Genomic DNA, 55,317 nt, shown 5'->3' on the forward strand with positions numbered 1-55,317 from the left:
CACTGCGAAAACTGGTTCGCGGGCATGCCGGTGTCCGGGTAGCGGTGCGTTCAGGCGGTCGCGGGAGCGGGAACGAGCGACGCGCGGTGCACGGCGATCGCATCGCGCACGATCGGCGCCGCGCGTTGCGCGCCTTCGCCCGACGGATCGTCGAGCGCGGCGAGCAACGCGCGGCGCATCCGCGGCTCCCAGAAGCGCCGGATATGGTCGGCGATACCGGTCAGCGCTTCGTCGCGATCGGGCATCGATTCGAAGAATGCGCCGATCTGGTTGGCCATGTCGATCAGGTGGTCGTTGTCCATCGAAGCCTCACTTGCCTGTCGTCACGGTGTCGGGCGTGCTCGCGCGGCGCTCGAGCAGGTCGATCTGCTCCGCGTTGAAGCGCGCGTATGCACGCTGCCATTCGGACGGCTGCGCAACCGGCAGCACCTGCACGGCCGTCACCTTGTATTCAGGGCAGTTCGTCGCCCAGTCGGAGCTTTCCGTCGTGATCACGTTCGCGCCCGATTCGGGGAAGTGGAACGTCGTGTACACGACGCCCGGCTGCATGCGTTCAGTCACGAGCGCGCGCAGCACCGTCTGCCCGGCACGCGATTCGATGCCGACCCAGTCGCCGGTCCGGATGCCGCGATCCTGCGCGTCGTGAGGGTGGATCTCGAGGCGATCCTCTTCATGCCACCGGACGTTTTCGGTCCGGCGCGTCTGCGCGCCGACGTTGTATTGCGACAGGATGCGGCCCGTCGTCAGGATCAGCGGATAGCGCTGCGTGACCTTTTCCGGCGTCGGAATGAACTTGGTGATCACGAACCGGCCCTTGCCGCGCACGAACTCGTCTATGTGCATCGTCGGCGTGCCTTCCGGCGCGTGCTCGTTGCACGGCCACTGGATGCTGCCGAGCGCGTCGAGCTTCTCGTACGACACGCCCGAGAAGGTCGGCGTGAGCCGCGCGATCTCGTCCATGATTTCCGACGGATGCGTGTAGTGCATGTCGTAACCGAGCGCCTGCGACAGCAGCAGCGTCACTTCCCAGTCCGCGTAGCCCGCGAGCGGCGGCATCACCTTGCGCACGCGCGAGATGCGGCGCTCCGCGTTCGTGAACGTGCCGTCCTTCTCGAGGAACGTCGAGCCCGGCAGCAGCACGTGCGCATATTTCGCGGTCTCGTTCAGGAAGATGTCCTGTACGACGATGCACTCCATCGCCGACAGCGCGGCCGACACGTGCTGCGTGTTCGGGTCCGACTGGACGATGTCCTCGCCCTGGCAGTAGAGCCCCTTGAAACTGCCGTCGAGCGCCGCGTCGAACATGTTCGGGATGCGCAGCCCCGGTTCCGGCTGCAGCTTGGCCGACCACGCCTGTTCGAACTGCGCGCGCACGATCTCGTCACTGATGTGCCGGTAGCCGGGCAGTTCGTGCGGGAACGAGCCCATGTCGCACGAACCCTGCACGTTGTTCTGGCCGCGCAGCGGATTGACGCCGACGCCTTCGCGGCCGATGTTGCCGGTCGCCATCGCGAGGTTCGCGATGCCCATCACCGTCGTCGAGCCCTGCGCGTGTTCGGTCACGCCCAGCCCGTAATAGATCGCGGCATTGCCGCCCGTTGCGTAGAGGCGCGCGGCGGCGCGTACCAGTTCGGCCGGCACGCCGGTCACGTCGGCGGTTGCCTCGGGCGAATTGTCGGCGCGCGACACGAAGTCGCGCCATTGCTCGAACGCGCGCGTCTCGCAGCGCTCGGCGACGAATGCGTCGGCAACAAGCCCTTCGGTGACGATCACGTGCGCGAGCGCGTTGACGATCGCGACGTTGGTGCCGGGGCGCAGTTGCAGGTGATGCGTGGCCTTCACGTGCGGGCCGTCGACGACATCGATGCAGCGCGGGTCGATCACGATCAGCTTCGCGCCTTCGCGAACGCGCCGCTTCAGCCGCGAGCCGAACACCGGGTGCCCGTCGGTCGGGTTCGCACCCATCACGACGATCACGTCGGCCTGGTCGACCGATGCGAACGTCTGCGTGCCGGCCGATTCGCCGAGCGTCGTCTTGAGGCCATAGCCGGTCGGCGAGTGGCACACGCGCGCGCAGGTGTCGACGTTGTTGTTGCCGAACGCGGCACGCACGAGCTTCTGCACGAGGTAGGTTTCCTCGTTCGTGCAGCGCGACGACGTGATGCCGCCGATCGAATCGCGGCCGTATTTCTGCTGCAGCTTGCGGAATTGCGTCGCCGCATAGGTGAGCGCTTCGTCCCAGCTCACTTCGCGCCACGGGTCGGTGATCTTCTCGCGGATCATCGGCTTCGTGATGCGGTCCTTGTGCGTCGCGTAGCCCCACGCGAAGCGTCCCTTCACGCACGCGTGCCCCTCGTTCGCGAGGCCGTTCTTGTTCGGCGTCATGCGCACGACCTGCGTGCCCTTCATCTCGGCCTTGAACGAGCAGCCGACGCCGCAGTACGCGCAGGTCGTGACGACCGAGTGTTCGGCTTGCCCGAGCTGCACGACGGATTTCTCCTGCAGCGTGGCCGTCGGGCATGCGGCGACGCAGGCGCCGCACGACACGCATTCCGACGCCATGAACGATTCGCTTTCGCCGGCGGCGACGCGCGATTCGAAGCCGCGCGCGGCGATCGTCAGCGCGAACGTGCCCTGGGTTTCCTCGCACGCGCGCACGCAGCGGTTGCAGACGATGCACTTCGACGGGTCGTACGTGAAGTACGGGTTCGATTCGTCCTTGCGGTCGTTGAGGTGATTCGCGCCATCGAAGCCGTAGCGCACTTCGCGCAGCCCGACGACACCCGCCATGTCCTGCAGCTCGCAGTCGCCGTTGGCGGGGCAGGTGAGGCAGTCGAGCGGATGGTCGGAGATGTACAGCTCCATCACGTTGCGGCGCAGCGATTGCAGCCGGTCCGACTGCGTGCGCACCTTCATGCCCGCTTCGGCCGGCGTCGTGCACGACGCCGGATAACCGCGCCGGCCTTCGATCTCGACGAGGCACAGCCGGCACGAGCCGAACGGCTCGAGCGAATCGGTCGCGCACAGCTTCGGGACGTTGACGCCGGCTTCGATCGCCGCGCGCATCACCGACGTGCCGGCCGGTACCGTCACCGGCTGGCCGTCGATTTCGAGCGTGACGTCGGTATCGGCATGGCGTTGCGGCGTGCCGTAGTCGGTATCGTCGAACGGGTCGCGGGCGCGCGCCTGTGCGGCGCTCTTGCACGCGCATTGGCCCGAGCCGCAGCCGCCTTGGCGGACGTTGTTCGTGTCGAGGGACATGCAGGGCTCCTTCTGGGTCAGGCCGCAGCCTTGACCGGGCTCGACGCGGCATCCTTGCCGCCAGCGAGCCCGAAATCTTCGGGGAAATGGTCGAGCGCGGACAGCACCGGGTAGGGCGTCATCCCGCCCATCGCGCACAGCGAACCGGCCAGCATCGTGTCGCACAGATCGCGCAGCAGTGTGACCTGCCGCTCCGACGTGTCGCCGTGGCGGATGCGCGCGATCGTCTCGACGCCGCGCGTCGAACCGATCCGGCACGGCGTGCACTTGCCGCACGATTCGATCGCACAGAACTTCATCGCATATTCGGCAAGCTCGGCGAGGTTCGACGTGTCGTCGTGCAGCACGATGCCGCCGTGGCCGACCACCGCGCCGATCGCCGTGTACGCCTCGTAATCGAGCGGCACATCCCACTGATGGTCGGGCAGGTAGGTGCCGAGCGGGCCGCCGACCTGCGCGGCGCGTGCCGGCCGACCGCTTGCCGTGCCGCCGCCGAAGTCGAACAGCAGCTCGCGCAGCGTGACGCCGAACGCGAGTTCGACGAGGCCGCCGTGACGGATGTTGCCGGCCAGCTGGAACGGCAGCGTGCCGCGCGAGCGGCCCATGCCGAAATCGCGATAGAACGCGGCGCCGCGCGCGAAGATCACGGGTGCCGTCGCGAGCGTGATCACGTTGTTGATCACGGTCGGCTGACCGAACAGGCCGGCGAGCGCCGGCAGCGGCGGTTTCGCGCGCACGACGCCGCGCTTGCCCTCGAGCGATTCGAGCAGCGCCGTTTCCTCGCCGCACACGTACGAGCCCGCGCCTTTCGCGACGTGCAGCTCGAATGCATGCGCGGAGCCGAGCACGCGTTCGCCGAGCCAGCCGGCCTCGCGCGCGCGGACGATCGCGGCTTCGAGCGTCGCGATCGCGTGCGGGTATTCGCTGCGCACGTAGATGTAGCCGACCGTCGCGCCCGTTGCGATGCCCGCGATGATCATCCCTTCGATCAGGCAGTACGGATCGCATTCCATCATCAGGCGGTCGGAGAACGTGCCCGAATCGCCTTCGTCCGCATTGCAGACGATGTACTTCTGCGTGGCGCTCGCGTGCCGGACCGTGCGCCACTTGATGCCCGCCGGGAACGCCGCGCCGCCGCGGCCGCGCAGCCCCGATTCGATCAGCGTTTCGCACGCGGCATCGCCTTCGAGCGCGAGTGCGTTCTTCAGGCCGGCGAGGCCTTCATGCTGCAGGTAGTCGTCGATCGACAGCGGATCGGTCAGGCCGATGCGCGCGAACGTGAGGCGCTGCTGGCGCGCGAGATAGGGGTGCGCGTCGACGACGCCGACGCCGCTCGGATGCGCACCGCCTTCGAGCCAGTTTGCATTGAACAGGGCCGGCACGTCGGCGGCCGACAGGTTCGCGTAGCCGATGCGTCCGGCGGCCGTACCGACCTCGACGAGCGGCTCGAGCCACAGCAGCCCGCGCGAGCCGTTGCGGACCAGTTCGATCGCGAGGCCGCGCCGTTCGGCTTCCGCGACGATCGCGGCGGCGAGTGCGTCGGCGCCGAGGGCCAGCGCGGACGAATCGCGCGGGACGTAGATGCGGGTCGTCATGCGGCCTCCGGCGTGTGGGCGAGAGCATCGGCCAGCAGCGCGTCGAATTTCTCCGGCGTGACCTTCGCATGCAGCACGCCGTTGACCGTCAGCGACGGCGACTGCGCGCACAGTCCGAGACAGTAGACCGATTCGAGCGCGACGGCGTCCGGCGCGTGCGCATCCGCGGCATCGCCGTGCGCTGCGTCGAACCGGCAGCCCGTGCGGGTTTCAGCATGCGCGGCGAGCGTTTCGCAGCCCATGCTGCGGCACGCTTCGGCGCGGCACATCTGGATCGTCACGCGCGCGGGCGGCGCGGTACGGAAGTGGTGATAGTAGGTCAGTACGCCGTGCACTTCCGCGCGCGACAGATTCAGCGCCCTGGCGAGCGGCGCGACACAGCCCGGCGGCACGTGGCCCGCGTCGTCCTGGATCGCGTGAAGGATCGCGACCAGCGACCGGCCGGTGCGCGCATGGCGCTCGACGAGCGCGTCGGGCGCATGGGAATTCGGGGACATCGGTTGTGCTCCTCCAAAGTCTCATATGCTCTCGCTATTCATATAGTGAGCATCGCGACTTCGTTCAGATTGATTTTCATCAACGATAAGCGGAAGATTTCGCAGTCGCAATAGGAAATCGGAGTACATAATTGATTCGAATCGAATGCGACGCGTATCTGACCGTACGCGACACGGAAGGTCGCACGGCCAGCCTGTCGGACGTCGCGCCCTTGCTGGAACTCGTGGCCGATACGGGCAGCATTGCGCAGGCTGCCCAGGCAAAAGGGCTGTCGTACCGGCACGCGTGGGGCATGCTGCGCGCGCTGGAAGCGTGCATCGGCGGGGAGTTGATCGAAACCGCGCGGGGCAAGGGGTCGACGCTGTCGGAACTTGGGCGGGCGGTCGTCGACGCGCAGCGCCTTGCGCGCAGCCGCCTCGACGGAAACCTGCGTGCGCTCGCGGCCGAGGTGGCCAGCGACCTGAACCGGCGGCTCGCGCAACGCGACGGTGCCGTGCGTATCCATGCGTCGCACGGTTACGCGGTCGCGACGCTCGTGTCCGCGCTCGTCGATACGCAGGCGGCCGTCGACATCAAGTATCGCGAGAGCGTCGAGGCCGTGCAGGCGCTCGCACGCGGCGAATGCGACCTGGCCGGTTTCCATCTGCCGCGCGGCGCGTTTCGCGCTCGGTGCGCGCAGATCTATCGGCCGTGGCTCGACGACACGCGCCATGTGCTGATTCACCTGACGCGCCGCCAGCAGGGGCTGTTCGTGTCTCGCGGCAACCCGAAGCAGGTCCGCGGGCTCGCGGACCTCGCGCGCAATGACATCCGCTTCGTCAATCGGCAGCCGGGGTCGGGTACGCGCATGCTGCTGGATCTCGCGCTGCGTGCGATCGGCATCGATCCCGAGCGCATCGACGGCTATGCGTCGGCCGAGCTCACGCATTCGGCGATTGCGGCGTTCGTCGCGAGCGGGATGGCCGATCTCGGCTTCGGTGTCGAGCCGGCCGCCCGTCATTTCGGGCTCGATTTCATCCCGGTCGTCGACGAGGACTATTACTTCGCGTGCGAACGCGCGCGGCTCGACGCGCGGCCGCTCGCCGGCGTGCTGGCGCTGCTGCGCGACGCGCGCTTCGTCGAGCGCGTCGCACATCTCGACGGCTACGATCCGGCCGCATGCGGGACGCTGACGAGCATCGCGACGGGGCTGGCCGGCAGCGACGGCACGAGCGCGCCGGACGGCCATTCCCGGTAACGGGGACGCGGTCGAACCGCGCTGCAGCAGCGGGAGATTTGCGCTACGCTTGACGCTTGATCAACGTTCCAACAAGCACGCCGTTCAGGCGTCATCCCGCCATGAAATTTTCCGTTTCCCTCGCCGCGGCAGCGTTGACCGCGGGGCTTCTGGTCGCGGCTTCGCCGTTTGCGCTTGCGCAGAATTCCCCGGGCGTGCCCGGCGGCATCCTGAGCGAACAGTTTCGCCTGAACGAGCATCCGCAGATGCCGTTCGCGGCGTCGGCGCCGTCGCAGAAATACCAGGGCAGCAAGAAGTCGGCCTTGCGTCGCAAGGGCGACCTGGGTGACCCGAACGGCTGCAACCTGAAGTGCCCGATGGATAGCCAGTAACGCGCGGACAGGCGTGTTTGCGCCGTCGTCGTGCGGTGTCGATTCGGCAGGCGGATGATGTGCACGCGCATATCGGCTTGACCGTATGACCGGCGCGACTGCACGAATCCCGTGCAACACCATTCGAGCCCCGCGAAGCGTTGTCGCTTCGCGGGGCTTGTGCTTTCAGGCGAGTCGTCATGCGACCCGATGCCGGATGAAGCAGCGTTCGCGAATCGCCGGCCCGGCGGATGATCTAGGGTTAACCCGTAAATCAGGAAGAATGTCTTCCCGAAACCTGCCTTATTCTTAAGCATCCACCTACATAAACTTCGGTTTGTCGGCGCTGAACAAGGTGTTCACCGCGAAAACAGACAAATCTGGAGGTAGGTCATCATGAAGTCACTCGTTCAAGCTGTTGTCGTTGCTGCCGCTCTCGTTGCCCCGGTCGTGTCGTTTGCCCAGTCGGGTTCGACGATCACCCGCGCGCAGGTCCGTGCCGAGCTGGTCCAGCTCCAGCAAGCCGGTTACAACTCCGCCCGCGGCGAAGATCCGCACTATCCGGAAGCGGTCCAGGCCGCCACGGCGCGTGTTGCCGAGCAGCAGCGCAGCGCACTGGCGCAAGCGCAAGGCGCCGACGCCAGCGGGTACGGTGCGCAGGCACAGGGCGCATCGGCATCGGGTTCGCATGCCATGGGCGTGCGCCCGGCCAGCGCTGAAGAAATGAAGTCGCTGTATCGCGGCAGCTAAGTCGTGTATTGCCCGGTGTGCTTGAGCGCAGGGTGCGACGACACGTCGTGCCCGAAGCAGCGGCAACCGGGCTGGCCGCCGCCCGGCACGACCGATGATTGCGCGGGCGCGGCAGAACATCCGTCACCTCCTGCCGCCGGAGCACCGGCGGCATTCCGCCCGGCCCGTCCGTGGCTGGGCGCTTTTTCGGAAGGAGAGGGGCGTGTGCGTTTCGCCTGCAACAAAAACCCTGCAGACTTGCGTCATGCGAGGTTCGTGCGGCGAGCGCGGAATTTGGGGCGGCGACAATCCTATTCGGGTGGCTCTGCTTTGTCGGGCAATGATCTGATGCCGCGCGCGGTTAAAAGAACCCCTCGAATGAAAAAATGGGCTAAGGAAATTGCGCCGTCCGAGCGTCCTGCATTTCTGTTCGATGAGCTTGAACGCGACGCCCATGCAGGTATTAGTGCTGAAGCGTACCAGGCGCTCCAAGCGTCTCTGGAAGCAAAATCGGACCAACTTGTGGTGAGCGGTCCGAAACGACTTACCTGAATATCATTGGTGCGTTGGGCAGCGCTGCTGCTAGGAAAGTCACCGGTGGGGGCGCCTTATTCGTCGTTTGAAAGTCAGGCGGCGGTGATATCCGCGCTCCCCCGGCCCCTCGTGCGATCAACCTGCACAACCTCGCCTCCGTACGCCGGGAGACGGCGTGCGTCTATCGCGACATGCGGTTGAACCGGATCGACAGTCAGGACGGAGCGCGCTTCGTGTTCGCGCTGTCGCAGATTGTGAAAATGTTCGAAATGTGCGATCTCGAACTGAGCATTGGCCGTTTGGAACGGCAGACCGGCGGTTCGTGACTTGGCGCGCAAAACTGCTGCGGCAATTGGACATAGGGGGTGATTCAATCTTGCAACCAATCGCCGGAACACCTGCTTAAGGGCGAATGTTCGTATGTGAATTGCACAAGCGTCCCAAAAGTCGAACCGGTATGAAGTATGCGGGGCCGCCATATCTTTCTGGCGCGAGCAACTGATGAGCCATGCGAGATCGTCGTCAGGAATACCGGTTTGGCGTGTTTTCATTCGCCTTTTGTCTCGATGATCGAAGGCGAAATGAAAGATGGTTGCAGGTTCAAGTAAGGATGTTCGACGTGGCTTCTTGCGGCGAATCCGGATTCGGTCGGCGCGATGTTTCGGATTTGCATCACGCGCGCGTCTGGGGTCGTCGAACCACCGTTCATCCGCATGCGCGCAATCGAATCGGCTGAGCCGCACCGTGAGTCCTGTCTGCGGCGAGATCCGTCTCGGGCCGTGCCCGTTCCTGGTGGAGATACCGCGCTCTCCTGTTTCGCTCCGTGCCATTGTTGCTTCAACGTAGAAACCGTCCACGGCTTCGGTCGACCGAGTCGCGGCACGCCGCGACGGCGTTCGAGCTGATTGGTGGACTTTGTCTGTATCAAGAATGAAACAACTCGCGCGATGAAACGGTCCGCGACGCGCAGTTTCTCTTGAACTCCGATCCGAATCGCAAGCATTGACGGCGGTGGCACGTTACGTGCCTCTCTTGCGCGAGAGTCGAGTCGAGGCACGTTCGACACACGACCAATATGCGAACAACAGATTGCGTCTGATGCACCGGCGAAGCCCGGCCATCCAAGCGAGACGCATCGGGGTAAAAATGAAGACAACAACTTTCGACATCTCGATCGTGTCGTTGCCGGGGGTAGGTGACGGCAACAAAACGCACTTGCAGACCGCCGGCACGTTCCGGCCGTCCCAGCACGCACCAGCGACGGACCGGGTGCGACGAGCGCGCCAGCCGGGATCGACTATCCGAACTGCATCACACCCTCCCGGCATGAGCGTGCGTGCATCGCCGAATATGGGCCGCGAGCCGGTTTGCGCGGCCTGACTACCGGCCAACCTCTCGCCTCGACGATCTCATGTTGCAGGCCGTGGCCTTGTGCCACCGTCGGTCACGAAAGCGCAACCCCGTGACGCATTCTGCCGTGAATAGATCGCCGATTTCGACGCCTTGCCAACGATCGCCATCGAACCATGACTCGGACTACTTTACATTGTCCATCGGGAAGCATGGTGCTGCTTTCGCTAGCCGTACTGTTCCTGCTCGCTCATCCTTACACAGGCATCAGGCACGACGCGATCCTGTACACCGCGCAGGCGCTGTACAACGCTCATCCCGCGCATTTTTCGCACGACCTCTTCTTTGAATTCGGCTCCCAGGACAACTGGACCATTTACGGCAAGATATTCGCGAAACTCATCTCCGCATTCGGGCTTCGCGCGAGCAATCTCGCTGGCCTGATCGTCGCCCAGGCGCTCTGGTGGGGCGGCATGTGGCACCTGTCGAAGAAACTACTGCCTGCGCCGTGGCACTGGGTCTGTCTCTTCTTGGTGGCATGCATGCCATCCGAATACGGCTCTTCGTCGATCTTCTCCTACGACGAGGCCTTCCTGACCGCTCGGCTGCCCGCGGAAGCACTCGGCCTATGGGCAATCGCGTCGACACTCGACCGCCGTCATCGCATCGCCGTCGCACTCACCATCGTCGCGACGGCGATACATCCGCTGACCGGCGGCGTATCGCTCGCCATCGTCATATTCGGCTGGATGCCACGCGTGAAATGGTGGTCTCTGTTGTCGTTCGCGCTGGTCGCGTTTTCCGTCATTGAGCTGTCGCCGTTCAACGCGCTCCATCTACACCCGTTCGATCCGGAATGGCGGGCGGTCGCGCGATTCAACGTCCCCTTTCTGTTCCCAACGCTCTGGAACCTCAACGCATGGAGCAAGGCATGCTGGGCGATTGCGTTGCCGGCAGTGCTGTGCGGGACGGGGCCGCAGAAAAACCGGACGCTGTGGTCCCACCTCACGCTCGTCGGCATCGCCGGGATCGCACTGAGCACGGTGGCTGATCTGGTCGGCCGTGATGCCGCATGGATCCAGCTGCAAACGTGGCGCACACTATGGTTGTTGACGCTGATGCAGTGGCCCGCGGCATTTCTGCTGGTGCGATACGAATTCCGTACGCGGCCAACGCTGATATGGGGGCTCGCGATCTCCTGGCTGCTGCTCGATATCGGCGGCGGGATCTTCGCGCTGCTGATCGCCATCTCGCTACACGCCGCGGCCCGCATCCAGACGTCCGGCGCCCCGGCGCCCATGTTCGGAGAAATCACTCCGCGCCTGCGTTATTCGCTGATTGTGGCGACGCTCGCCGCGGTCGCTATCTGGGTCATATACCAGCTTGCATATCAATTCGCACACCAAATTTATCCAACTGGCAGCGTAGCGTACGACATCGGCTTGATGGAAACGCTGATCCATACGCGACTCGCGATCATGCTCGCCACGCTCCTCGTCGCGCTCAATCTGTTGCGTCACCGAATCACGATCATCGGTCTGCCGGTCGTGCTGGCCGCATTGACCGCATACGGTGTCGTCAACATCGATCAGCGCTCGGAACCGGCCAAGATCATGGAAGCCGGCACCGACCGCGCGGATTTCACGCCATTCGAAGGCACGGTCGCGCGTGGTGACATCGTCTATTGGGACGGCCCGCCAGACGAAGTCGTTTATCCGTGGCTGATGATGAAGACGTCGAGCTATTACTCGTCGACCCAGGCGGCGGGCCTCATCTTCCATCGTCAGACCACGTTCGAGGCGGTACGCCGGTTCGAACGGATCAAGCAAGACCCGTCCGCCGCTCGACCACACGGCGACAACGACACGGACAGTAAATCGACCGTGTTCGTGTCCAAGTATGCGTACGTTCCGCTGACCCGGGCCGGCATCCGGCACACCTGCGCCGACCCGGTGCTGGATTTCATCGTATCGCACCAGTACTACCCGGAGTTGGCGACCCGCTACACCTGGTCGCCTAAACCCAAGGACACCGTATGGCTATACGACTGCGGCCGGATCAGGACGACGGCCGCGGAGCAGGCCGCATCGCCCGTGCGCGCGCAACAAGCCAACATGACGGGCACGGCGCCGGCACGACCGCCAGCTGCCGCTAGAGGCGGAGCTTCCCCGCCTCGTGACGCGCGAGCGCACAGCGTTTGAGCGGGCAGTCCGAATCGTCGATTCGACATGGCAGTTCGCCGTCTAGCTGGAGCGGCCGACACGACAGCCATTAGACCAGCGACTTGAGACCCGGGGTGACAACATGAATCAATCGGTTGACGTACTCATCATCGGCGCTGGGCCGGGTGGCCTCACCGCCGGCTACCTGCTGACCAAGCAGACGGACCTGTCGGTCGCGCTCGTCGAGAAGGACCCCCACTACGTCGGCGGCATCAGTCGCACCGAACGGTTCGATGGCCACTGCTTCGATATCGGCGGACACCGCTTCTTCTCCAAGTCCGAGGACGTCGTTGCCCTGTGGCATGAGCTACTTCCCGACGACTTCATCGAGCGTCCGCGCAGCTCGCGCATCTTTTACCGGAACAAGTTCTACCGCTATCCGCTCGACGGCATCGAGGCCTTGCGGAATCTCGGCATCGTCGAAAGCACTCGCTGCGTGCTTTCGTACCTCGCGGCCCGCGTCAAGCCTTGCCCCGACCCGAAGTCCTTTCATCAATGGGTCGCGAACCAGTTCGGCGAACGCCTGTTCTCGATCTTCTTCAAGACGTACACGGAAAAGGTTTGGGGCATGTCGTGCGACGAGATTTCTGCCGACTGGGCCGCGCAGCGCATCAAGGGCCTGAGCCTGTCGACCGCCATCGCCGGCGCGGTGAAGCGCTCGCTCGGCATCCGATCGGGCAAGACCAACGTCAAGACCCTGATCGAATCCTTCCATTACCCGCGCCGCGGCCCCGGCATGTTGTGGGAAGCCGCCGCCCGCAAATTCCGGGATCAGGGCGGACGGCTGATGATGGGGCAATCGGCCTGCGCGATGAACTACGACAGCGGTACACAGCGCTGGCTTATTGAAACTGCCGGAGCGGACGGCGAAACAAACTGCATCAGCGCATGTCACGTCGTATGCACCGCGCCGATGCGCGAAACGCTCAATGCGATCTCGCCCCGACCGCGATCCGCACCCGCGGCGTCGAAGCTTCAGTATCGGGATTTCATCACGGTCGCGCTGATACTCGACCGGCCCGCCACCTTTACGGACAACTGGATCTACATTCACGACCCGTCTGTCAAGGTCGGGCGCATCCAGAACTTCGCGTCGTGGTCGCCCGAGATGGTGCCCGACGCGGCGACGGGCGGCTGCCTCGGGCTCGAATACTTTTGCTTCGACGGCGATTCGATGTGGGAAAGCAGCGATGCCGACATTACTGCGCTCGCGATCGGCGAACTCGAGAAAATTGGTCTTGCGACGCGCGAGCAGATTCGCGGATCGCGCGTCGTTCGTCAGCCGAAGGCGTACCCCGTGTACGACGACAACTATCGCGACATCGTTGAACAGGTCCGCGCGGATCTGGACGAGCACTATCCCAACCTGCACCTCGTCGGTCGAAACGGGATGCACAAGTACAACAATCAGGATCACGCGATGATGACCGCGATGCTGACCGTCGAGAACATCACGGCCGGGTACAAGCGGCGCGACGTCTGGGCCGTCAATGAGGACGCGGAATATCACGAAAGCGGCAGCGAACCGCAAGCCGGCGCGTCGGGCTTGCGCACGGTTCCGACCCGCACCACTCAGTGGGGGCAGACATGATGTTCTCCGGCTATTTCATCGTGAGCGTGCTGTCGCTCTGCGTCGATTGGTTGTTCTTCCTCACCTTGAGCTCGGCATTCCAGTTCAATGTCGGCGTGTCCGCCTGGGTTGCGTATCTGATCGGCGGCGTCGTGAACTACGCGCTTTCCCGCCGCTTCGTGTTCCGTTCGGATACGACCGGTCGTCGGCAGGTAGGTGAGGCGCTGCTATTCGCGGCTAGCTGCGGCCTCGGTTCGGCGCTCACCGGCGGCATCGTATATCTGGCGGCGCCCGTATTCGGCAAGATGGTTGCGAAAGCGAGCGCGGTGGCGGTGAGCTTCCTGATGCTGTATTGGGTCCGGCGAACTCTGGTGTTCCATTGGCCCGTGCTGCACTCCGCCGCGACCGCAACCAAGGGGCGGAGTCATGAGGACGCGCGGGCGGGGCGGGTTGTGGGGGTTCCGTAAGGAACCCCCGAAAGAACCCCCGCCGATATATGGCTGTAGCTGGGGGTTCTTTGCGGTAGCGTGCAACAAAAAAACCCGCAGAGCCAAGCCCAGCGGGGTTTTCTTGTCAAACGTTGGAGACGTTTGGCGGGTATTTGGTGGAGGCGGCGGGAATCGAACCCGCGTCCAGAAGCGCTCCACGACTAGTTCTACATGTTTAGTTCAGTCATTTGATTTAACCGCAGCGACGCGGACGAACACGCTGCACTACGGCGATTCGCTAGGTTTTCGACCCTGGCGTCGCGACGCCGACAGGGCTTAACTGACGTAAATGACCTCTGGCGGTATTGCTACCGGTCTTGCGACACTAGCCCGTCAGTGAACTAGGCAGAGGACGGCGGCCGTTAGGCTGCCAGTGCGAACGTATCGTCGTTTGCAGTTACGATTTTCCCATTGATTAACGAGGTGACGGGTCCTCGACATGCCCTAGCCGCTTCACAACCCCTGTCGAAACCAGGTCGCCCCCGCGGATCAGATCGATCATTATAGCCCAACATCGCGCAGCAGTTCGCGCAGTTCCTGCGTCGTGTCGACGAGATGCTGGGCCTGCCAGTCGGCCGGCGCGGCGCCGTCGCCGCAGTAACCGTACGCGGCCGCGACCGTCGCCATGCCGGCAGCGCTGCCGGCCTGAATGTCGCGCAGATCGTCGCCGACGTAGACGATGCGCGCCGGCGCGAGCGTCAACTGGTCGGCCGCGTGCAGCAGCGGAGCAGGGTGCGGCTTCGAGTGCGGCGTTGTGTCGCCCCCGACGACGCAGGCCGCGCGCGGTGCAAGACCGAGCAGGTCGACGAGCGGCGCCGTGAGCCGCATCGCCTTGTTCGTGACGATGCCCCAGCGCACGCCGCGCGCATCGAGTTCGTCGAGCACGTCGCCGATGCCGGAGAACAGCGTCGTATGCACGCAGATATCCGTTGCGTAGTTGGCCAGGAACTCATCGCGCATCGCTTCGTAGCCGGGCGTGTGCGGGTCGATGCCGAACGCGCCGCCGAGCAGGCCGCGCGCGCCGGCCGAAGCCAGCGGCCGCAGCGCGTCGAGCGGCGTTTCGGGCAGGCCGCGCGCGCGCTGCATCTTGTTGACGGCGGCGGCGAGATCGGGCGCCGTGTCGGCAAGCGTGCCGTCCAGGTCGAACAGCACGGCAGCGCAGTGCAGCAGGCGCGGTTCGTCGAGTGCGGCCCGCGCGGTCGAAAGGGGAGTCGTCATGCCGGTCGGAGGGTCACGCGCCGCGGCGGCACGCAACGAGGTAGTTGATGTCGGTGTCGTTCGACAGCGCGAAGCGCTTGCCGATCGGGTGATACGTGATGCCCTTGATCTCCACGATGTGCAGATCCGTCGCACGCACGAAGCCCGCCAGTTCCGACGGGCGGATGAAGCGCGCGTAGTCGTGCGTGCCCTTCGGCAGCATTTGCGCGATGTACTCAGCGCCGATCACCGCGAACAGGTAGGACTTCAGATTCCGGTTCAGCGTCGAGAAAAACACCCAGCCGCCCGGTTTCACGAGCGTCGCGCACGCGGCGACGATATCGCCGGGCGACGGCACGTGCTCGAGCATCTCCATGCACGTGACGACGTCGTAGGAGCCTGGCTCGCGCGCGGCGATCGCTTCGGCGGCGATCGCCTCGTAGTCGACCGCGATGCCGCTTTCGAGGCTGTGCAGGTCGGCGACGCCAAGCGCTTCGGTCGACAGGTCGATGCCTTTCACCTGGGCGCCGAGCCCGGCCATCGATTCGGACAGGATGCCGCCGCCGCAGCCGATGTCGAGTGCGCGTTTGCCGGCCAGGTGCGCATGCGCGTCGATCCAGCCGAGCCGGACCGGGTTCAGGTCGTGCAGCGGCTTGAATTCGGCATTCGGATCCCACCACCGATGGGCGAGGTCGCTGAATTTCTGGAGTTCGTGCGGATCGGCGTTGGTCATGGCGGCAAACGGGCTACGGAAGGAGGGCGGTGCTGCGGTTCGTCAGCCCCGAGTATATAAGCGGGCGGACGACGAGGCCAGCGAGCGCCCGGACGGGCATCAATGAAAAAGCCCCGCCGGAGCGGGGCTTTGAAGCAGTCGAAAACCGCGGCTTACTGCGCCGGAACGGTCGTCTTCTGGACTTCTTGCGTACCAACCACTTCGACTTCCACGCGGCGGTCCGGTGCGAGGCAGGCGATCAGCTGCTTGCGGTTCTTCTGGTTGCAGCCAGTCGTAACCGGGTTGCGCTTGCCCTTGCCTTCCGTGTAGATCTTGTTGGCCGGCACACCCTTGCTGACCAGGTACGACTTCACGGCCTGCGCACGGCGCAGCGACAGACGGTCGTTGTACTTGTCCGAACCGATGCGGTCCGTGTAGCCCGTTGCGACGACCACTTCCGTGTTCATGCCCTGGATCTTCGAAGCCAGTTCGTCCAGCTTCTGCTTGCCCAGCGGCTTGAGCGTTGCCTTGTCGAAGTCGAACAGGGCGTCAGCTTGATACGTGATCTTCTGGCTCGTGATGGCCGGAGCGACCGGAGCGACCGGCGGCTGCGGTGCCGTGGCGACCAGTGCGCCGTCGCACTTTGCGTTGGCGGTGGCCGGCGTCCAGAACGCGTCACGCCAGCAGAGCTCGTTCGTGCCGTTCATCCACACCCATTCGCCCGTGCCGTTCACCCAGTTGTCATTGACGGCTTGACGCGACGCCGGCACCGACTGTGCCGAAGCGGATGCAGCCATAACTGCGGTAGCTGCAATGAACGCGAGCTTTGAAAGTTTATTCATATTTCTCCTCTCGAAATTGAGATTACCGCAGGTTTACTGCGAGCCTGTTGACGGTGACAAGTCATACATTGCTCGAAGTATAACATTGGTGCGGCACAAAAAACGCGGCACCGCTCTGTGTAGACTTCGAGCAGCGTCTAACTTTCAGTGCGTTGGCATTTTGCCATATCGTTCCCTTCCTACGAAAAAAAATCCTCCCCACCCTAAGATCCCCTCAACTTTGTGGTGCATGCGCAACACCGGCCTGCCGCAACTTTTAGAGATTGTCAAGGGGGTGCCGGCGAAATTGCGCGGATGCGTGCATCTGTTTACTCGTGCGCGTGAAACAAACCGGGCGCGATCGCCGGTAAACCGGGCGCGATCAACGGTGACGTCGAGTCGCGTGCGATTCTGGTCGGTTCGCCGCCGCCGCGATTTTCGCTATTTATATATAGCGGGGGAGGCGAATTTGCGGCTGATGGGCGCATGTTAGAATCTCGCGTTGCGTTGCGCATGCAGCGCCCACGCGAAAGGCGTTCGCCGTCTTCGCTCCGAAACGATACGGATACATGGATCAATTCGCCAAAGAGACCCTGCCCACCTCCCTAGAGGAGGAAATGCGCCGTTCGTATCTCGATTACGCGATGAGCGTGATCGTCGGACGTGCCCTCCCGGATGTCCGCGATGGCCTGAAGCCCGTGCACCGGCGCGTGTTGTTCGCGATGCACGAACTGAACAACGACTGGAACCGCGCGTACAAGAAGTCGGCGCGTATCGTCGGTGACGTGATCGGTAAGTACCACCCTCACGGCGACACCGCGGTCTACGACACGATCGTGCGGATGGCGCAGGACTTCTCGCTGCGCTACATGCTGATCGACGGGCAGGGCAACTTCGGCTCGATCGACGGCGACAATGCCGCGGCGATGCGTTACACCGAAATTCGCATGGCGAAGATCGGTCACGAGCTGCTCGCCGACATCGACAAGGAAACGGTCGATTTCGAGCCGAACTACGACGGCAACGAAATGCAGCCGTCGGTCCTGCCGTCGCGCATCCCGAACCTGCTGATCAATGGCTCGTCGGGCATCGCGGTCGGCATGGCGACCAACATCCCGCCGCACAACCTGAACGAAGTCGTCGACGCGTGCCAGCACCTGCTGAACAACCCGGCAGCGACGATCGACGAGCTGATCGAGATCATCCCGGCGCCGGACTTCCCGACCGCCGGCATCATCTACGGCGTCGCCGGCGTGCGCGACGGCTATCGCACCGGGCGCGGCCGCGTCGTGATGCGCGCGGCCACGCACTTCGAGGAGATCGACCGCGGCCAGCGGATGGCGATCATCGTCGACGAGCTGCCGTACCAGGTGAACAAGCGCTCGCTGCTCGAGCGGATCGCCGAGCTCGTCAACGAGAAGAAGCTCGAAGGCATCTCCGACATCCGCGACGAGTCCGACAAGAGCGGCATGCGTGTCGTGATCGAGCTCAAGCGCGGTGAAGTGCCCGAAGTGGTGCTGAACAACCTGTACAAGGCGACGCAGCTCCAGGACACGTTCGGCATGAACATGGTCGCGCTCGTCGACGGCCAGCCGAAGCTGCTGAACCTGAAGGAAATCCTGCAGTGCTTCCTGTCGCATCGACGTGAAGTGCTGACGCGCCGGACGATCTACGAACTGCGCAAGGCCCGCGAACGCGGCCACGTGCTCGAAGGTCTCGCGGTCGCGCTCGCGAACATCGACGAGTTCATCGCGATCATCAAGGCCGCGCCGACGCCGCCGATCGCGAAGCAGGAACTGATGGCGAAGCCGTGGGATTCGTCGCTCGTGCGCGAGATGCTGACGCGCGCCGAAAGCGAGAACGCGGCGGCCGGCGGCCGCTCCGCGTACCGCCCGGAAGGCCTGAACCCGGCATTCGGCATGCAGGGCGACGGGCTGTACCGTCTGTCCGACACGCAGGCCCAGGAAATCCTGCAGATGCGCCTGCAGCGCCTGACCGGCCTCGAGCAGGACAAGATCATCGGCGAGTACCGCGAAGTGATGGCGCAGATCGCCGACCTGCTGGACATCCTTGCACGCCCCGAGCGGATCACGACGATGATCGGCGAGGAACTCACGTCGGTGAAGGCCGAATTCGGCGACGCGCGCCGCTCGAAGATCGAGCTGAACGCGACGGAGCTGAACACGGAAGACCTGATCACGCCGCAGGACATGGTCGTCACGATGTCGCACGCGGGCTACGTGAAGTCGCAGCCGCTGTCCGAGTACCGCGCGCAGAAGCGCGGCGGTCGCGGCAAGCAGGCGACGCAGATGAAGGAAGACGACTGGATCGAGACGCTGTTCATCGCGAACACGCACGATTACATCCTGTGCTTCTCGAACCGCGGCCGCGTGTACTGGGTCAAGGTCTATGAAGTGCCGCAGGGCTCGCGCAACTCGCGCGGCCGCCCGATCGTCAACATGTTCCCGCTGCAGGATGGCGAGAAGATCAACGTCGTGCTGCCGGTGAAGGAATTCTCGGCCGACAAGTTCATCTTCATGGCGACGTCGCTCGGCACCGTGAAGAAGACGCCGCTCGAAGCGTTCAGCCGTCCGATGAAGAAGGGCATCATCGCGGTCGGCCTCGACGACGGCGATTTCCTGATCGGTGCGTCGATCACCGACGGCGCGCACGACGTGATGCTGTTCTCCGACGCCGGCAAGGCCGTGCGCTTCGACGAGAACGACGTGCGTCCGATGGGGCGCGAGGCGCGCGGCGTGCGCGGCATGCAGCTCGAGGACGGGCAGCAGGTCATCGCGATGCTGGTTGCGGGCAGCGAGGAGCAGACCGTGCTCACCGCGACCGAGAACGGCTACGGCAAGCGCACGCCGATCACCGAATACACGCGTCACGGCCGCGGTACGAAGGGTATGATCGCGATCCAGACGTCCGAGCGCAACGGCAAGGTCGTGGCCGCGACGCTCGTCGACGCCGAGGATCAGATCATGCTGATCACGACGGCCGGCGTGTTGATTCGCACCCGTGTTTCCGAGATTCGCGAGATGGGGCGCGCCACGCAAGGTGTTACACTCATCAGTCTCGATGAGGGTACCAAGCTCTCTGGCCTGCAGCAGATTGCGGAGGCCGAGGAGGGCGATGGCGAGGCCGACGAGGCGTCGGACGGCGAAGCCTGAAGAACGGATGAGACTCTGGCCGCCGCGGGCGTGAAGCGCCGCGGCCGGCGAGCAACCATTCATATTTCCAAAAGGGAGTGATGATGCAAAAGCAATTCAAGCAACTGGTCCTGCTGGCTGCACTGGTGCCGACGTTCGCGATGGCGCAAGCGCTGTCGAATTCCGCACCGGCGCCCGCCGCGGCAGCTGCGCCGATCGACGCCGACAAGAAGGCCGCGATCAAGGATCTGCTCGACGCGATCGACGCGCCGAAGCTCGTGTCGGCAATCGGCAACAGCGCCGAAATGCAGGCCAAGCAGCTCGTGCCGGCGATCCTGTCGGACGCGCTGTCGGAAAACAAGACGTTGAACGACAAGCAGAAGCAGGCTGCCGTTCCGACGCTGCAGAAGAACGCGGTGCCGAAGCTGGTCGACGGCGCGGGCAAGGTGTTCGGCACGCAGCAGTTCCAGAACGACGCAATGTCGGCTCAGTACGACGCATATGCGAAGTACTACAGCACGTCGGAGATCAAGGATCTGACGACGTTCTACAAGAGCCCGACGGGCCGCAAGTTCATCCAGGTTCAGGATCAGGTCGGTCGCGACGTGGTCAACGGCCTGATGCAGAAGTACATGCCGCAAGCGATCCAGGCAACGCGCACGCAGGCTGACAAGGAAGTCGCAGCAGTCAAGCCGGGCAAGTAAGCCGTCCGGGCACGCCCCCCGGCCGTTCGGCCGGGTTTGGCGGGAGCCTTCCGACAGTGCGATAATGGCCGTTTGCGCGCGAGCGCAAGCGGCCATTCCTTTTCTGGCGCGGCTCATTTGCAACTGACATGCGGCGGCAAGCCGCCGGTCGCGTCCCTCCCGAGGTTTTCACGATGCGCGTCTTTAATTTCTCCGCCGGTCCTGCGGCGATGCCCGAGGAAGTGCTGCGGCAGGCCGCCGACGAAATGCTCGACTGGCACGGCAGCGGCATGAGCGTGATGGAGATGAGCCATCGCGGCAAGGAATTCATGTCGATTCACGAGGCCGCGCTGACCGACCTGCGCGACTTGCTCGGCGTGCCGGCAAGCCACCGGATCCTGTTCCTGCAGGGCGGCGGCATCGCGGAAAACGCGATCGTGCCGATGAACCTGCTCGGGTCGCGCAAGACCGCCGATTTCGTCGTGACGGGCTCGTGGTCGCAGAAATCGTTCGGCGAGGCGAAGAAGTTCTGCACGCCGCATCTCGCCGCAACCGGCAAGACGGAAGACGGCTTCACGCGCGCGCCGGCGCGCGCCGAATGGCAACTGTCGGACGATCCGGCCTACGTGCATCTGTGCACCAACGAGACGATCGACGGCGTCGAGACGTTCGAGATTCCCGATCTCGGCGACGTGCCGCTGGTCGCGGATGTCTCGTCGCACATCCTGTCACGCCCGATGGACGTCGCGAAATACGGCGTGCTGTTCGGCGGCGCGCAGAAGAATATCGGGATGGCCGGCGTGACGGTCGTGATCGTGCGCGAGGATCTGCTCGATCGCGCGCTGTCGATCTGCCCATCCGCATTCGAATGGAAGACCGTCGCCGAGAACAACTCGCTGTACAACACGCCGCCCACCTATGCGATCTACATCGCGGGCCTCGTGTTCCAGTGGCTGAAGCGGCAGGGGGGGCTCGAAGCGATCGAGGCCCGCAATATCGAAAAATCGAAGCTGCTCTACGACACGATCGATGCGAGCGGCTTCTATCTGAACAAGGTCGAGCCGGCAGCGCGTTCGCGGATGAACGTGCCGTTTTTCCTGGCCGACGAAACGCGCAACGAAGACTTCCTTGCCGGCGCAAAGGCGCGCGGGCTGCTGCAGCTGAAGGGCCACAAGTCCGTCGGCGGCATGCGGGCGTCGATCTACAACGCGGTGCCGCTCGAGGGCGTGAAGGCGCTCGTCGAGTACATGAAGGACTTCGAGCAGCGCGGCGCCTGACGGCGACGCTGTTCAAACAGCACGGCAAAACGCATGGACGACGAACTGAATTCCCGCCTGAAACCGCTGCGCGATCGCATCGACGCGATCGACGCGCAGCTGATCGCGCTCCTGAACCAGCGCGCCGCGGTGGCGCTGGAGGTGGGCGAGGTCAAGAAGCATTTCAACGCGCCGGTGTTCCGGCCGGAGCGCGAGCTGCAGGTGATCGCGCGGCTGCAGGACATGAGCGCGGGGCCGCTCGAGAGCGAGCACATCGGCGCAATCTGGCGCGAGATCATGGCGGCGAGCCGCGCGCTCGAGCAGACGATCCACGTCGCGTTCCTCGGGCCGGTCGGCACGTATAGCGAACAGGCGATGTTCGAGTATTTCGGCCAGTCGATCGAAGGGCTGCCGTGCCCGTCGATCGACGAGGTGTTCCGTTCGGTCGAGGCCGGTGCGTCCGCGTTCGGCATCGCGCCGGTCGAGAATTCGACCGAAGGGGCCGTGTCGCGCACGCTCGACCTGCTGCTGCAGACGCAACTACTGATCAGCGGCGAGCTCGCGCTGCCCATCCACCACAACCTGCTCACGCAGAGCGGCACGCTCGACGGCGTGAAGCGCGTCTGCGCGCATGCGCAGGCGCTCGCGCAATGCCAGCAGTGGCTCGCCGCGAATGCGCCGCAGCTCGAGCGGCAGGCCGTGGCGAGCAACGCGGAGGCCGCGCGTCTCGCGGCGGCCGATCCGACCGTCGCGGCGATCGCGGGTGACCGCGCGGCCGCGCATTACGGCTTGCAGATCGCGTTTTCGCAGATCCAGGACGATCCGCACAACCGCACGCGCTTCGTGATCATCGGCAAGCAGCCGGCCGGGCAAAGCGGTCATGATCAGACGTCGCTGATCGTGTCGGTGAAGAACGAGCCGGGCGCCGTGTTCAAGCTGCTCGAACCGCTCGCGCGGCACGGTGTGTCGATGACGCGCTTCGAGTCGCGTCCGGCACGCGTCGGCACGTGGGAGTACTACTTCTACATCGACATCGAAGGGCACCGCGATGATGCGGCAGTCGCGGCCGCACTCACGGAACTCGGCCAGAAGGCCGCGTTCCTGAAGATACTCGGCTCGTATCCGAGCGCACGCTGACGCGCGGCGCCCGGCGCCCGGCGCCCGGCGCCTGCTCGCGCAGGCGTGGCGGCCGGCGGGCAGGGCAGGCCGGTCGGCGCTGTCGAAGGCGGGTTCGGGCGGCATCCGGTGCAGGTCGCGCCGGGTGCGGGCCCGTTGCCCGGAATCTGGAATTCCGTGTGCGGGGCGTCGTTCCGCGCGCGTAACTTGGCTCTTGTCGTGTCAGGCTTTGCATTCAACAAACTGGTCATCTTCGGTGTCGGCCTGATCGGCGGATCGCTGGCCCGCGCGCTGCGCGAGCGCGCGCCGGGCGGCGCGGGCGAGATCGTCGGCGTGGGCCGTTCGCGCGCATCGGTCGAGCGTGCGCTGTCGCTCGGCGTGATCGACCGCGCGGCGGCGCTCGACGACGACGCGCAGTTGCGCGATGCGCTGGCGGGCGCCGATCTCGTGCTGCTGGCCGCACCCGTCGCGCAGACGGGCCCGCTGCTCGCGCGCATCGCGCCGTGGCTCGCCGATGCGACGATCGTCACCGATGCGGGCAGCACCAAATCCGATGTCGCCGCCGCCGCGCGCGAAGCGCTCGGCGCGCGGATCGCACAGTTCGTGCCGGGGCATCCGATCGCCGGCCGCGAGTCGAGCGGCGTCGAGGCCGCGTTGCCGGACCTGTACGTCGGCCGCAACGTCGTGCTGTGCCCGCTGCCGGAGAACGCGCCCGAATCGATCGCGCGGATCGACGCGATGTGGCGCGCGACCGGCGCCGACGTGCGCACGATGAGCACCGGGCAGCACGACCGCGTGTTTGCGTCGATCAGCCATCTGCCGCACGTGCTGTCGTTTGCGCTCGTCGAACAGATCCTCGGCGAGACGGACGCGGAACTCAAATTCTCGTACGCGGCGGGCGGCTTCCGCGATTTCACGCGCATCGCGGCATCGAGCCCGGAGATGTGGCGCGACGTGTGCGTCGCGAACCGCGCGGCGCTGCTCGACGAACTCGACGGCTACACGCGCGTGCTCGCGCGGCTGCGCGAGGCGATCGACGCCGGCGACGGCGCGGCGCTCGAAGCCGTGTTCACGCGCTCGCGTGCCGCACGCAAGGCATGGCAGGAGCGTGGCGGCACGCCCGCTGCCGAACCGGTCAAGAAATAACAGGACGATTCCCATGGACTATCTCGATCTCGGCCCGTACTCCAGCGCATCGGGCACCGTGCGCCTGCCCGGCTCGAAGAGCATCTCGAACCGCGTGCTGCTGCTCGCTGCGCTTGCCGAAGGCGAAACGACGATCACCAATCTGCTCGACTCCGACGACACGCGCGTGATGCTCGATGCACTCGGCAAGCTCGGCGTGAAGCTCGCGCGCGACGGCGACACCTGCGTCGTCACGGGCACGCGCGGCGCGTTCACCGCGAAGACTGCCGACCTGTTCCTCGGCAACGCGGGCACGGCCGTGCGGCCGCTGACCGCGGCGCTCGCGGTGAACGGCGGCGACTACCGCGTGCACGGCGTGCCGCGCATGCACGAGCGGCCGATCGGCGATCTCGTCGACGGCCTGCGGCAGATCGGCGCGCGGATCGATTACGAACTGAACGAAGGCTACCCGCCGCTGCGGATCAGGCCCGCGACGATTTCGGTCGATGCGCCGATCCGCGTGCGCGGCGACGTGTCGAGCCAGTTCCTCACGGCGCTGCTGATGACGCTGCCGCTCGTGAAGGCGAAGGACGGCAAGATCGTCGTCGAGGTCGACGGCGAGCTGATCTCGAAGCCTTACATCGACATCACGATCCGGCTGATGGAGCGTTTCGGCGTGGTCGTCGAGCGCGACGGCTGGCAGCGCTTCGTCGTGCCGGCCGGCGTCCGCTACCGCTCGCCGGGGCGGATCATGGTCGAGGGCGATGCGTCGTCCGCATCGTACTTCCTCGCGGCCGGCGCGCTTGGCGGCGGCCCGCTGCGCGTCGAGGGCGTGGGGCGTGCGAGCATCCAGGGCGACGTCGGCTTCGCGAACGCGCTGATGCAGATGGGCGCGAACGTGACGATGGGCGACGACTGGATCGACGTGCGAGGCATCGGCCACGACCACGGCAAGCTCGAGCCGATCGACATGGACTTCAACCTGATCCCCGATGCGGCGATGACCATCGCGGTTGCGGCGCTGTTCGCGAGCGGCACGAGCACGCTGCGCAACATCGCGAGCTGGCGCGTGAAGGAGACCGACCGCATCGCCGCGATGGCGACCGAACTGCGCAAGGTCGGCGCGATCGTCGAGGAAGGTCCCGACTATCTCGTCGTCACGCCGCCGGAAAAGCTCACGCCGAACGCGGCGATCGACACGTACGACGATCACCGGATGGCGATGTGCTTCTCGCTCGTCAGCCTGGGCGGCGTGCCCGTGCGGATCAACGATCCGAAGTGCGTCGGCAAGACGTTCCCCGACTATTTCGACCGCTTCGCCGCGCTCGCCAAAGCCTGACCCGACTGTTCCGATGAAATCGACCCGACCCTTTCACCCGACTCCCGTCATCACGATCGACGGCCCGACCGCTTCCGGCAAGGGCACCGTCGCGGCGCTCGTCGCCGCGCACCTTGGCTTCCATCTGCTCGACAGCGGTGCGCTGTACCGTCTTGCGGCGCTCGCAAGCGTGCGCTACGGCATCGCGGCGGAGGACATTGACGCACTGGTGAAACTGATCGACGATCTCCACATCACGTTCCGCGAAGGCTGCGCGCAGCTCGACGGCATCGACGTGTCGAACGACATCCGCGCCGAAGCGGTCGGCAACCGCGCGTCGGCCATTGCCGTGCACGGGCCCGTGCGCACCGCGCTGGTCGCGCGCCAGCGCGCGTTCCGCAAGACGCCGGGCCTCGTTGCCGACGGCCGCGACATGGGTACGGTGATCTTCCCGGACGCCGTGCTGAAGGTGTTCCTGACGGCCAGCGCCGAGGCGCGCGCGGCCAGACGGCATAAGCAATTGATGCAAAAAGGTTTTTCTGCTAATATAGATGACTTGCTCCGGGATCTTCGTGAACGTGACGCGCGCGACAGCAATCGCGCGGCCGCACCGCTGAAGCCCGCGGCAGATGCCGAGCTGCTGGATACGTCGGCACTTTCGGTCGATGAAGCAGTCGACCAGGTGCTGCAGTGGTACCGGGCGCTCGGTCAGCCCGCCTGAGAAGGCAGGCAGCGGTAGGTGCCCCGCGTCGCAAGCGCGGAGCGTGTTTCGAACCCTTAACCCCGTGTGGTTTTCGATCTGGCCCTTTCAGCCTGCCATTCCGGCCGGCGTGGCACAGCGAGCCATGCACAATCAGATTTTTATGTCCGACCTGCAAACCTCCACCCCGAATACCGAATCCTTTGCGGCTCTGTTCGAAGAGTCGCTGACCCGCCAAGACATGCGCGCCGGCGAAGTGATTTCCGCCGAAGTCGTGCGCGTCGACCACAACTTCGTGGTCGTCAATGCAGGCCTGAAGTCCGAGGCTTACATTCCGATCGAGGAATTCCTGAACGATCAGGGCGAGGTTGAGGTGCAGTCGGGCGATTTCGTGTCCGTCGCGATCGACGCACTCGAAAACGGCTACGGCGACACGATCCTGTCGCGCGACAAGGCGAAGCGCCTTGCATCGTGGCTGTCGCTGGAAAAGGCCCTCGACAACAACGAACTCGTCACCGGCACGATCACCGGCAAGGTGAAGGGCGGCATGACCGTGATGGTCAACGGCATCCGCGCGTTCCTGCCGGGTTCGCTGGTCGACACGCGTCCGGTCAAGGACACGACCCCGTACGAAGGCAAGACGCTCGAGTTCCGCGTGATCAAGCTTGATCGCAAGCGTAACAACGTCGTGCTGTCGCGTCGTGCAGTGATCGAAGCGACGCAAGGCGAAGAGCGCGCGAAGCTGCTCGAGACGCTGAAGGAAGGCGCGATCGTCAACGGCGTGGTCAAGAACATCACCGACTACGGTGCGTTCGTCGACCTCGGCGGCATCGACGGCCTGCTGCACATCACCGACATCGCATGGCGTCGTGTGCGTCACCCGAGCGAAGTCCTGTCGGTTGGCCAGGAAGTCACCGCGAAGATCCTCAAGTTCGACCAAGAGAAGAACCGCGTCTCGCTGGGCATCAAGCAACTGGGCGACGATCCGTGGGAAGGCATCTCGCGCCGTTACCCGTCGGGCACGCGCCTGTTCGGCAAGGTCACGAACATCACCGACTACGGCGCATTCGTCGAAGTGGAATCGGGCATCGAAGGCCTCGTCCACGTGTCGGAAATGGACTGGACCAACAAGAACGTTGCTCCGTCGAAGGTTGTCCAGCTCGGCGACGAAGTCGAAGTCATGGTCCTCGAGATCGACGAAGACCGCCGTCGTATCAGCCTCGGCATGAAGCAGTGCAAGCCGAATCCGTGGGATGACTTCAGCCGCAACTTCAAGAAGGGCGACAAGATCACGGGCGCAATCAAGTCGATCACCGACTTCGGCGTGTTCATCGGTCTGCCGGGCGGCATCGACGGCCTGGTCCACCTGTCGGACCTGTCGTGGAGCGAAGCCGGCGAAGAAGCCGTTCGCAAGTACAAGAAGGGCGACGAAGTCGAAGCAATCGTGCTCGGTATCGACGTCGAGAAGGAGCGTATTTCGCTCGGCATCAAGCAACTCGAAGGCGACCCGTTCAGCAACTACGTTGCAATGAACGACAAGGGCTCGATCGTCGACGGCGTTGTGAAGACGGTCGATGCGAAGGGTGCGGTCATCACGCTGACGGGCGACATCGAAGGCTACCTGCGCGCATCGGAAATCTCGCAGGATCGCGTCGAAGACGCACGCAACGTGCTGAAGGAAGGCGACAAGGTCAACGCGATGGTGATCAACATCGATCGCAAGTCGCGCGGCATCAACCTGTCGATCAAGGCGAAGGATTCGGCCGAACAACAGGAAGCGATCCGCGGCCTGCAATCGGACTCCAGCGCTGCTGCGACCGGTACGACCAACCTCGGCGCGCTGCTGAAGGCGAAGCTCGACGGCCAGAACCAGTAAGCCTCACGAGGTCTGCTGAAGTATGACCAAATCCGAGTTGGTCGCGCAGCTGGCATCGCGATTTCCGCAACTTGTCCTCAAGGATGCGGATTTCGCGGTGAAAACGATGCTCGATGCAATGTCTGAAGCCCTGGCGAAAGGGCATCGCATCGAAATTCGGGGTTTCGGCAGCTTCGGCCTCAACCGTCGCCCGGCGCGTGTCGGACGCAACCCGAAGTCGGGGGAGAAAGTGCAGGTGCCCGAGAAGTTCGTGCCGCACTTCAAGCCTGGCAAGGAATTGCGTGAACGCGTCGACGGCCGCGCCGGTGAGCCGCTGAAGGCTGACGATCCGGACGACGAGCGTTGAGCGTCGTTCGGTTTGCCCGGAACCTGACCGGCGAAGGCTGAAGAAAAAAGCGCCCCTAGCGGGCGCTTTTTTCATTTCCGGCGATCGTGGCGCAATGGGGCGCGCAGGATCTGCGCAGCCGCGGAAACGCTTCCTTTACAATACGGGTCGATTCGGTGCGACGAAGGGGAGTCGCGCGCCGCGGCAAACCTCAACAAAGAGAGGGCTTCATGAAGTTTATCGTCTGGCTGATCCGGGTATTGGTGTTCGTGCTGCTGCTGGTGCTCGCGCTGGCCAATACGCAAACCGCGACGCTGAATTTTGTTGCCGGCTATGCATGGCAAGCGCCGCTGATCCTGATCGGCCTCGCGTTCTTCGTCGTGGGGCTGCTGGCCGGCCTGCTGTCCGCGCTGCCTTCGATCTTCCGTCTGCGTCTCGAGAACGGGCGCCTGAAGCGCGATCTGCGCGCGGCGCGCGAAACGCCTGCCGTCATCGACCAGCCGCCGATGCCGCCCGTCATTTAACACGGACGCCGCGCGATAATCGCGCGGTTTTCGTCTCTGCTTCGATATTTCGCATGGATCTGGATTTTTGGTGGTTGCTCGCGATTCCGGTTGCGTTCGCGCTCGGTTGGGCGGCGTCACGCTATGACCTGAAGAATCTCCTGTCGGAGAGTGCCAACCTGCCGCGATCGTATTTTCGCGGCCTGAATTTTCTGTTGAACGAACAACCCGACAAGGCGATCGACGCGTTCATCGAGGTCGCCAAGCTCGACCCCGAGACGGTTGAGCTGCACTTCGCGCTCGGCAACCTGTTCCGCCGTCGCGGCGAAACCGACCGTGCAATCCGCGTGCACCAGAACCTGCTGAGCCGTACGGACCTGCCGGTCAACGAGCGCGACCACGCGCTGTACGAGCTCGGCCAGGATTTCCTCAAGGCCGGCCTGCTCGATCGCGCCGAGGAGGCGTTCCACAAGCTCGCCGACGGCGACTACGCGCTTGGCGCACAGCGGGCGCTGCTGACGATCTACGAGATCGAGAAGGACTGGAACAAGTCGATCGATACCGCGAAGCGCATCGAGTCGATGAGCGACAAACCGCTCGGCACCGAAATCGCGCAGTTTCACTGCGAACTCGCGCAGGACGCGCTGCAGCGCAAGAACGCGGCCGCGGCAGCAGAGCAACTGCGGCTCGCGCTGACCGTGAACCCGCAGAACGTTCGCGCGACGATCCTGTCCGGCGATGCCGCGGAGGCGGAGGGCAATCACGCGGCTGCGATCGAGCACTGGAAGCGAGTCGAAGCGCAGAACCCGGCGTATCTGCCGCTCGTCGCCGACAAGCTGATGAAGGCCTATGTCGCGCTCGGCAAGAACGTCGACGGCGCGGAGCTGCTGATGGGGTATGTCGACCGCTATCCGTCGAACGACCTGCTCGACATCGCCTATCAGCATATCGCGGGGTTGCGCGGCCAGGACGCGGCGCACACGCTCGCGCGCGCGCAGATGGAGAAGTCGCCGAACCTGTCGGGGATGCTGCACCTGCTCGATGCGCAGATCGCGGCGGCCGACGAACCGCGTCGTAAGGAACTTGAAATGATGCGTGCGCTGATCAAGCAGCGCACGAAAAATCTGCCACGGTATACGTGCCAGAATTGCGGTTTCCGGGCGCGGCTCTTCTACTGGCAGTGCCCCGGATGCAGCGGCTGGGAAACCTATGCGCCGCGCCGCGTCGAACCTGCGATGTCGAGCTGATCCCGGCACGCGGAGCCAACGCGCAGCGGTTGTCGCCGGGTTCGTCCCGGCGGCCAAGTTAGTCAATTACCGGGAAGTACCGGAACATCTATGAAAATCACCATCATCGGCACCGGCTATGTCGGCCTCGTCACGGGCGCATGCCTCGCGGAGATCGGTCACGACGTCTTCTGTCTCGACGTCGATTCGCGCAAGATCGACATCCTGAATAACGGCGGGATGCCGATTCATGAACCGGGGCTGCTGGACATCATCGCGCGCAACCGTGCGGCGGGGCGCCTGCGCTTTTCGACCGACCTCGAGGCGAGCGTCGCGCACGGCGAGATCCAGTTCATTGCGGTCGGTACGCCGCCCGACGAGGACGGCTCGGCCGACCTCCAATACGTGCTCGAAGCCGCGCGCAACATCGGCCGCCACATGACGGGCTTCAAGGTGATCGTCGACAAGTCGACGGTGCCGGTCGGCACCGCGCAGCGCGTGCGCGGCGTGGTCGACGAGGCACTTGCCGCGCGCGGGCTCGGGGGCAGCGTCGCGCATCGCTTCTCGGTCGTGTCGAACCCGGAATTCCTGAAGGAAGGCGCCGCGGTCGAGGACTTCATGCGCCCTGACCGGATCATCATCGGTGTCGACGGCGACGAGACGGGCACGATCGCGCGCGAGAAGATGAAAAAGCTTTACGCACCGTTCAACCGCAACCACGAGCGGACGATCTACATGGACGTTCGTTCGGCCGAATTCGCGAAATATGCAGCGAATGCAATGCTTGCGACGCGTATCTCGTTCATGAACGAAATGTCGAATCTTGCCGACAAGGTCGGCGCCGACATCGAGGCCGTGCGCCGCGGGATCGGCTCCGATCCGCGTATCGGCTATCACTTCCTGTACGCGGGCGTCGGCTACGGCGGCTCGTGCTTCCCGAAGGACGTCCAGGCGCTGATTCGCACTGCGGGCGAGAACGGCCAGCCGCTGCGCATCCTGGAAGCCGTCGAGGCGGCCAACCATGCGCAGAAGGACGTGCTGATCGGCAAGATCGAGCAGCGCTTCGGCGCCGACCTGACCGGCCGCGAGTTCGCGGTCTGGGGCCTGGCGTTCAAGCCGAACACCGACGACATGCGCGAGGCGCCGAGCCGCCGCCTGATCGCCGCGCTGCTCGAGCGCGGCGCGATCGTGCGCGCGTACGATCCGGTCGCGGTCGACGAGGCGCGGCGCGTGTTCGCGCTGGATTTCGGCGACGATGCGGACGCGCTCGCGCGGCTGCAGCTCGTCGATACGCAGGACGTCGCCGTGACGGGTGCGGACGCGCTCGTGATCGTGACCGAATGGAAGGAATTCCGGAGCCCCGATTTCACGCGCCTGAAAGCCGAACTGAAGGCGCCGGTGATTTTCGACGGGCGCAACCTGTACGAGCCGGACGCGATGGCCGAACTGGGCATCGACTACTATGCGATCGGCCGGCCGTATGTCGATCCCCAGTCGTTTTCCCGTGGCTGATCACACGATGAATACTCTCCGCGAAGTCGTTCCGGTGCCGCGCGCGCAGCTTGCGCGCTCGCGTGTGCTTGTCGTCGGCGACGTGATGCTCGACCGTTACTGGTTCGGCAACGTCGATCGAATTTCGCCGGAAGCGCCCGTGCCGGTCGTGCACGTGCAGCGTCAGGAAGAGCGGCTCGGCGGTGCGGCCAACGTCGCGCGCAATGCCGTGACGCTCGGCGGCCAGGCCGGATTGCTGTGCGTCGTCGGTTGCGACGAACCCGGCGAGCGGATCGTCGAGCTGCTCGGCAGCAGCGGCGTGACGCCGTATCTCGAGCGCGACCCGACGCTGCCGACCACGATCAAGCTGCGCGTGCTCGCACGCCAGCAGCAACTGCTGCGCGTCGACTTCGAGGCGATGCCGACGCACGAGGTGCTGCTCGCAGGGCTCGCGCGCTTCGACGCGCTGCTGCCGCAGCACGACGTCGTGCTGATGTCGGATTACGCGAAGGGCGGCCTGACACACGTCACGACGATGATCGAGAAAGCGCGTGCGGCCGGCAAGGCCGTCCTCGTCGACCCGAAGGGCGACGACTGGGCGCGCTACCGCGGCGCGTCGCTGATCACGCCGAATCGCGCGGAGTTGCGCGAAGTGGTCGGGCAGTGGAAATCGGAAGACGACCTGCGCGCGCGTGTCGCGAATCTGCGTGCGGAACTCGGCATCGACGCGCTGCTGCTCACGCGTTCGGAAGAGGGCATGACGCTCTTTTCCGCCACCGGTGAACTGCACGCACCGGCGCTCGCGCGCGAGGTGTTCGACGTGTCGGGCGCGGGCGATACCGTGATCGCGACGGTCGCGACGATGCTCGGCGCAGGCGTGCCGCTCGTCGACGCGGTCGTGCTCGCGAATCGCGCGGCAGGCATCGTGGTCGGCAAGCTCGGCACGGCCACGGTGGACTACGACGAACTGTTTCACTGAGCGCATTCGGCGGCGCGACGAGCACGCCGCACGAGTAGCTCGCACTTTTCAGGCAGGACGATCATGACCCTCATCGTCACCGGCGCAGCCGGTTTTATCGGCGCGAACATCGTCAAGGCGCTCAACGAGCGCGGCGAGACGCGCATCATCGCGGTCGACAACCTGACGCGCGCGGACAAGTTCCGCAATCTCGTCGATTGCGAGATCGACGATTATCTCGACAAGACGGAATTCGTCGAACGCTTTGCGCGCGGCGATTTCGGCAAGGTGCGCGCGGTGTTCCACGAAGGCGCCTGTTCGGACACGATGGAAACCGACGGCCGCTACATGATGGACAACAACTTCCGCTACAGTCGCGCAGTGCTCGACACGTGCCTCGCACAGGGCGCGCAGTTCCTGTACGCGTCGTCGGCCGCGATCTACGGCGGCTCGACGCGTTTCGTCGAGGAGCGCGACGTCGAGGCGCCGCTGAACGTGTACGGCTATTCGAAGTTCCTGTTCGACCAGGTGATCCGTCGCGTGCTGCCGACCGCGAAGAGCCAGATCGCCGGCTTCCGCTATTTCAACGTGTACGGCGCGCGCGAAACGCACAAGGGCCGCATGGCGTCGGTTGCGTTCCACAACTTCAACCAGTTCCGCGCGGAAGGCAAGGTGAAGCTGTTCGGCGAGTACAACGGCTATGCACCGGGCGAACAGACGCGCGATTTCGTGTCGGTCGAGGACGTCGCGAAGGTGAACCTGTTCTTCTTCGATCACCCGGAGAAGTCAGGCATCTTCAACCTCGGCACGGGCCGTGCGCAGCCGTTCAACGATATCGCGTCGACGGTCGTGAATACGCTGCGTGCGCTTGACAACCTGCCGCCGCTGACGCTCGCGCAGCAGGTCGAGCAGGGGCTGATCGAATACGTGCCGTTCCCCGATGCGTTGCGCGGCAAGTACCAGTGCTTCACGCAGGCCGACCAGACGAAACTGCGCGCGGCCGGCTACGACGCACCGTTCCTGACCGTGCAGGAAGGCGTCGACCGCTACGTTCGTTGGCTGTCCGGCCAGGTTTAAACGGAAGCGTTGCATCGATAGACTGGGTCTCACGGTCGGCAGCCGCCGGCCGTTTTCATCGGAGATCCAGCACATGATCAGAAAATGGTTTGCCGCAGCGGTCATGCTCGGCGCAGTCGCGTCGGCCTGGGCGGCCGTCGACGTCAACACCGCGAACGAGGATGCGCTCGTCGGCATCAAGGGCATCGGCCCGGCGCGGGCGAAGGCGATTCTGGACGAACGCGGCGCGCGCGGTCCGTTCAGGAGTGCGGACGATCTCGCGTCACGCGTGAAAGGCATGGGCGGCCATACCGTCGAGCGACTTCAGCAGGAAGGGCTGACGATAGGTGCGGCCGGCGCAGGCGCGGCCGGCTCGGGCACTGCAGCCGCGCCGGTCGCGGGCAAGGCGGCAGCAGCAAAGCCCGCCGCGGCACCTGCCCGCACTGCGCAGAAGTAACGCGTCGCGCGCGACCGACAAAGAGCTCCTTCAGTCGCCGTCATTGCGACGGCTTCCCGCGGCATGCCGCGGGTTTTTTGCGTGCGCGCTGCGTGCGCGGCGATCGCGAATCGCGCGGCATGCGTATTCCATCGTCGCAAAGGGGTTGCCGGCGCGAGCGGCGGTGCTGGTTTACAATCGACCGATTGATCGGCCTCGTACTCACGGTATACCCATGGCTTACAAAACTATCGAAGACACGATCGGCAATACGCCGCTCGTGCAACTGGTCCGCTTGCCGGACGACGAGATTCGCGCGCGCAACAACGTGGTGCTCGCGAAGCTCGAAGGCAACAATCCGGCCGGTTCGGTGAAGGATCGTCCGGCGCTGTCGATGATCAGCAAGGCCGAGGCGCGCGGGCGCATCAAGCCGGGCGATACGCTGATCGAGGCGACGAGCGGCAACACGGGCATCGCGCTCGCGATGGCAGCGGCGATTCGCGGCTACAAGATGGTGCTGATCATGCCGGAGGACCTGTCAGTCGAGCGCCGCCAGAGCATGGCGGCCTATGGAGCCGAGATCATCCTCACGCCGATGAAGGGCGGGATGGAACTGGCGCGTGACCTGGCGGACCAGATGCAACGCGAGGGCAAGGGCGTGATCCTCGATCAGTTCGCCAACCCCGACAACCCGGTCGCGCACTACGAAGCGACCGGTCCGGAGATCTGGCGCGACACCGACGGGCGGGTGACGCACTTCGTGTCGGCGATGGGCACGACCGGCACGATCATGGGCGTGTCGCAGTATCTGAAGGAACGGAATCCCGCGATCGAGATCGTCGGTGCGCAGCCGGAAGAAGGTTCGCGCATTCCAGGCATCCGCAAGTGGCCGGAAGCCTATCTGCCGACGATCTTCGATCGCAGCCGCGTCGACCGCGTCGAGAGCGTGAGCCAGGCCGCCTCCGAAACGATGGCGCGCCGGCTGGCGGCTGTCGAAGGCATCTTCGCGGGCATTTCGTCGGGCGGCGCGTGCGAAGTCGCGATGCGCATCGCGCGTCAGGTCGAGAACGCGACGATCGTGTTCATCGTTTGCGATCGCGGCGACCGCTATCTGTCCACGGGCGTGTTCCCGGCCTGAACCCGTCCCGCACGCGATAAAAAAACGCCGCAGTTGCGGCGGTTTTTGTTTGGGCGGGTGCGTTGCCTACTGCGCTTGCTCGTCTGCGTTGGCCGGCTTCAGCGCGCCGCTCGCTTCCATCTGCGCCTTCACGGCCTCGCCGAGCTGGTACACGGTAAGTGCGTAGAAGAAGCTGCGGTTGTAGCGCGTCAGCACGTAGAAATTCTTCAGCCCGAGCATGTATTCGGTCGCGCGCCCCGGCGACGGCAGGTCGACCACGGTCACCGGCGTGGCGGCTTCGGTCGTGATATTGACCGCCGGTTCGTTCAGCGTCATGCCCGCGCGCATCAGTTGCGACAGTGCCCAGTGCGGTTCGGGCTGGCCGTCGGCGGCGGCCTGTGCGATCCCCAGGCTGCCCGTATCGGGCGTGATCTGCCAGACCACCGGGCGGTCGGTTTCCCAGCCGTGCTGCTTCAGGTAGTTCGCGACGCTGCCGATCGCGTCGACAGGACTGCTGCGCAGATCGACGTGGCCCGTGCCGTCGAAGTCGACCGCATATTCGCGGATGCTGCTCGGCAGAAACTGCGGAATGCCGATTGCCCCTGTATACGAGCCGAGCACGGTGGTCGGGTCGAGCTGGTTGTCGCGGGTCCAGACCAGGAAATCCTCGAGGTTCTTGCGGAACGTTGCCTGGCGGCTGTCGCGATTCGGCGTGTCCGGATAGTCGAACGTGAGCGTCGTCAACGCGTCGAGCACGCGGAAATTGCCCATGTAGCGGCCATAGATCGTCTCGACGCCGATGATGCCGACGATCACCTCGGGCGGCACGCCGAATTCCTCGGATGCGCGCTGCAGCGTCGCCTGGTTGGCCTTCCAGAACTTCACGCCCGCATTGATGCGGATCGGCTCGATGAAGCGCGAGCGATAGACGCGCCAGTTCTTGACCGTCGGCGACGCGGCGGGCTTCACGAGCTTGACCGCCGTCGCCGAATAGCTGATGCGCGAGAACAGCGCATGCAGGCTCGCGGAGTCGAAGCCGTTGCGGCTCACCATCTCGTCGATGAACGCGTCGACCTTCGCGTTGCTCGCGTAACGCTGGGGAACGATTTCCTCTTCGAAGGTCTGGCCTTGCGGCGCCGGCTGCTGGGGCTGGGCCTGTGCGACGCGCGTACCGGCAGGCTTCGCAGGCTGCGTCTGCGCGCCGGCAGGCGCGGCGCCGAGGGCTGTGGCGACGGCGGCGACGACGAGCGGAGCGCGAACACGGAGCAACGCGGAGAGAAGGGCGGCAGGCTTGCTGGAATTCATGTCGAAGCGGGCGGACGGGGCGATTGGGTTCGGCGCAGTATACCCGACGCATCCGGCGCGCCGGGGCGAAACGGGGCCCCGTTGTGGTAAGTTAGCGGCGAATTCGCGGCAGACGATGGACATCATTGATGGAGACCTGCAGCGCACCGCGCGCTGCGGAAGACAGCTTATGGCAACCGCTTTCTATACGCACCCCGACTGCATGCTGCACGAGATGGGGGAATGGCATCCGGAATGCCCGGCCCGATTGTCGGCGATCCAGGATCAACTGATTGCGAGCCGCATCGACGACCTGATCGTGCACGAAACCGCGCCGTTCGCGAGCGAGGTGGCGCTGGGCCGTGTGCATACGCAGGCGCACATCGACTACATCCGGAGCATGACGCCGGTCGACGGCTACGTCGAGATCGATCCCGATACGCTGATGAACCGCGACACGTGGCGCGCGGCGCTGCGCGCAGCCGGTGCCGCGATCGCGGCGACCGATGCGGTGATCGAAGGCCGCTACGCGAATGCGTTCTGCAGCGTCCGGCCGCCCGGCCACCATGCGGAGCCCGCGCGCGCGATGGGTTTTTGTTTCTTCAACAACGTTGCGATCGCCGCGCGGCATGCGCTCGACGTACACGGCATCGAGCGTGTGGCGATCATCGATTTCGACGTGCACCACGGCAACGGCACCGAGGCTGCGTTTGCAAACGACGAGCGCGTGCTGATGTGCAGTTTCTTCCAGCATCCGCTGTACCCGTTCTCGGGCGCCGATCACCAGGCGCCGAACATGGTCAACCTGCCGATGCCCGCGCGCAGCAACGGGATGGCGATCCGCGAAGCCGTCGACATATTCTGGCTGCCGCGTCTCGACGCGTTCAAGCCGCAGATGCTGTTCGTGTCGGCGGGCTTCGATGCGCATCGCGAGGACGACATCGGCAACCTCGGCCTCGTCGAGGCCGACTTCGAATGGCTGACCGCGCAGATCGTCGACGTGGCGCGTCGTCATGCGCAGGGCCGCATCGTGAGCTGTCTCGAGGGCGGCTACAACCTGTCCGCGCTCGGGCGCAGTGTCGTCGCGCACCTGCGCGTGCTGGCCGGCATCTGACCGGCGGGCCGCCGCCGGCATGTGCGCTTGATCAGCGCGCCGGCACGCGCGCGTGAATCCACGCGATCAGCGCGTCGATCACGCGATCGCGTTCGAGATCGTTCATCGTTTCGTGGAAACCACCTTCGTATAGCGTCAGCGTGCGATCGGGCGAGCCGACTCGCGCGCCGAACGCACGGCTGCCGTCGGGTTCGGTCAGCTTGTCCTCGGTGCCGTGATAGACGAGCACCGGGACGCGCAGCGCGCCGCGGCCGCGTTCGATACGCGCCATCGCGTCGAGAATCTCCGCGCCGGTGCGCGCGGGCACCGCGCCGTGATGCACGAGCGGATCGGCGCGATTGGCCGCGACGATGGCCGGATCGCGCGACAGCAGCGCCGCGTCGATCCGGATCGCGGGAAAGGTCGGCCACGCGCGGCTGATGACGCGGCTCACCGCGAGCATCCAGCGCGGCACGTCGCGCCCCGGTGCGAGCGCCGGGCTCGACAGCACGAGGCCCGTCAGCGCATGGCCGCTGGCCGGCGCGCGTTCTATCGCGTACAGCGCGGCGACCGCGCCGCCCATGCTGTGTCCCATCAGGAACAGCGGCGCATTGCCGCGCGCTGCTTCGGCGACCAATGCATCCGCATCGTCAAGGTAATCGTCGAAACGCTCGACCCAGGCTCGCTTGCCGGGCGACTGGCCGTGCCCGCGCAGATCGATCGCGAGCACGTCGATGCCGGCCGCGTTCAGCCGGCCGGCGAGCGCGGCATAACGGCCCGCGTGTTCGGCGAGGCCGTGCACGAGCGCGATCGTCGCGCGCGGCGGCGCGGTGCCGCTGCCGGCCGGCCAGCGGTACGACGCCAGTTCGAGCCCGTCCGCGGTGCGCAGCCGGCCCATTTTCGGCGCCGGCGGCGACGCAGGCGCCGATCCGGCGGTGGCAGGTGCGGCGGCCGGCGTGGTGGTGGCGGTCATCTGGCGGGTCCCCTGTTCGTTGGCATGCGTGTTCCGGATCATAGTCGCGACACTCCCGCGGCGGGCCAGCGGTGCACCTCTAATTTCGTGAGGTTATGAAAAGATCGAAATCGATTATTAAGGGGAATGAGGGGTTTGCGGTAAAATCGTCGGCTATTCCAGATGCATCGGTGGCCGACTGGCGGGCCTGCTCGCCAGCCGGCCGCCGTTTTGTTTACATGATCGAATTACGCAATCTTTCGCAGCGTTTCCCCGGGCCGAGCGGCTGGGTCGAGGCGCTGCACAACGTCAACCTGACGATTCCGCAGGGCGAGGTGTTCGGCATCATCGGCCGAAGCGGCGCCGGCAAGAGCACGCTCGTGCGCACCATCAACCTGCTCACGAGGCCAACCGAAGGCAATGTCGTCGTCGGCGGGCGCGATCTCACGCTGCTGCCGGCTGGCGCGCTGCGCGAGGCGCGCCGCGAGATCGGCATGATCTTCCAGCACTTCAACCTGCTGTCGTCGCGCACGGTGTTCGACAACGTCGCGCTGCCGCTGGAGTTGGCCGGCGCAAGCCGTGCCGACATCGAGGCCGCCGTGCTGCCGCTGCTCGACCTCGTCGGGCTGTCCGCACAGAAGGATCGTTACCCGGCGCAGATCAGCGGCGGACAGAAGCAGCGCGTCGGCATCGCACGCGCGCTCGCGAGCCAGCCGAAGGTGCTGTTGTCGGACGAAGCGACGTCCGCGCTCGATCCCGAGACCACGCGTTCGATTCTCGACCTGCTGAAGCGCATCAACCGCGAGCTCGGCCTGACGATCGTGCTGATCACGCACCAGATGGAAGTGATCAAGCAGGTGTGCGATCGCGTCGCGGTGCTCGACGCGGGGCGGGTGGTCGAGGAAGGCCGCGTGATCGACGTGTTCCTGCAGCCGCATCACGAAGTGACGCGCGCGCTGATCGGCGACGTGATCGCGCAGGAACTGCCGCCCGCGCTGAAGGTGCGCGTGGCCGAGCGGCTGAAGACGGGCAGCGGGCATCTGCTGCGGCTCGCGTTCACGGGCTCGGGTGTCGACCAGCCGATCCTGTCGGAGACGATTCGCCGTTACGAACTCGATTTCAACATCCTGCACGGCCAGATCGACGAGATCCAGGGGCAGGCATTCGGTTCGCTCGCGGTGCTCGCGGGCGGCGAGCCGGGCAAGGTCGGGCAGGCGCTCGCGTTCCTGCGCGAGCAAGGTGTGGTGGTAGAGGAGCTTTCGTATGTTGAGTGAGATGTTCGATATGTTCGTGCAGTCGTTCTGGGAGACGCTGATCATGGTCGGCATCTCCGGAGCGGTCGGCGCGCTCGTCGGTCTGCCGCTCGGCGTGTTGCTCTACCTGACCGATCGCCAGGGCGTGCTGCAGAACCTCGCCGTGAATCGCGTGCTCGGCGGCATCGTGAACGCGGTCCGCTCGACGCCGTTCATCATCCTGCTGGTCGCGGTGATTCCGTTTACGCGGCTCGTCACGGGTTCGTCGATTGGCACGGCCGCGGCGGTCGTGCCGCTGACGCTGGCGGCCGCGCCGTTCATCGCGCGTCTCGTCGAGACGGCGCTGCGCGAAGTCGACCGCGGGCTGATCGAAGCCGCGCAATCGATGGGCGCGACCACGTCGCAGATTGTATTCAAGGTGCTGTTGCCCGAATCGCTGCCGGGCGTCGTGGCGGGCCTGACGATCACGTTCGTGTCGCTGGTCGGCTATTCGGCGATGGCGGGCGCGATCGGCGGCGGCGGGCTCGGCGATCTCGGGATTCGCTACGGCTACCAGCGCTATCTGCCGGAAGTGATGTGGACGGTCGTCGCGATCCTGATCGTGTTCGTGCAGATCGTGCAGTCGTTCGGCGACTGGCTCGTCCGCCGGCTGAGCCACAAATAAGACGAAATTGATCATCCAATAGGGGAGAGACGATGCAACGACGCTTCATGCTGAAATTCGCGGCGGCACTCGGCGCAGCCGCGCTGTTCGCGGGTGCGCACGCACAGGCCGAAACCATCAAGGTGGGCGTGACGGGCGGGCCGCACGCGCAGATCATGGAAGCGGTGAAGAAGGTCGCGGCGAAGAGCGGCCTCGAGATCCGCATCGTCGAATTCTCCGATTACGTGCAGCCGAACGCGGCGCTCGCGTCGGGCGACCTCGACGCGAACAGCTACCAGCACGATCCGTATCTGCAGGCGCAGGTGAAGGATCGCGGCTACAAGCTGATCAAGGTCGCGGATACTGTCACGTTCCCGATGGGCATCTATTCGAAGCGCGTGAAGTCGCTGACCGAACTGAAGCCCGGCGCGCGCATCGCGGTCCCGAACGATCCGACCAACGGCGGCCGTGCGCTGCTGTTGCTGCAAAAGCAGGGCCTCCTGAAACTGCGCGCGGATGCGGGGCTGAAGGCGACGCCGCTCGATATCGTCGACAATCCGCGCAAGCTGAAGATCGTCGAACTCGATGCGGCGCAGATTCCGCGCTCGCTCGGCGACGTCGACGCGGCCGCGATCAATACCAACTACGCGATGGAAGCGGGGTTGAAACCGAAACAGGACGCGATCGCGATCGAAGGGCCGAACGGCCCGTACGCGAACATCCTCGCGATTCGCGACGCGGACCGGAACAAGCCGTGGGTCGCGAAACTGATTGCGGCCTATCATTCGGCCGACGTGAAGCAGTTCATCGAAGGCAAGTTCGGCGGCGCGGTCATTGCCGCCTGGTAACGGGCAGAGTGCGGGGCGCCCGGCGGGATTAGAGTTGATGATCGAAAACCCGGGCTTTGCGTCCGGGTTTTTTCTCTTTTAAAATAGAACGACCGTTCGCTATCATTGGCGCGTCGCCAAGAAGCGGTATCCTCGACAGCCACGATGGATGGGTCCGCTTGGCCGCGCAGTCATGAGGCCTCGCTATAGAATGGCCTCTGGTCGTATTCGTAACTTTGGAGCGTGTGCATGAAAATCCTGGTGCCAGTGAAAAGAGTGGTCGATTACAACGTGAAGGTCCGCGTGAAGTCGGACAACACGGGCGTCGACATTGCGAACGTGAAGATGTCGATGAACCCGTTCGACGAAATCGCCGTTGAAGAAGCGGTGCGCCTGAAGGAAGCGGGCGTCGCGACCGAAGTGATCGCCGTTTCGGTGGGCGTTACGCAGGCGCAGGAAACGCTGCGCACGGCGCTGGCGATCGGTGCGGATCGCGCGATCCTCGTCGAGTCGAACGACAGCGTCGAGCCGCTGGCCGTCGCGAAGATCCTGAAGGCGCTGGTCGACAAGGAACAGCCGCAACTGGTGATCCTCGGCAAGCAGGCGATCGACGACGATTCGAACCAGACGGGCCAGATGCTGGCCGCGCTGGCAGGCCTGCCGCAAGCGACGTTCGCGTCGAAGGTGACGGTCGCCGACGGCAAGGCCACGGTTGCGCGCGAAGTCGACGGCGGCGCGGAAACGCTGTCGCTGACGCTGCCGGCGGTCGTGACCACGGACCTGCGCCTGAACGAGCCGCGCTACGTGACGCTGCCGAACATCATGAAGGCGAAGAAGAAGCCGCTGGAAATCGTGAAGCCGGAAGACCTGGGCGTGGACGTCGCGCCGCGTCTGAAGACGCTGAAGGTGGTCGAGCCGCCGAAGCGCGCGGCCGGCGTGAAGGTGCCGGACGTGAAGACGCTGGTCGAGAAGCTGAAGACCGAAGCCAAGGTGCTGTAAGAGGGAGCGCAAGGAAATGACGATTCTGGTGATTGCAGAACACGACAACGCGTCGATCAAGGCCGCGACGCTGAACACGGTGGCAGCGGCGGCGAAGATCGGCGGTGACATTCACGTGCTGGTCGCGGGCCACAACGCGCAAGCGGCGGCAGACGCAGCAGCGAAGATCGCAGGTGTTTCGAAGGTGCTGCTGGCCGACGCGCCGCAGCTCGAAGCAGGCCTCGCGGAAAACGTCGAAGCGACCGCGCTGAACATCGCGAAGGACTACTCGCACATCCTCGCGCCGGCCACGGCGTACGGCAAGAACATCGCGCCGCGCATCGCCGCGAAGCTGGACGTCGCGCAGATTTCGGACATCACGGCGGTCGATTCGGCCGATACGTTCGAGCGCCCGATCTACGCAGGCAACGCAATCGCGACGGTGCAGTCGAGCGACCCGATCAAGGTCATCACGGTGCGTGCGACGGGTTTCGATCCGGTGGCGGCCGAAGGCGGCAGCGCTTCGGTCGAGAAGATCGAAGCGGCAGCCGACGCAGGCAAGTCGCAGTTCGTGAGCCGTGAGGTGACGAAGCTGGACCGTCCGGAACTGACGTCGGCCAGTATCATCGTGTCGGGCGGCCGCGGTCTGGGCAGCGGTGAAAACTACACGAAGGTGCTCGAGCCGCTGGCGGACAAGCTGTCGGCCGCACTCGGCGCATCGCGCGCGGCAGTCGACGCCGGCTACGTGCCGAACGACTACCAGGTCGGCCAGACCGGCAAGATCGTCGCGCCGCAGCTGTACATCGCGGTGGGCATCTCGGGTGCGATCCAGCATCTGGCAGGCATGAAGGATTCGAAGGTGATCGTCGCGATCAACAAGGATCCGGAAGCGCCGATCTTCAGCGTGGCCGACTACGGCCTCGTCGGCGATCTGTTCACGCTCGTGCCGGAACTCGTGGCCGAGCTCGGCTGACGCGACGTGACGCTTCAGCGGTAAGTACACGGAGAAAGGGGCGCTACGAGCGCCCCTTTTTTTCGACGCCGGCCGACCCGCATTGCTGCGGGCCGCCGCGGCTTATGCGTATGCCGGGCGCGTCTGGCCGGCCACTTCCTTCAGGTAACGGTGCACCGACAGGTCGTCGGCCTGGATCGCCGGCTTCTTGCCCGAGATCAAGTCTGCGAGCAGTTGGCCCGAACCGCACGACATCGTCCAGCCGAGCGTGCCGTGGCCGGTGTTCAGGAACAGGTTCGACACCGGCGTGCGGCCGACGATCGGCGTGCCGTCCGGCGTCATCGGGCGCAGGCCCGTCCAGAACGTCGCCTTCGACGTATCGCCGCCGCCCGGGAACAGGTCGTTCACGCACATCTCGAGCGTTTCGCGGCGTGCGGCGCGCAGGTTCTTGTCGAAGCCGACGATTTCCGCCATGCCGCCGACGCGGATGCGCTGGTCGAAACGCGTGATCGCGATCTTGTAGGTCTCGTCGAGCACGGTCGACACGGGCGCGGCCGCTTCGTTGACGATCGGCGCGGTGATCGAATAACCCTTCAGCGGATAGACCGGGATCTTCATCAGGTTCGAGATGAAGTTGGTCGAGTACGAGCCGAGCGCGACGACGTACGCGTCCGCGCGCACCGTCTCGCTGCCGCATTGCACGCCGGCGATCTTGCCGCCGGCAATCGCGAGCGCCTCGATCGGCGTGTTGTAGCGGAACTTGACGCCGAGCGATTCGGCGAGCGCCGCGAGGCGCGTCGTGAACAGCTGGCAATCGCCCGTTTCGTCGCCCGGCAGGCGCAGGCCGCCCGTCAGCTTGTGCGACACCGCGGCGAGTGCCGGTTCGGCATTCTTCAGGTCGGCCGGCGACAGCAGTTCGAACGGCACGTTCGCTTCCTGCAGCACGGCGATGTCCTTCGCCGCGCCGTCGAGTTGCTGCTGCGTGCGGAACAGCTGCAGCGTGCCGCCCGTGCGCCCTTCGTACTGGATGCCGGTGTCGGCGCGCAGCGCCTGCAGGCAGTCGCGGCTGTATTCGGCGAGGCGGACCATGCGGCCCTTGTTGACTGCATAGCGCTCGGTCGTGCAGTTGCGCAGCATCTGCCACATCCACTGGAGCTGGAAGCGCGTGCCGTCGAGACGGATCGCGAGCGGCGCGTGCTTTTCGAACATCCATTTGACGGCCTTCAGCGGCACGCCGGGCGCGGCCCACGGCGCGGCATAGCCGGGGGAGATCTGGCCCGCGTTCGCGAAGCTCGTCTCGAGCGCAGGGCCGGCTTCCCGGTCGATCACAGTGACTTCATGACCGGCGCGCGCGAGGTAATACGCGCTTGCCACGCCCACCACACCGCTGCCCAGAATGACGACTCGCATAGCTGCTCCAGATGGAAGGGACCAGATCGAGGCCGGACGCACCCGCGGTTCCGTGTAACCTCTAGCTGATCTAGTTTTTTGAGCTATGGTATTGTCGAATGTGCAGGTTTTGTTATCGTATTTTTCAGGTTTTCAGCATAAACAAATGAGAACGCAACGTCAGCCCGTACGCTCGCTCGACAAGCTCGACCGGCGCATCCTCAAACTGCTCCAGGACGACGGCCGGATGGCGATGAAAGACCTCGCGGAACAGGTCGGCCTGACTGTCACGCCGTGCATCGAGCGCGTGCGGCGCATGGAGCGGGACGGCGTGATCACCGGCTATCACGCGCGGGTCGACCCGGGCCAGCTGGGTGCCGCGCTGCTGGTGTTCGTCGAGATCACGCTCGGCCACAAGGGCGGCAACATGTTCGAGCAATTCCGTCGGGAAGTGATGAAGATCGACGAGGTGCTCGAATGCCACCTCGTATCCGGCGATTTCGACTACCTGATCAAGGCGCGGATCGGCGAGATGGCCGACTACCGGAAGCTGCTCGGCGACATCCTGCTGCAGTTGCCCGGCGCCGTGCAGTCGAAGAGCTATGTCGTGATGGAGGAAATCAAGGAAACGCTGACGATCGCGGTCGGCGAGTGACGCGCCGGCGGCCCGTTACCGGGCCCCTTATCCCGCCCTTGGCATGCTGCGCTCAATACTGTATAAATGTACAGTATTGAGCGCAGGCGAATGGGTGGGCACATGGACGATCGATCCGACAACGAATTTCCAGTAGCGCCGCCCGTGCCCCGCAAGGGGCGCGGTGCGGTCGACAACCTGCAGGGGCGGTACGAGCTCGCGCAGCGCGAAGCGGTCGACGACGGCTGGACGCACGAGTCGGACGATGCCGACTTCCCCGCGCCGCTGCGCACGCAGGTGTTCGAGGAGCGTGCGAAGAGCATCCTGACGCACAACCAGTCGCCCGATATTCCGTTCAGCGTATCGCTCAATCCGTATCGCGGTTGCGAGCACGGCTGCATCTACTGCTTCGCGCGGCCGACGCACAGCTATCTCGGCCTGTCGCCGGGGCTCGATTTCGAAAGCCGCATCTACGCGAAGGTCAATGCTGCCGAACTGCTCGAGCGCGAGATTTCGCGCAAGCGCTACGTGCCTGAGCCGATCGCGCTCGGCGTCAATACCGACGCCTATCAGCCGGTCGAGCGCGACCTGCGCATCACGCGCAGCGTGATCCAGGTGATGCACGATCGCGGGTTGCCGTTCGCCGCGATCACGAAGTCGTCGCTGATCGAGCGCGATCTCGACCTGCTTGCACCGATGGCGGAGCGCGGGCAGGTGATGGCGGCAGTCACGATCACGACGCTCGATGCCGATCTCTCGCGCACGCTTGAGCCGCGGGCGGCGACGCCGGCGCGCCGGTTGCGCACGATCCGCGCGCTGCGCGATGCAGGCGTTCCGGTCGGCGTGAGCATTGCGCCGGTGATCCCGTTCGTCACCGAGCCCGACATGGAGCGCGTGCTCGAAGCATGCGCGGAAGCGGGCGCGACGCACGCGAGCTACATCATCCTGCGGTTGCCGTGGGAGGTCGCGCCGCTGTTCAAGAACTGGCTCGCCGCGCATTTTCCCGATCGCGCGGAGCGCGTGATGAACCGCGTGCGCGACATGCGCGGCGGGAAAGACTACGACTCGGATTTCTCGAAACGGATGAAAGGCGAGGGGATCTGGGCCGACCTGTTGCGGCAGCGGTTCCGCCAGGCCGTCAAGCGGCTCGGGCTGAACGAGCGCACGAACGGCATCCTCGATCTGTCGCAGTTTCGCGGCGCGCCGGCCGCCGCAGTGCCTGCGCCGCGCATGGCAGTGCGCGCTGCCGGCGCGAAGTCGCGCGACGACATGCAGTTGAACCTGTTCTGACTGGCGCGCAATATCGGTGCTCGTCGGCGCCGGTGTGTCGCGCTCGTTACGCTTACTGCGAAATCTGCTTCGCTGCTTCGACCTGCGATTCGAAATACGTCTGGAACGACAGCGCGAGCGCGGTCATCAGCAGGAACGCACCGATCAGCAGCGAGAAGATCACGACAAAGATCACGGTCCAGCCCGACCGGCTGTGCTTGCCGGTCTCCGCGTTGAATTGCGCGTCCCACTTTTCGTCGGGGCGCAGCCCGTAGACGAGTGCGGCGAGGAACGCCGCCAGCAGAGAGATCGCGCCAGGTACCGCGAGCCACCAGCCGAGGCCGGCGCTGCGCTGGGTCGCCGCGAGCAGGAGGAAGCCCGGGATGCCGACGATCGTCGCGAGCAGGTGCGCCCAGCCGTACACGTCGCGAAAGCCGTACAGATAGAAGCGGTGCGCGCCGAGCGATCCGAACAGGAATGCGAGGGCGGCGGTGAGCGTCTTGGAACGGAAGCGGCGGGACGGTGCGGTGCTGCTGGACATGGATGGCGGCGTATTGTCGTTGGCATGGGCGGCCGGCGGGCCGGCGCGGGCGCGCGGCCCGGCACGCATTCTACGATGCCCGGTCGGGCCCGGTCACCCCCGGCCTGCGTCAAGGTGCCGCATAGGTCACGCGGTAGATTGCGCCTGCGTAATCGTCGCTCACGAGCAGCGAACCGTCCGGCAGCGGCAGCACGTCGGCCGGGCGTCCCCACACCGTGCCGTCGGGTCGCAGCCAGCCCGTGACGAATGGGGTTTGGCGCGCCTGGCTGCCGTCCACCGATACGACGACGCGCATCACGCGGTAGCCGACCTTCGTGCTGCGGTTCCACGAACCGTGTTCGGCGATGAACACGTTATTGCGATACGACGCCGGAAACATCGGCCCGGTATAGAAGCGCATGCCGAGCGCCGCGACGTGTGCGCCGAGTTTCAATACGGGCGGCACATAACGGCGGCATACGTCGGTGCTGCCGAATTCGGGGTCGGGCGTATCGCCGCCATGGCAGTACGGAAAGCCGAAGTCGAGGCCGGCGCGCGGCGCGCGGTTGAGCTTGTCGTCGGGCACGTCGTCGCCCATCATGTCGCGCCCGTTGTCGGTAAACCACAGCTCGCCCGAATCGGGGTGCCATGCGAAGCCGACCGTATTGCGCACGCCGCGGGCGACGATCTCGCTTCCGCTGCCGTCGGCCTTCATGCGCGCAATGATCGCGTAGCGGCCGCGATCGGCGAGACAGACGTTGCACGGTGCGCCGGTCGGCACGTAAAGCTTGCCGTCGGGGCCGAACGCGATGAATTTCCAGCCGTGATGGTGGTCGGTCGGCAGCGCGTCGGTCACGACGGCAGGGGGCGGTGGCTTGGCGAGCCGGTCGTCGATGCGATCGAGGCGCAGGATGCGCGACACGGCTGATATATAGAGCGCACCATCGCGGTAGGCTACGCCGACAGGCATGTCGAGTCCGGACGCGATCACGTGACGCGCGCTGATCCGGCCCTCGTGCATCTCGAACGCATGCACGCGGCCTTCCAGCGTGCCGACATACAGGATGCCGCGCGGCGACCACGCCATTTCGCGTGCGGTCGGTACCGCGTCGGTCAGCACTTCCACGTGGAAGCCGGGCGGCACGACCAGTTCATCGACCGGCAACGGCGCGGCGAACGCCGTTGCGGACGCGAGGCAGGCAAGGCCGGCAAGCAGCGCGATGAAACGGTGCTGCGCGCGGCGCGTCGGGGCGGCGCGAAGGAGCGGCATGACGGTCGGGAGCGTCCTGGACACGACGATTGTATGCCCGGCGGACGGGCCGTCCGTGGATTTTTTGCGCGTAAGTGTTTGTTGTGCCTCTGGTTTCCGGCTATAATCGCGTGTTTCAGTAGTTTCGAACCCGGTTTTCCGAAGGACATCATATGGTTATCATCCGTCTGGCTCGTGGCGGCTCGAAGAAGCGCCCGTTCTACAACATCGTTGCTACCGATTCGCGCAACCGTCGTGACGGCCGCTTCATCGAGCGCGTCGGTTTCTACAATCCGGTCGCCACGAAGGGCGAATCGCTGCGTATCGCTCAGGACCGCCTGACGTACTGGCAAGGTGTTGGCGCGCAACTGTCGCCGACCGTCCAGCGTCTCGTGAAGGAAGCGCAAAAGGCGCAACCGGCTGCCTAACATGGCACGGTGTGCCGGTCGTGCCGGCTGTGAGGTGCATTGATGGCGGGTCACGATTCCGGTAATGCAAGGCGCGGGCGTGCGTCATTCGGCGCATTCGTCCGCAAGCCGGTCGAGCGCGACGTTGTCGCGAACGCCGGTCAGGCTGCCGAACAGGGTAGTCTCGAAGCGACGCAAGCCTGGCCCGACGATGCCGTCGAGGTCGGGGCGGTGGTCGACGCCTACGGCCTGAAGGGATGGGTCAAGGTGGCGGCGCATGCCGATGCCGGTCGCGGCGGCGACGCGTTGCTCAACGCGCGCCGCTGGTGGCTGGAACGCGGTGCGGAGCGGCTTTCCGTCCGCATCATGCAGTCGAAGACGCACAGCGACACGGTCGTTGCGCAACCCGCGGGCGTCAGCGACCGCGATGCCGCGCTGGCCATGCGCGGCTTTCGCGTGTTCGTGCGCCGGGAAGATTTCCCGGCATTGGCCGCGGACGAATTCTATTGGGTCGACCTGATCGGTCTCGATGTCGTCAACGAGCAATCGGTGGCGCTCGGGAAAGTGAGCGGGATGATCGACAACGGCGTGCATGCGATCATGCGTGTCGAGTATCCCGCGACCGGCAAAGACGGTCAGCCGACCACCGACGAACGGTTGATTCCGTTTGTCGGCGTATACGTCAAAACGGTGGATCAGGCGGCGCGTCGCATCGTCGTCGACTGGGAAGCCGATTACTGAAATGAACCAGGTTACCGAGAGCGCGGTGCAGTTCGACGTCGTCACGCTCTTTCCCGAGATGTTCCGTGCACTGACCGACTGGGGAATCACCAGCCGGGCCGTCAAGCAGGGGCGCTTCGGGCTGCGCACCTGGAACCCGCGTGATTTCACGACGGACAACTACCGCACGGTCGACGATCGTCCGTACGGCGGCGGTCCGGGCATGGTGATGCTGGCCAGGCCGCTCGAAGCCGCGATCGGCGCCGCGAAAGCGGCGCAGGCGGCGCAGGGCATCGCGAGCACGCGCGTCGTGATGATGTCGCCGCAGGGCGCGCCGCTCACGCACGAGCGAGCGGTGCGGATGGCGCAGGAGCCGGGTGTCGTCGTGCTGTGCGGCCGCTACGAAGCGATCGACCAGCGCCTGCTCGACCGGTGCGTCGACGAGGAAATCAGCCTCGGCGATTTCGTACTGTCGGGCGGGGAACTGCCGGCGATGGCGATGATGGATGCGGTCGTGCGGCTGCTGCCCGGTGTGCTGAACGATTCGCAGTCGGCCGTGCAGGACAGTTTCGTCGACGGCCTGCTCGATTGTCCGCATTACACGCGCCCCGAGGAATATGACGGCGTGCGCGTGCCGGACGTGCTGCTCGGCGGGCATCATGCCGAGATCGAGCGGTGGCGGCGTCAGGAAGCATTGCGGAATACGTTGCGGAAGCGGCCGGACCTGATCGTTCGGGCGCGCCGCGAAAAGTTGTTGAGCCGTGCCGACGAGGCATGGCTTGCGAACCTCGCACGCGAAGCGAAGGACGCCTCCTGAGGCGGCGTCGCGGGCGGGAATTGGCGGTGCCGTGCATGCGTGCGCGGTGCCTGATGTGAATCCATCCTCTATCGGGGCCGGCCTGGGAGCAGGCAGGTGCAAACGCCGACACGATGGCAATAGGAGTCAGTGATGAACCTCATCGCAAAACTTGAGCAGGAAGAAATCGAGCGCGCGCTCGCCGGCAAGACGATCCCCGAATTCGCCCCGGGCGACACGGTGATCGTGAACGTGAACGTGGTTGAAGGTAACCGCAAGCGCGTTCAGGCTTACGAAGGCGTCGTGATCGCGATTCGCAACCGTGGCCTGAACTCGAACTTCATCGTTCGCAAGATCTCGTCGGGCGAAGGCGTCGAGCGTACGTTCCAGACGTACTCGCCGCTGCTGGCAAGCATCGTCGTGAAGCGCCGCGGCGATGTGCGTCGCGCGAAGCTGTACTACCTGCGCGAGCGTTCGGGCAAGTCGGCTCGTATCAAGGAAAAGCTGGTGTCGAAGGATCGCACCGCAGCAGCTTCCCAAGAGTAAGAGCTGTAAGGAAAAAGCACCCACCCGGGTGCTTTTTTCATTCTGGCGCGACAATATGCTCGATACGACACGAACCAGAGAGCCCCATTGAACCGCCGCCCCATCATCGATCCCGAAGTATTGCCGGTCGAAGGCACCGGCGCCGGCCTGCCCGCCATCGATCCCCACCTGATGACGCCGTCCGGCTTGCGCGACCGTTTCGCGCGCACGCTCGACTGGAACGTCGAGCCCGGAGAGGCGAGGCTGCAGGAAGGCGTCGATCCGCGCAGCGCGGCTGTCCTCGTGCCGCTCGTTGCCCGCGAGTCGGGCCTCACGGTGCTGCTGACCCAGCGCGCCGACCACCTGAACGACCATGCCGGGCAGATCAGCTTTCCCGGCGGCCGTCGCGAACCGTTCGATCGCGACGCGACCGCCACTGCACTGCGCGAGGCGAAGGAAGAGATCGGGCTGGACGCCGAACGCGTCGAGATCCTCGGCGCGCTGCCCGATTACCTGACCGGCACCGGCTTCTGCGTGGCGCCGGTGGTCGGCCTCGTGCATCCGCCGTTCACCGTGCAGGCCGACACGTTCGAAGTCGCCGAGATCTTCGAGGTACCGCTCGCGTTCGTGATGAATCCCGCGAACCATCAAGTCCGCGTGTTCCGCTGGGAAGGCGGCGAGCGTCGTTTTTTTGCGATGCCCTATCCGAACGGCAGACCAGGCGGGCATTACTTCATCTGGGGCGCAACTGCCGCCATGTTTCGCAATCTGTACCGCTTCTTGGCCGCTGCATAGGCGCGCACACCGGCTCACGCGCGCGGCCGGCCGCCGGGCGACCGCGCCGGCAGCCATGCTTGGCTTACGCTGTGCTATCGTTATGCAAAAAATGACATAACTCCGAAGACGGCGCCACGCATGACTTTCTTTTCGGTTCTCCTTGCCCTCATCATCGAACAGGTCCGCGCGTTGTCGCCGAACAATCCGGTGTTCGCGCTGTTCCAGTTTCATGCGGAAACCGTCGCGCATGGCCTCGACGCCGGCAAGCAGAAGCACGGCATCCTCGCGTGGCTCGCGGTCGTGCTGCCGTGGGTGCTGGTCGTCGCACTGATCTATTTCCTGCTGTACAAGGTGAGTTTCGTGCTCGCGTTCCTGTGGAACGTGGTCGTCGTGTATTTCACGCTCGGCTTCCGCCAGTTCAGCCATTACTTCACCGACATCCATCTCGCGCTCAACAACGACGACGTGCCGCGCGCGCGCGAAATCCTGCGCGAGTGGACGGGCATCGACACGGTCGACATGCCGGTCGGCGAAATCGTCCGCCATACGCTGATTCACGCGGTTGTCGCATCGCATCGCCACGTGTTCGGCGTGTTCTTCTGGTATGTGCTGCCGATCGGGCCGGCCGGCGCCGTGCTGTACCGGATTTCCGAATACCTCGCGCGCAGCTGGTCGACGCCGGGCGACGAGCGCACGGCCGCCTTCTCGACGTTCGCGCAGCGCGCGTTCTTCGTGATCGACTGGATCCCCGCGCGACTGACCGCACTCGGCTTCGCGATCGTCGGCAATTTCGAGGATGCGATCTACGCGTGGCGCAACCACACGCGCCAGTGGCCTGACCCGAACGACGGCGTGCTGCTGGCAGCCGGCAGCGGGGCGCTCGGCGCGCGTCTCGCGGGGCCGCTCGCGGAACCGTCGAGCCTCGATGCGCTGGCGGTCGGCGACAGCGGTCCGCTGACGGTCGGTGATGATTGCACGCCGCGTACGCTGCAGTCGGCGGTCGGCCTCGTCTGGCGCGCGGTGATCCTGTGGATGATCCTGCTGCTGATGCTGACGCTCGCCGTGTGGGTGTCGTGACGGGGCCGCGCAGCGCTCGATGAAAGGCAAAGGCCGGCTTGATGCCGGCCTTTTTGCTGTGGGTCAGTCGTCGAGCGGATCGCGCACGGCGCCGCATTGCCAGCACGCCGTGAACTGGGCCTCGAGCGCTTCGCCGCACTGTCGGCAGCGCCACGGCGCGGCGCCGGCCGACGGGCCGTGCGAAGCGGCATCGAGCAGCCGGCGAGCGAGCGCGTCGTCGCGTTCGTCGTCGAGCCACAGCTCGGGCGTGCACGCGTCGGCGGGCAGGCCGCCGAGTGCGCCGGTCGCGTAGCAGTTATGCAGCTCGCAACCGATGCCGGCCACCTGAAGCACGTTGGCCCAATGCTGTGCCGTCGCAAGATCGGGTGCCTTGAAACGCATGGCGGCTCCTGTCGATGAAGGCCGGCCCGAACGGCATCGGCCGCCGCGCGCCTGTCGCGCGATCAGCGGACGATCTGGCTCGCCTCGTGCACGAGCTGCGCATACAGCGCGTGCCGCGACGGCGCGATGCGGCCGTCGGCGACCGCTTCGAGAATCGCGCAGCCGGGCTCGTGCAGATGATGACAATTATAGAAACGGCAGTCCGCGAGCAACGGCCGGAACTCCGGAAACGCGCGCTCGAGACGGCCTTCCGTCAGATGGTAGAGGCCGAATTCCTGGAAGCCAGGCGAATCGATCAGCGCGCCGCCGCCCTCCAGCGGGTAGAGGCGCGTGAACGTCGTCGTGTGGCGGCCGCTGTTGAGCGCGGCCGAGATCTCGCGCGTCGCGGCTTCGGCATCGGGAACGAGCAGGTTCACGAGCGTCGACTTGCCCATCCCGGACTGGCCGAGCAGGATCGTCGAATGGCCGGCGAGGTGCGGCATCAGTTGTGCGCGCGCGTCGTCGGGCGAGCCCTTCACCGACAGCTCGAGCACGTCGTAGCCGAGCGCGCGGTACGGTGCGAGGCGCTCGCGCGCGACCGGCAGCGCAGCCTCGACGTCGATCTTGTTCAGCACGACGAGCGGCTTCAGCTCGTTCGCCTCGGCGGCGATCAGCGCGCGGCCGAGCAGGTCTTCGCTGAAATAGGGCTCGGTCGCGAGCACGATCAGCAACTGGTCGAGGTTGGCCGCGAAGAGCTTCGACTTGAACTGGTCGGAACGGTACAGCAGGTTGCGCCGTTCGCCGATCTCGACGATCACGCCCTGGTCGGCCGACGCGTGTTCGTATACGACGCGGTCGCCGACCGCGATGTCGCTCTTCTTGCCGCGCGGGAAGCACTGCAGCATCGGGCCGCCGTCGTCGGGCGCGACGATGTAGTGGCGGCCGTGCGCCGCGATCACGCGGCCTTCGACACGTTGCGCGCCCGATGCGCGCGGAGCCGGCTTGCGGGAAGGCGGCCGGCTCATGCGAGCTGCAGCAGGCGGTCGATCCGCTGCGATGCGGGCGGATGCGAGTAATAGAAGGCCGTGTAGACGGGGTCGGGCGTCAGCGTCGACGCGTTGTCCTCGTAGAGCTTCACGAGCGCGCTGACGAGATCCTGCGCGTCGGTCTGGCTGGCCGCGAACGCGTCGGCCTCGAATTCGTGCTTGCGCGACGTGAGGCTGCTGAACGGCGTCGCGAAGAACAGGAACACCGGAATCGCGAGGAAGAACAGCACGAGCGCGGCGCCCGCGTTGCTCGTGTCGAGCGACGGCGTGACGCCGAGCCCTGTATAGAACCAGGTGCGCTGCGCCAGCCAGCCGAGCAGCGCGAGCAGCACGAGGCTCAACACGAACGACACGAGCATCCGCTTCATCACGTGGCGGCGCTTGAAATGGCCGAGTTCGTGCGCGAGCACGGCTTCGATTTCCTGGCCGGACAGGCGCGCGAGCAGCGTGTCGAAGAACACGATCCGCTTCGATGCGCCAAAGCCCGTGAAGTACGCATTGCCGTGCGCGGAGCGGCGGCTGCCGTCCATCACGAACAGCCCCTTCGCCGCGAAGCCGCAGCGCTTCATCAGCGACTCGATGCGCGTGCGCAGCGCGTCGTCCTTCAGCGGTTCGAACTTGTTGAAGAGCGGTGCGATGAAGGTCGGGTAGATCAGCAGCACGAGCAACTGGAACGCGACCCAGACGATCCAGGTCCACAGCCACCACAGGCTGCCGGCCTGGTTCATCAGCCACAGCACGACGAACAGCAGCGGCAGGCCGAGTGCGGCGCCGAGCAGCGAGTTTTTCAGCATGTCGGTGAAGAACAGCCGCTTCGTCATCCGGTTGAAGCCGAAACGCTGTTCGATCCCGAACTGGCGGTAATACTCGAACGGGACGTCGATCACGCTCGTGATCACGAGCACCGCCGCGACGAGCGCGACCTGCTGCCCGTAGCCGCGGCCGAGCCAGCCGGTCAGCAGCGTGTCGAGCGTGCCGACGCCGCCGAGCAGCGTGAGGCCGACCAGCACGGCCGCGCTGACGACGATCTCGAGCATCGTCAGCCGGGTACGCTCGACCGTATAGTCGGCCGCGCGCTGGTGGGCGGTCAGCGGGATGGTTGCGCTGAACTGCGCGGGCACGCCGTTGCGATGCGCGGCGACGAAGCGGATCTGCCGCGACGCGAGCCACAGCTTGGTGACGACCATCGCGAGCACGGCGAGCGCGAACAGCAGGGTGAACGAAAAGGGTGACATCGAAGGCGCCAAAGGGTTCTATGCGAGAATTATATGTTCTTGCGGACCGGGCCCGCTGATGCGTTGCCGGCCGCCCGGGCGGCGTCGCGCGCCGTCCGCCATTTTCCAGGATGACTCATGACCGATACCGCCGCTTCCACCAGCCAGCCCGCGCTCGTGCGCAACGAGTTGAACCTCGTCTGGCTCGACATGGAGATGACGGGCCTCGACCCGGATAACGACCGCATCATCGAGATCGCGGTCGTCGTGACCAATTCCACGCTCGACGTTGCCGTCGAAGGCCCCGTGTTCGCGATCCACCAGAGCGACGAAACGCTCGCGAAGATGGACGACTGGAACAAGTCGACGCACGGCCGCTCGGGCCTGATCGACCGCGTGCGCGCATCGACCGTGACCGAGGCGGAAGCCGCCGCGCAACTGCAGGCGTTC

55 protein-coding genes and 1 other RNA gene (2 of these 56 only partly in view) are annotated in these 55,317 nt (G+C 65.2%); 39 read left to right on the top strand and 17 right to left on the bottom strand.

The genetic code is table 11. The features are described 5' to 3' along the window. Positions 1-42, top strand: the end of a protein-coding gene (locus FPJ27_RS23905) for an FAD-dependent monooxygenase (RefSeq protein ID WP_072436070.1). It extends 1,605 nt beyond the left edge of the window; only the last 42 of its 1,647 coding nucleotides appear in the window; the start codon falls outside the window, past its left edge; the stop codon is at positions 40-42. A gap of 8 nt (positions 43-50) precedes the next feature. On the opposite strand, the gene FPJ27_RS23910 is transcribed toward FPJ27_RS23905, so the two are convergent. The 4 genes from FPJ27_RS23910 to FPJ27_RS23925 are packed head-to-tail and all read right to left on the bottom strand — an operon-like array spanning position 51 to position 5,353. After that, positions 51-302: a formate dehydrogenase subunit delta gene (locus FPJ27_RS23910; protein WP_072436069.1), complete on the bottom strand. Its 252-nt coding sequence runs from the start codon at positions 300-302 to the stop codon at positions 51-53. 7 nt (positions 303-309) lie between these two features. Further along, positions 310-3,261, bottom strand: coding sequence for a formate dehydrogenase subunit alpha (gene fdhF / locus FPJ27_RS23915; protein WP_204425984.1), 2,952 nt, complete (start codon positions 3,259-3,261; stop codon positions 310-312). A gap of 17 nt (positions 3,262-3,278) precedes the next feature. Then, a complete protein-coding gene (locus FPJ27_RS23920; protein ID WP_204425985.1) occupies positions 3,279-4,856 on the bottom strand; it encodes a formate dehydrogenase beta subunit in 1,578 nt (525 codons plus the stop codon). Continuing rightward, a complete protein-coding gene (locus FPJ27_RS23925) occupies positions 4,853-5,353 on the bottom strand; it encodes an NAD(P)H-dependent oxidoreductase subunit E (protein WP_072436066.1) in 501 nt (166 codons plus the stop codon). Before FPJ27_RS23925 ends, FPJ27_RS23920 begins: the two co-directional genes overlap by 4 nt. Before the next feature lie 131 nt (positions 5,354-5,484). Here FPJ27_RS23925 and FPJ27_RS23930 point away from each other — a divergent pair, with 131 nt between their 5' ends. The 4 genes from FPJ27_RS23930 (at position 5,485) to FPJ27_RS23945 (ending at position 8,222) form a co-directional block, all read left to right on the top strand. After that, positions 5,485-6,591: a substrate-binding domain-containing protein gene (locus FPJ27_RS23930; protein WP_204425986.1), complete on the top strand. Its 1,107-nt coding sequence runs from the start codon at positions 5,485-5,487 to the stop codon at positions 6,589-6,591. 101 nt (positions 6,592-6,692) lie between these two features. Beyond that, positions 6,693-6,962: a hypothetical protein gene (locus FPJ27_RS23935; RefSeq protein WP_072436064.1), complete on the top strand. Its 270-nt coding sequence runs from the start codon at positions 6,693-6,695 to the stop codon at positions 6,960-6,962. A 375-nt stretch (positions 6,963-7,337) separates the two neighbouring features. Beyond that, complete coding sequence (locus FPJ27_RS23940) at positions 7,338-7,691, top strand: DUF4148 domain-containing protein (protein WP_034183020.1); 354 nt, start codon at positions 7,338-7,340, stop codon at positions 7,689-7,691. Between the two features lie 204 nt (positions 7,692-7,895). Then, a complete protein-coding gene (locus FPJ27_RS23945; protein ID WP_204425987.1) occupies positions 7,896-8,222 on the top strand; it encodes a hypothetical protein in 327 nt (108 codons plus the stop codon). Between the two features lie 74 nt (positions 8,223-8,296). On the opposite strand, the gene FPJ27_RS23950 is transcribed toward FPJ27_RS23945, so the two are convergent. Beyond that, on the bottom strand, positions 8,297-9,061 hold the full coding sequence (locus FPJ27_RS23950; protein ID WP_204425988.1) for a hypothetical protein: 765 nt from the start codon (positions 9,059-9,061) through the stop codon (positions 8,297-8,299). Between the two features lie 705 nt (positions 9,062-9,766). Between FPJ27_RS23950 and FPJ27_RS23955 the strand changes: the two genes are divergently transcribed. From FPJ27_RS23955 to FPJ27_RS23965, 3 genes are all read left to right on the top strand, one after another. Continuing rightward, entirely contained in the window at positions 9,767-11,755 is a 1,989-nt protein-coding gene (locus FPJ27_RS23955; protein ID WP_204425989.1) for a hypothetical protein, read from the top strand. A gap of 103 nt (positions 11,756-11,858) precedes the next feature. Further along, the gene (locus FPJ27_RS23960; protein ID WP_204425990.1) at positions 11,859-13,367 is read left to right on the top strand and encodes an NAD(P)/FAD-dependent oxidoreductase; all 1,509 of its coding nucleotides are present in this window, start codon (positions 11,859-11,861) and stop codon (positions 13,365-13,367) included. Beyond that, positions 13,364-13,813: a GtrA family protein gene (locus FPJ27_RS23965; protein WP_204425991.1), complete on the top strand. Its 450-nt coding sequence runs from the start codon at positions 13,364-13,366 to the stop codon at positions 13,811-13,813. Before FPJ27_RS23960 ends, FPJ27_RS23965 begins: the two co-directional genes overlap by 4 nt. Positions 13,814-13,948: 135 nt before the next feature. Here the strand turns inward: FPJ27_RS23965 and ssrA are convergent. The 4 genes from ssrA to ompA all read right to left on the bottom strand — a co-directional run bounded on the left by ssrA (position 13,949) and on the right by ompA (position 16,585). Further along, positions 13,949-14,318, bottom strand: a transfer-messenger RNA (tmRNA) gene (gene ssrA / locus FPJ27_RS23970). 17 nt (positions 14,319-14,335) lie between these two features. After that, entirely contained in the window at positions 14,336-15,052 is a 717-nt protein-coding gene (gph, locus tag FPJ27_RS23975) for a phosphoglycolate phosphatase (protein ID WP_072436423.1), read from the bottom strand. 13 nt (positions 15,053-15,065) lie between these two features. Further along, the gene (gene ubiG / locus FPJ27_RS23980) at positions 15,066-15,764 is read right to left on the bottom strand and encodes a bifunctional 2-polyprenyl-6-hydroxyphenol methylase/3-demethylubiquinol 3-O-methyltransferase UbiG (RefSeq protein ID WP_034183031.1); all 699 of its coding nucleotides are present in this window, start codon (positions 15,762-15,764) and stop codon (positions 15,066-15,068) included. A 152-nt stretch (positions 15,765-15,916) separates the two neighbouring features. After that, positions 15,917-16,585 carry an outer membrane protein OmpA gene (gene ompA / locus FPJ27_RS23985; protein ID WP_204425992.1) on the bottom strand — a complete coding sequence of 223 codons (669 nt, stop codon included), beginning with the start codon at positions 16,583-16,585 and terminating at the stop codon, positions 15,917-15,919. Positions 16,586-17,133: 548 nt separating this feature from the next. On the opposite strand from ompA, the gene gyrA reads away from it, so the two are divergent. The 16 genes from gyrA to cysM all read left to right on the top strand — a co-directional run bounded on the left by gyrA (position 17,134) and on the right by cysM (position 34,923). Then, positions 17,134-19,737, top strand: a complete 2,604-nt coding sequence (gene gyrA / locus FPJ27_RS23990) for a DNA gyrase subunit A (RefSeq protein ID WP_072436062.1) — start codon at positions 17,134-17,136, stop codon at positions 19,735-19,737. Positions 19,738-19,820: 83 nt separating this feature from the next. After that, positions 19,821-20,420, top strand: coding sequence for a DUF2059 domain-containing protein (locus FPJ27_RS23995; RefSeq protein WP_021157463.1), 600 nt, complete (start codon positions 19,821-19,823; stop codon positions 20,418-20,420). Between the two features lie 173 nt (positions 20,421-20,593). After that, positions 20,594-21,676 (top strand): 3-phosphoserine/phosphohydroxythreonine transaminase, encoded by a 1,083-nt coding sequence (serC, locus tag FPJ27_RS24000; protein WP_204425993.1) that lies wholly within the window; start codon positions 20,594-20,596, stop codon positions 21,674-21,676. 33 nt (positions 21,677-21,709) lie between these two features. Continuing rightward, entirely contained in the window at positions 21,710-22,792 is a 1,083-nt protein-coding gene (pheA, locus tag FPJ27_RS24005; protein WP_204425994.1) for a prephenate dehydratase, read from the top strand. Between the two features lie 198 nt (positions 22,793-22,990). Beyond that, positions 22,991-23,917, top strand: coding sequence for a prephenate dehydrogenase/arogenate dehydrogenase family protein (locus FPJ27_RS24010; RefSeq protein WP_204425995.1), 927 nt, complete (start codon positions 22,991-22,993; stop codon positions 23,915-23,917). Positions 23,918-23,930: 13 nt separating this feature from the next. Next, a complete protein-coding gene (gene aroA / locus FPJ27_RS24015) occupies positions 23,931-25,235 on the top strand; it encodes a 3-phosphoshikimate 1-carboxyvinyltransferase (RefSeq protein WP_034183036.1) in 1,305 nt (434 codons plus the stop codon). Between the two features lie 13 nt (positions 25,236-25,248). Further along, positions 25,249-25,935, top strand: coding sequence for a (d)CMP kinase (gene cmk / locus FPJ27_RS24020; RefSeq protein ID WP_072436058.1), 687 nt, complete (start codon positions 25,249-25,251; stop codon positions 25,933-25,935). Positions 25,936-26,059: 124 nt separating this feature from the next. Continuing rightward, positions 26,060-27,790 carry a 30S ribosomal protein S1 gene (rpsA, locus tag FPJ27_RS24025; RefSeq protein WP_006750753.1) on the top strand — a complete coding sequence of 577 codons (1,731 nt, stop codon included), beginning with the start codon at positions 26,060-26,062 and terminating at the stop codon, positions 27,788-27,790. A gap of 22 nt (positions 27,791-27,812) precedes the next feature. Beyond that, the gene (locus tag FPJ27_RS24030) at positions 27,813-28,136 is read left to right on the top strand and encodes an integration host factor subunit beta (protein WP_072436057.1); all 324 of its coding nucleotides are present in this window, start codon (positions 27,813-27,815) and stop codon (positions 28,134-28,136) included. Between the two features lie 209 nt (positions 28,137-28,345). Continuing rightward, positions 28,346-28,639 (top strand): LapA family protein, encoded by a 294-nt coding sequence (locus FPJ27_RS24035; protein ID WP_034183038.1) that lies wholly within the window; start codon positions 28,346-28,348, stop codon positions 28,637-28,639. A 53-nt stretch (positions 28,640-28,692) separates the two neighbouring features. After that, positions 28,693-29,865: a lipopolysaccharide assembly protein LapB gene (lapB, locus tag FPJ27_RS24040; protein ID WP_034183039.1), complete on the top strand. Its 1,173-nt coding sequence runs from the start codon at positions 28,693-28,695 to the stop codon at positions 29,863-29,865. 90 nt (positions 29,866-29,955) lie between these two features. Next, the gene (locus tag FPJ27_RS24045; protein ID WP_072436056.1) at positions 29,956-31,356 is read left to right on the top strand and encodes a UDP-glucose/GDP-mannose dehydrogenase family protein; all 1,401 of its coding nucleotides are present in this window, start codon (positions 29,956-29,958) and stop codon (positions 31,354-31,356) included. Positions 31,357-31,363: 7 nt separating this feature from the next. Beyond that, positions 31,364-32,314: a D-glycero-beta-D-manno-heptose-7-phosphate kinase gene (gene rfaE1 / locus FPJ27_RS24050; RefSeq protein WP_072436055.1), complete on the top strand. Its 951-nt coding sequence runs from the start codon at positions 31,364-31,366 to the stop codon at positions 32,312-32,314. Between the two features lie 63 nt (positions 32,315-32,377). After that, entirely contained in the window at positions 32,378-33,370 is a 993-nt protein-coding gene (rfaD, locus tag FPJ27_RS24055; RefSeq protein ID WP_072436054.1) for an ADP-glyceromanno-heptose 6-epimerase, read from the top strand. Between the two features lie 73 nt (positions 33,371-33,443). Beyond that, positions 33,444-33,806, top strand: a complete 363-nt coding sequence (locus tag FPJ27_RS24060; protein WP_072436053.1) for a helix-hairpin-helix domain-containing protein — start codon at positions 33,444-33,446, stop codon at positions 33,804-33,806. Between the two features lie 214 nt (positions 33,807-34,020). Beyond that, positions 34,021-34,923, top strand: a complete 903-nt coding sequence (gene cysM / locus FPJ27_RS24065) for a cysteine synthase CysM (RefSeq protein ID WP_204425996.1) — start codon at positions 34,021-34,023, stop codon at positions 34,921-34,923. A 66-nt stretch (positions 34,924-34,989) separates the two neighbouring features. On the opposite strand, the gene mltB is transcribed toward cysM, so the two are convergent. After that, a complete protein-coding gene (gene mltB / locus FPJ27_RS24070) occupies positions 34,990-36,333 on the bottom strand; it encodes a lytic murein transglycosylase B (RefSeq protein WP_072436051.1) in 1,344 nt (447 codons plus the stop codon). A 43-nt stretch (positions 36,334-36,376) separates the two neighbouring features. Between mltB and FPJ27_RS24075 the strand changes: the two genes are divergently transcribed. Next, entirely contained in the window at positions 36,377-37,300 is a 924-nt protein-coding gene (locus FPJ27_RS24075; RefSeq protein WP_204425997.1) for a histone deacetylase family protein, read from the top strand. 31 nt (positions 37,301-37,331) lie between these two features. Here FPJ27_RS24075 and FPJ27_RS24080 read toward each other — a convergent pair whose 3' ends face one another. After that, positions 37,332-38,252 carry an alpha/beta hydrolase gene (locus FPJ27_RS24080; RefSeq protein ID WP_204425998.1) on the bottom strand — a complete coding sequence of 307 codons (921 nt, stop codon included), beginning with the start codon at positions 38,250-38,252 and terminating at the stop codon, positions 37,332-37,334. A gap of 218 nt (positions 38,253-38,470) precedes the next feature. On the opposite strand from FPJ27_RS24080, the gene FPJ27_RS24085 reads away from it, so the two are divergent. From FPJ27_RS24085 to FPJ27_RS24105, 5 genes are all read left to right on the top strand, one after another. Then, complete coding sequence (locus tag FPJ27_RS24085) at positions 38,471-39,505, top strand: methionine ABC transporter ATP-binding protein (protein ID WP_034183046.1); 1,035 nt, start codon at positions 38,471-38,473, stop codon at positions 39,503-39,505. After that, on the top strand, positions 39,495-40,148 hold the full coding sequence (locus tag FPJ27_RS24090) for a methionine ABC transporter permease (RefSeq protein WP_006486982.1): 654 nt from the start codon (positions 39,495-39,497) through the stop codon (positions 40,146-40,148). The genes FPJ27_RS24085 and FPJ27_RS24090 overlap by 11 nt, the downstream gene beginning before the upstream one ends. 32 nt (positions 40,149-40,180) lie before the next feature. Next, the gene (locus FPJ27_RS24095; protein WP_175963715.1) at positions 40,181-40,975 is read left to right on the top strand and encodes a MetQ/NlpA family ABC transporter substrate-binding protein; all 795 of its coding nucleotides are present in this window, start codon (positions 40,181-40,183) and stop codon (positions 40,973-40,975) included. Positions 40,976-41,203: 228 nt separating this feature from the next. After that, positions 41,204-41,953, top strand: a complete 750-nt coding sequence (locus FPJ27_RS24100; protein WP_072436048.1) for an electron transfer flavoprotein subunit beta/FixA family protein — start codon at positions 41,204-41,206, stop codon at positions 41,951-41,953. A gap of 16 nt (positions 41,954-41,969) precedes the next feature. Further along, entirely contained in the window at positions 41,970-42,905 is a 936-nt protein-coding gene (locus FPJ27_RS24105; protein ID WP_034183049.1) for an electron transfer flavoprotein subunit alpha/FixB family protein, read from the top strand. A gap of 102 nt (positions 42,906-43,007) precedes the next feature. Here the strand turns inward: FPJ27_RS24105 and FPJ27_RS24110 are convergent, their stop codons facing one another. Beyond that, positions 43,008-44,294 (bottom strand): D-amino acid dehydrogenase, encoded by a 1,287-nt coding sequence (locus FPJ27_RS24110; RefSeq protein ID WP_204425999.1) that lies wholly within the window; start codon positions 44,292-44,294, stop codon positions 43,008-43,010. A 145-nt stretch (positions 44,295-44,439) separates the two neighbouring features. Between FPJ27_RS24110 and FPJ27_RS24115 the strand changes: the two genes are divergently transcribed. Both FPJ27_RS24115 and FPJ27_RS24120 read left to right on the top strand, forming a co-directional pair. Beyond that, positions 44,440-44,928 (top strand): Lrp/AsnC ligand binding domain-containing protein, encoded by a 489-nt coding sequence (locus FPJ27_RS24115; protein WP_012492860.1) that lies wholly within the window; start codon positions 44,440-44,442, stop codon positions 44,926-44,928. A 90-nt stretch (positions 44,929-45,018) separates the two neighbouring features. Further along, complete coding sequence (locus FPJ27_RS24120; RefSeq protein WP_204426000.1) at positions 45,019-46,197, top strand: PA0069 family radical SAM protein; 1,179 nt, start codon at positions 45,019-45,021, stop codon at positions 46,195-46,197. A gap of 52 nt (positions 46,198-46,249) precedes the next feature. Here the strand turns inward: FPJ27_RS24120 and FPJ27_RS24125 are convergent, their stop codons facing one another. After that, positions 46,250-46,717: a TM2 domain-containing protein gene (locus tag FPJ27_RS24125; protein WP_034183440.1), complete on the bottom strand. Its 468-nt coding sequence runs from the start codon at positions 46,715-46,717 to the stop codon at positions 46,250-46,252. Positions 46,718-46,826: 109 nt separating this feature from the next. Then, entirely contained in the window at positions 46,827-47,966 is a 1,140-nt protein-coding gene (locus tag FPJ27_RS24130; protein WP_204426001.1) for a sorbosone dehydrogenase family protein, read from the bottom strand. A gap of 152 nt (positions 47,967-48,118) precedes the next feature. On the opposite strand from FPJ27_RS24130, the gene rpsP reads away from it, so the two are divergent. The 6 genes from rpsP (at position 48,119) to FPJ27_RS24160 (ending at position 52,247) form a co-directional block, all read left to right on the top strand. Continuing rightward, on the top strand, positions 48,119-48,373 hold the full coding sequence (gene rpsP, locus FPJ27_RS24135) for a 30S ribosomal protein S16 (RefSeq protein WP_006476550.1): 255 nt from the start codon (positions 48,119-48,121) through the stop codon (positions 48,371-48,373). Between the two features lie 42 nt (positions 48,374-48,415). Next, entirely contained in the window at positions 48,416-49,093 is a 678-nt protein-coding gene (gene rimM / locus FPJ27_RS24140) for a ribosome maturation factor RimM (protein WP_204426002.1), read from the top strand. A 1-nt stretch (position 49,094) separates the two neighbouring features. Next, positions 49,095-49,889, top strand: coding sequence for a tRNA (guanosine(37)-N1)-methyltransferase TrmD (gene trmD / locus FPJ27_RS24145; RefSeq protein ID WP_204426003.1), 795 nt, complete (start codon positions 49,095-49,097; stop codon positions 49,887-49,889). 132 nt (positions 49,890-50,021) lie between these two features. After that, positions 50,022-50,414: a 50S ribosomal protein L19 gene (gene rplS / locus FPJ27_RS24150; RefSeq protein WP_011883860.1), complete on the top strand. Its 393-nt coding sequence runs from the start codon at positions 50,022-50,024 to the stop codon at positions 50,412-50,414. Positions 50,415-50,501: 87 nt separating this feature from the next. Further along, positions 50,502-51,188 (top strand): CoA pyrophosphatase, encoded by a 687-nt coding sequence (locus FPJ27_RS24155; RefSeq protein WP_204426004.1) that lies wholly within the window; start codon positions 50,502-50,504, stop codon positions 51,186-51,188. A 120-nt stretch (positions 51,189-51,308) separates the two neighbouring features. Then, positions 51,309-52,247 carry a CobD/CbiB family protein gene (locus tag FPJ27_RS24160; protein WP_034183056.1) on the top strand — a complete coding sequence of 313 codons (939 nt, stop codon included), beginning with the start codon at positions 51,309-51,311 and terminating at the stop codon, positions 52,245-52,247. A gap of 63 nt (positions 52,248-52,310) precedes the next feature. On the opposite strand, the gene FPJ27_RS24165 is transcribed toward FPJ27_RS24160, so the two are convergent. From FPJ27_RS24165 to FPJ27_RS24175, 3 genes are all read right to left on the bottom strand, one after another. Beyond that, positions 52,311-52,628, bottom strand: coding sequence for a hypothetical protein (locus FPJ27_RS24165; protein ID WP_011351362.1), 318 nt, complete (start codon positions 52,626-52,628; stop codon positions 52,311-52,313). Positions 52,629-52,690: 62 nt separating this feature from the next. Continuing rightward, positions 52,691-53,632, bottom strand: a complete 942-nt coding sequence (rsgA, locus tag FPJ27_RS24170; protein WP_072436039.1) for a ribosome small subunit-dependent GTPase A — start codon at positions 53,630-53,632, stop codon at positions 52,691-52,693. Continuing rightward, positions 53,629-54,888, bottom strand: coding sequence for a M48 family metallopeptidase (locus tag FPJ27_RS24175; RefSeq protein ID WP_204426005.1), 1,260 nt, complete (start codon positions 54,886-54,888; stop codon positions 53,629-53,631). The genes rsgA and FPJ27_RS24175 overlap by 4 nt, the downstream gene beginning before the upstream one ends. Before the next feature lie 117 nt (positions 54,889-55,005). Here FPJ27_RS24175 and orn point away from each other — a divergent pair, with 117 nt between their 5' ends. Then, positions 55,006-55,317, top strand: the 5' portion of a protein-coding gene (orn, locus tag FPJ27_RS24180; RefSeq protein ID WP_204426006.1) for an oligoribonuclease. The gene runs 309 nt beyond the window's last position; the window shows 312 of its 621 coding nt (coding positions 1-312); its start codon is at positions 55,006-55,008; its stop codon lies off the right edge, out of view.

The organism is Burkholderia sp. MS455 (assembly GCF_016899445.1).
GTDB lineage: Bacteria > Pseudomonadota > Gammaproteobacteria > Burkholderiales > Burkholderiaceae > Burkholderia > Burkholderia pyrrocinia_C.

What these genes read in the sequence shown, in the direction of transcription:
- FPJ27_RS23995 (WP_021157463.1), top strand. Translation starts at nt 19,821, where the DNA reads ATGCAAAAGCAATTCAAGCAACTGGTCCTGCTGGCTGCACTGGTGCCG.
- FPJ27_RS23925 (WP_072436066.1), bottom strand. Translation starts at nt 5,353, where the DNA reads ATGTCCCCGAATTCCCATGCGCCCGACGCGCTCGTCGAGCGCCATGCG.
- rfaE1 (WP_072436055.1), top strand. Translation starts at nt 31,364, where the DNA reads ATGAATACTCTCCGCGAAGTCGTTCCGGTGCCGCGCGCGCAGCTTGCG.
- pheA (WP_204425994.1), top strand. Translation starts at nt 21,710, where the DNA reads ATGGACGACGAACTGAATTCCCGCCTGAAACCGCTGCGCGATCGCATC.
- rfaD (WP_072436054.1), top strand. Translation starts at nt 32,378, where the DNA reads ATGACCCTCATCGTCACCGGCGCAGCCGGTTTTATCGGCGCGAACATC.
- serC (WP_204425993.1), top strand. Translation starts at nt 20,594, where the DNA reads ATGCGCGTCTTTAATTTCTCCGCCGGTCCTGCGGCGATGCCCGAGGAA.
- aroA (WP_034183036.1), top strand. Translation starts at nt 23,931, where the DNA reads ATGGACTATCTCGATCTCGGCCCGTACTCCAGCGCATCGGGCACCGTG.
- ompA (WP_204425992.1), bottom strand. Translation starts at nt 16,585, where the DNA reads ATGAATAAACTTTCAAAGCTCGCGTTCATTGCAGCTACCGCAGTTATG.
- FPJ27_RS23920 (WP_204425985.1), bottom strand. Translation starts at nt 4,856, where the DNA reads ATGACGACCCGCATCTACGTCCCGCGCGATTCGTCCGCGCTGGCCCTC.
- FPJ27_RS24110 (WP_204425999.1), bottom strand. Translation starts at nt 44,294, where the DNA reads ATGCGAGTCGTCATTCTGGGCAGCGGTGTGGTGGGCGTGGCAAGCGCG.
- ubiG (WP_034183031.1), bottom strand. Translation starts at nt 15,764, where the DNA reads ATGACCAACGCCGATCCGCACGAACTCCAGAAATTCAGCGACCTCGCC.
- FPJ27_RS24115 (WP_012492860.1), top strand. Translation starts at nt 44,440, where the DNA reads ATGAGAACGCAACGTCAGCCCGTACGCTCGCTCGACAAGCTCGACCGG.
- trmD (WP_204426003.1), top strand. Translation starts at nt 49,095, where the DNA reads ATGAACCAGGTTACCGAGAGCGCGGTGCAGTTCGACGTCGTCACGCTC.
- FPJ27_RS24095 (WP_175963715.1), top strand. Translation starts at nt 40,181, where the DNA reads ATGCAACGACGCTTCATGCTGAAATTCGCGGCGGCACTCGGCGCAGCC.
- gph (WP_072436423.1), bottom strand. Translation starts at nt 15,052, where the DNA reads ATGACGACTCCCCTTTCGACCGCGCGGGCCGCACTCGACGAACCGCGC.
- FPJ27_RS23940 (WP_034183020.1), top strand. Translation starts at nt 7,338, where the DNA reads ATGAAGTCACTCGTTCAAGCTGTTGTCGTTGCTGCCGCTCTCGTTGCC.
- FPJ27_RS24030 (WP_072436057.1), top strand. Translation starts at nt 27,813, where the DNA reads ATGACCAAATCCGAGTTGGTCGCGCAGCTGGCATCGCGATTTCCGCAA.
- rimM (WP_204426002.1), top strand. Translation starts at nt 48,416, where the DNA reads ATGGCGGGTCACGATTCCGGTAATGCAAGGCGCGGGCGTGCGTCATTC.
- rpsA (WP_006750753.1), top strand. Translation starts at nt 26,060, where the DNA reads ATGCACAATCAGATTTTTATGTCCGACCTGCAAACCTCCACCCCGAAT.
- FPJ27_RS24035 (WP_034183038.1), top strand. Translation starts at nt 28,346, where the DNA reads ATGAAGTTTATCGTCTGGCTGATCCGGGTATTGGTGTTCGTGCTGCTG.
- FPJ27_RS23955 (WP_204425989.1), top strand. Translation starts at nt 9,767, where the DNA reads ATGGTGCTGCTTTCGCTAGCCGTACTGTTCCTGCTCGCTCATCCTTAC.
- FPJ27_RS24060 (WP_072436053.1), top strand. Translation starts at nt 33,444, where the DNA reads ATGATCAGAAAATGGTTTGCCGCAGCGGTCATGCTCGGCGCAGTCGCG.
- cysM (WP_204425996.1), top strand. Translation starts at nt 34,021, where the DNA reads ATGGCTTACAAAACTATCGAAGACACGATCGGCAATACGCCGCTCGTG.
- mltB (WP_072436051.1), bottom strand. Translation starts at nt 36,333, where the DNA reads ATGATGTCCATCGTCTGCCGCGAATTCGCCGCTAACTTACCACAACGG.
- rsgA (WP_072436039.1), bottom strand. Translation starts at nt 53,632, where the DNA reads ATGAGCCGGCCGCCTTCCCGCAAGCCGGCTCCGCGCGCATCGGGCGCG.
- FPJ27_RS24120 (WP_204426000.1), top strand. Translation starts at nt 45,019, where the DNA reads ATGGGTGGGCACATGGACGATCGATCCGACAACGAATTTCCAGTAGCG.
- FPJ27_RS24130 (WP_204426001.1), bottom strand. Translation starts at nt 47,966, where the DNA reads ATGCCGCTCCTTCGCGCCGCCCCGACGCGCCGCGCGCAGCACCGTTTC.
- lapB (WP_034183039.1), top strand. Translation starts at nt 28,693, where the DNA reads ATGGATCTGGATTTTTGGTGGTTGCTCGCGATTCCGGTTGCGTTCGCG.
- cmk (WP_072436058.1), top strand. Translation starts at nt 25,249, where the DNA reads ATGAAATCGACCCGACCCTTTCACCCGACTCCCGTCATCACGATCGAC.
- FPJ27_RS23910 (WP_072436069.1), bottom strand. Translation starts at nt 302, where the DNA reads ATGGACAACGACCACCTGATCGACATGGCCAACCAGATCGGCGCATTC.
- rpsP (WP_006476550.1), top strand. Translation starts at nt 48,119, where the DNA reads ATGGTTATCATCCGTCTGGCTCGTGGCGGCTCGAAGAAGCGCCCGTTC.
- FPJ27_RS24165 (WP_011351362.1), bottom strand. Translation starts at nt 52,628, where the DNA reads ATGCGTTTCAAGGCACCCGATCTTGCGACGGCACAGCATTGGGCCAAC.
- gyrA (WP_072436062.1), top strand. Translation starts at nt 17,134, where the DNA reads ATGGATCAATTCGCCAAAGAGACCCTGCCCACCTCCCTAGAGGAGGAA.
- FPJ27_RS24175 (WP_204426005.1), bottom strand. Translation starts at nt 54,888, where the DNA reads ATGTCACCCTTTTCGTTCACCCTGCTGTTCGCGCTCGCCGTGCTCGCG.
- FPJ27_RS23960 (WP_204425990.1), top strand. Translation starts at nt 11,859, where the DNA reads ATGAATCAATCGGTTGACGTACTCATCATCGGCGCTGGGCCGGGTGGC.
- fdhF (WP_204425984.1), bottom strand. Translation starts at nt 3,261, where the DNA reads ATGTCCCTCGACACGAACAACGTCCGCCAAGGCGGCTGCGGCTCGGGC.
- FPJ27_RS24075 (WP_204425997.1), top strand. Translation starts at nt 36,377, where the DNA reads ATGGCAACCGCTTTCTATACGCACCCCGACTGCATGCTGCACGAGATG.
- FPJ27_RS24090 (WP_006486982.1), top strand. Translation starts at nt 39,495, where the DNA reads ATGTTGAGTGAGATGTTCGATATGTTCGTGCAGTCGTTCTGGGAGACG.
- rplS (WP_011883860.1), top strand. Translation starts at nt 50,022, where the DNA reads ATGAACCTCATCGCAAAACTTGAGCAGGAAGAAATCGAGCGCGCGCTC.
- FPJ27_RS24125 (WP_034183440.1), bottom strand. Translation starts at nt 46,717, where the DNA reads ATGTCCAGCAGCACCGCACCGTCCCGCCGCTTCCGTTCCAAGACGCTC.
- FPJ27_RS24085 (WP_034183046.1), top strand. Translation starts at nt 38,471, where the DNA reads ATGATCGAATTACGCAATCTTTCGCAGCGTTTCCCCGGGCCGAGCGGC.
- FPJ27_RS24045 (WP_072436056.1), top strand. Translation starts at nt 29,956, where the DNA reads ATGAAAATCACCATCATCGGCACCGGCTATGTCGGCCTCGTCACGGGC.
- FPJ27_RS24105 (WP_034183049.1), top strand. Translation starts at nt 41,970, where the DNA reads ATGACGATTCTGGTGATTGCAGAACACGACAACGCGTCGATCAAGGCC.
- FPJ27_RS23935 (WP_072436064.1), top strand. Translation starts at nt 6,693, where the DNA reads ATGAAATTTTCCGTTTCCCTCGCCGCGGCAGCGTTGACCGCGGGGCTT.
- FPJ27_RS24100 (WP_072436048.1), top strand. Translation starts at nt 41,204, where the DNA reads ATGAAAATCCTGGTGCCAGTGAAAAGAGTGGTCGATTACAACGTGAAG.
- FPJ27_RS24080 (WP_204425998.1), bottom strand. Translation starts at nt 38,252, where the DNA reads ATGACCGCCACCACCACGCCGGCCGCCGCACCTGCCACCGCCGGATCG.
- FPJ27_RS24160 (WP_034183056.1), top strand. Translation starts at nt 51,309, where the DNA reads ATGACTTTCTTTTCGGTTCTCCTTGCCCTCATCATCGAACAGGTCCGC.
- FPJ27_RS23965 (WP_204425991.1), top strand. Translation starts at nt 13,364, where the DNA reads ATGATGTTCTCCGGCTATTTCATCGTGAGCGTGCTGTCGCTCTGCGTC.